This is a genomic window from Marinitoga lauensis, assembly GCF_004135675.1.
Taxonomy (GTDB): domain Bacteria; phylum Thermotogota; class Thermotogae; order Petrotogales; family Petrotogaceae; genus Marinitoga; species Marinitoga lauensis.
The window spans coordinates 115,344-173,014 of record NZ_QHLX01000002.1 but is presented as its reverse complement, the minus strand read 5'-3'; the positions used below and the strand labels follow the sequence as shown (position 1 = coordinate 173,014).

56 protein-coding genes, 2 tRNA genes, 10 pseudogenes and 2 riboswitches (2 of these 70 cut by a window edge) are annotated in these 57,671 nt (G+C 26.3%); of the genes and pseudogenes, 43 read left to right on the top strand and 25 right to left on the bottom strand.

The features are described from left to right. The 4 genes from DJ007_RS03810 to DJ007_RS03795 all read right to left on the bottom strand — a co-directional run. Positions 1-126: the 5' end (the start) of a PDZ domain-containing protein gene (locus DJ007_RS03810; protein WP_129408405.1), read on the bottom strand. 360 nt of this gene lie to the left of the window's left edge; 126 of the gene's 486 nt are visible here — the first part of the coding sequence; it begins with the start codon at positions 124-126; its stop codon lies beyond the left edge, outside the window. A gap of 241 nt (positions 127-367) precedes the next feature. Continuing rightward, positions 368-784 (bottom strand): hypothetical protein, encoded by a 417-nt coding sequence (locus DJ007_RS03805; RefSeq protein WP_129408404.1) that lies wholly within the window; start codon positions 782-784, stop codon positions 368-370. Positions 785-795: 11 nt separating this feature from the next. Next, complete coding sequence (locus tag DJ007_RS03800) at positions 796-1,416, bottom strand: hypothetical protein (RefSeq protein WP_129408403.1); 621 nt, start codon at positions 1,414-1,416, stop codon at positions 796-798. Then, complete coding sequence (locus tag DJ007_RS03795; RefSeq protein ID WP_129408402.1) at positions 1,413-1,622, bottom strand: hypothetical protein; 210 nt, start codon at positions 1,620-1,622, stop codon at positions 1,413-1,415. Before DJ007_RS03795 ends, DJ007_RS03800 begins: the two co-directional genes overlap by 4 nt. A 266-nt stretch (positions 1,623-1,888) precedes the next feature. Between DJ007_RS03795 and DJ007_RS20735 the strand changes: the two are divergent. The 3 genes and pseudogenes from DJ007_RS20735 to DJ007_RS03785 form a co-directional block, all read left to right on the top strand. Then, positions 1,889-2,085, top strand: a pseudogene (locus DJ007_RS20735) (IS1634 family transposase); the annotation flags it as partial. Positions 2,086-2,952: 867 nt separating this feature from the next. Beyond that, positions 2,953-4,170, top strand: coding sequence for an MFS transporter (locus DJ007_RS03790; protein WP_165973990.1), 1,218 nt, complete (start codon positions 2,953-2,955; stop codon positions 4,168-4,170). Between the two features lie 130 nt (positions 4,171-4,300). Beyond that, entirely contained in the window at positions 4,301-5,446 is a 1,146-nt protein-coding gene (locus DJ007_RS03785) for an ATP-binding protein (protein WP_129408400.1), read from the top strand. A 90-nt stretch (positions 5,447-5,536) separates the two neighbouring features. On the opposite strand, the gene DJ007_RS03780 is transcribed toward DJ007_RS03785, so the two are convergent. Further along, the gene (locus tag DJ007_RS03780; RefSeq protein ID WP_129408399.1) at positions 5,537-6,226 is read right to left on the bottom strand and encodes a hypothetical protein; all 690 of its coding nucleotides are present in this window, start codon (positions 6,224-6,226) and stop codon (positions 5,537-5,539) included. A 261-nt stretch (positions 6,227-6,487) separates the two neighbouring features. On the opposite strand from DJ007_RS03780, the gene DJ007_RS03775 reads away from it, so the two are divergent. The 9 genes and pseudogenes from DJ007_RS03775 to DJ007_RS03735 all read left to right on the top strand — a co-directional run bounded on the left by DJ007_RS03775 (position 6,488) and on the right by DJ007_RS03735 (position 12,541). Further along, positions 6,488-6,976, top strand: a complete 489-nt coding sequence (locus tag DJ007_RS03775; RefSeq protein ID WP_165973989.1) for a methylated-DNA--[protein]-cysteine S-methyltransferase — start codon at positions 6,488-6,490, stop codon at positions 6,974-6,976. Positions 6,977-7,034: 58 nt separating this feature from the next. Then, positions 7,035-8,328: pseudogene (locus tag DJ007_RS03770) on the top strand (nicotinate phosphoribosyltransferase). An 18-nt stretch (positions 8,329-8,346) separates the two neighbouring features. Then, the gene (gene pdxS, locus DJ007_RS03765) at positions 8,347-9,222 is read left to right on the top strand and encodes a pyridoxal 5'-phosphate synthase lyase subunit PdxS (RefSeq protein WP_129408397.1); all 876 of its coding nucleotides are present in this window, start codon (positions 8,347-8,349) and stop codon (positions 9,220-9,222) included. A gap of 2 nt (positions 9,223-9,224) precedes the next feature. After that, positions 9,225-9,803 (top strand): pyridoxal 5'-phosphate synthase glutaminase subunit PdxT, encoded by a 579-nt coding sequence (pdxT, locus tag DJ007_RS03760; protein WP_129408606.1) that lies wholly within the window; start codon positions 9,225-9,227, stop codon positions 9,801-9,803. A 1-nt stretch (position 9,804) separates the two neighbouring features. Beyond that, on the top strand, positions 9,805-10,422 hold the full coding sequence (locus DJ007_RS03755; protein ID WP_129408396.1) for a hypothetical protein: 618 nt from the start codon (positions 9,805-9,807) through the stop codon (positions 10,420-10,422). Next, positions 10,422-11,072 carry a metallophosphoesterase family protein gene (locus DJ007_RS03750; protein ID WP_129408395.1) on the top strand — a complete coding sequence of 217 codons (651 nt, stop codon included), beginning with the start codon at positions 10,422-10,424 and terminating at the stop codon, positions 11,070-11,072. The genes DJ007_RS03755 and DJ007_RS03750 overlap by 1 nt, the downstream gene beginning before the upstream one ends. Positions 11,073-11,176: 104 nt before the next feature. After that, positions 11,177-11,416 (top strand): helix-turn-helix transcriptional regulator, encoded by a 240-nt coding sequence (locus DJ007_RS03745; protein ID WP_129408394.1) that lies wholly within the window; start codon positions 11,177-11,179, stop codon positions 11,414-11,416. Position 11,417: 1 nt separating this feature from the next. Further along, on the top strand, positions 11,418-12,047 hold the full coding sequence (locus DJ007_RS03740; protein ID WP_129408393.1) for a hypothetical protein: 630 nt from the start codon (positions 11,418-11,420) through the stop codon (positions 12,045-12,047). Positions 12,048-12,052: 5 nt separating this feature from the next. Beyond that, on the top strand, positions 12,053-12,541 hold the full coding sequence (locus tag DJ007_RS03735) for a hypothetical protein (protein ID WP_129408392.1): 489 nt from the start codon (positions 12,053-12,055) through the stop codon (positions 12,539-12,541). Positions 12,542-12,780: 239 nt separating this feature from the next. On the opposite strand, the pseudogene DJ007_RS03730 reads toward DJ007_RS03735, so the two are convergent. Next, positions 12,781-14,387: pseudogene (locus DJ007_RS03730) on the bottom strand (IS1634 family transposase). Positions 14,388-14,567: 180 nt separating this feature from the next. Between DJ007_RS03730 and DJ007_RS03720 the strand changes: the two are divergent. Further along, entirely contained in the window at positions 14,568-14,747 is a 180-nt protein-coding gene (locus DJ007_RS03720; RefSeq protein WP_129408389.1) for a hypothetical protein, read from the top strand. 209 nt (positions 14,748-14,956) lie between these two features. Here DJ007_RS03720 and DJ007_RS03715 read toward each other — a convergent pair whose 3' ends face one another. After that, entirely contained in the window at positions 14,957-15,712 is a 756-nt protein-coding gene (locus DJ007_RS03715; protein ID WP_129408388.1) for a GNAT family N-acetyltransferase, read from the bottom strand. 143 nt (positions 15,713-15,855) lie between these two features. Beyond that, positions 15,856-17,411 (bottom strand): annotated as a pseudogene (locus tag DJ007_RS19880) (ATP-binding protein). A gap of 490 nt (positions 17,412-17,901) precedes the next feature. Between DJ007_RS19880 and DJ007_RS17045 the strand changes: the two are divergent. The 8 genes and pseudogenes from DJ007_RS17045 to DJ007_RS03675 all read left to right on the top strand — a co-directional run bounded on the left by DJ007_RS17045 (position 17,902) and on the right by DJ007_RS03675 (position 25,411). Beyond that, positions 17,902-18,063 (top strand): hypothetical protein, encoded by a 162-nt coding sequence (locus DJ007_RS17045; protein WP_240739247.1) that lies wholly within the window; start codon positions 17,902-17,904, stop codon positions 18,061-18,063. Between the two features lie 85 nt (positions 18,064-18,148). Further along, positions 18,149-18,673 (top strand): ZIP family metal transporter, encoded by a 525-nt coding sequence (locus DJ007_RS03705; RefSeq protein WP_240739246.1) that lies wholly within the window; start codon positions 18,149-18,151, stop codon positions 18,671-18,673. Between the two features lie 5 nt (positions 18,674-18,678). Beyond that, on the top strand, positions 18,679-19,518 hold the full coding sequence (locus tag DJ007_RS03700) for an EamA family transporter (RefSeq protein ID WP_129408387.1): 840 nt from the start codon (positions 18,679-18,681) through the stop codon (positions 19,516-19,518). 27 nt (positions 19,519-19,545) lie between these two features. Beyond that, on the top strand, positions 19,546-20,697 hold the full coding sequence (locus tag DJ007_RS03695) for an Eco57I restriction-modification methylase domain-containing protein (RefSeq protein ID WP_129408386.1): 1,152 nt from the start codon (positions 19,546-19,548) through the stop codon (positions 20,695-20,697). A gap of 71 nt (positions 20,698-20,768) precedes the next feature. Continuing rightward, the gene (locus DJ007_RS03690; RefSeq protein ID WP_129408385.1) at positions 20,769-21,737 is read left to right on the top strand and encodes a potassium channel beta subunit family protein; all 969 of its coding nucleotides are present in this window, start codon (positions 20,769-20,771) and stop codon (positions 21,735-21,737) included. Positions 21,738-21,937: 200 nt separating this feature from the next. After that, positions 21,938-22,578 (top strand): annotated as a pseudogene (locus DJ007_RS03685) (peroxiredoxin). 153 nt (positions 22,579-22,731) lie between these two features. Continuing rightward, positions 22,732-24,936 (top strand): HD domain-containing phosphohydrolase, encoded by a 2,205-nt coding sequence (locus DJ007_RS03680; RefSeq protein ID WP_129408384.1) that lies wholly within the window; start codon positions 22,732-22,734, stop codon positions 24,934-24,936. Further along, complete coding sequence (locus DJ007_RS03675) at positions 24,920-25,411, top strand: adenosine-specific kinase (protein WP_129408383.1); 492 nt, start codon at positions 24,920-24,922, stop codon at positions 25,409-25,411. Before DJ007_RS03680 ends, DJ007_RS03675 begins: the two co-directional genes overlap by 17 nt. 63 nt (positions 25,412-25,474) lie before the next feature. Here the strand turns inward: DJ007_RS03675 and DJ007_RS03670 are convergent. Continuing rightward, positions 25,475-25,550 (bottom strand) — tRNA-Pro (locus tag DJ007_RS03670). Between the two features lie 103 nt (positions 25,551-25,653). Here DJ007_RS03670 and DJ007_RS03665 point away from each other — a divergent pair. The 3 genes from DJ007_RS03665 (at position 25,654) to DJ007_RS03655 (ending at position 28,282) form a co-directional block, all read left to right on the top strand. Continuing rightward, a complete protein-coding gene (locus tag DJ007_RS03665; protein WP_129408382.1) occupies positions 25,654-26,589 on the top strand; it encodes a heme NO-binding domain-containing protein in 936 nt (311 codons plus the stop codon). 47 nt (positions 26,590-26,636) lie between these two features. Further along, positions 26,637-27,467 carry a methyl-accepting chemotaxis protein gene (locus DJ007_RS03660; protein ID WP_129408381.1) on the top strand — a complete coding sequence of 277 codons (831 nt, stop codon included), beginning with the start codon at positions 26,637-26,639 and terminating at the stop codon, positions 27,465-27,467. A 212-nt stretch (positions 27,468-27,679) separates the two neighbouring features. Further along, complete coding sequence (locus DJ007_RS03655; RefSeq protein WP_129408380.1) at positions 27,680-28,282, top strand: hypothetical protein; 603 nt, start codon at positions 27,680-27,682, stop codon at positions 28,280-28,282. 36 nt (positions 28,283-28,318) lie between these two features. Here the strand turns inward: DJ007_RS03655 and DJ007_RS03650 are convergent, their stop codons facing one another. Next, a complete protein-coding gene (locus DJ007_RS03650) occupies positions 28,319-28,591 on the bottom strand; it encodes a stage V sporulation protein S (protein ID WP_014296869.1) in 273 nt (90 codons plus the stop codon). A 175-nt stretch (positions 28,592-28,766) separates the two neighbouring features. Between DJ007_RS03650 and DJ007_RS21005 the strand changes: the two are divergent. Then, positions 28,767-28,898: pseudogene (locus tag DJ007_RS21005) on the top strand (IS1634 family transposase N-terminal domain-related protein); the annotation flags it as partial. Next, positions 28,872-30,396 (top strand): annotated as a pseudogene (locus tag DJ007_RS20730) (IS1634 family transposase). The pseudogenes DJ007_RS21005 and DJ007_RS20730, both read left to right, overlap by 27 nt. Before the next feature lie 159 nt (positions 30,397-30,555). On the opposite strand, the pseudogene DJ007_RS19675 reads toward DJ007_RS20730, so the two are convergent. Next, positions 30,556-30,826 (bottom strand): annotated as a pseudogene (locus DJ007_RS19675) (stage V sporulation protein S). 49 nt (positions 30,827-30,875) lie between these two features. Further along, positions 30,876-30,950, bottom strand: a tRNA-Arg gene (locus DJ007_RS03625). A 116-nt stretch (positions 30,951-31,066) separates the two neighbouring features. Here DJ007_RS03625 and DJ007_RS03620 point away from each other — a divergent pair. From DJ007_RS03620 to DJ007_RS03595, 7 genes are all read left to right on the top strand, one after another. Further along, on the top strand, positions 31,067-31,534 hold the full coding sequence (locus DJ007_RS03620; RefSeq protein WP_129408376.1) for a metallophosphoesterase family protein: 468 nt from the start codon (positions 31,067-31,069) through the stop codon (positions 31,532-31,534). A 79-nt stretch (positions 31,535-31,613) separates the two neighbouring features. Further along, on the top strand, positions 31,614-31,925 hold the full coding sequence (locus tag DJ007_RS17040; RefSeq protein WP_240739245.1) for a hypothetical protein: 312 nt from the start codon (positions 31,614-31,616) through the stop codon (positions 31,923-31,925). A gap of 5 nt (positions 31,926-31,930) precedes the next feature. After that, the gene (locus DJ007_RS17035; RefSeq protein ID WP_240739244.1) at positions 31,931-32,494 is read left to right on the top strand and encodes a hypothetical protein; all 564 of its coding nucleotides are present in this window, start codon (positions 31,931-31,933) and stop codon (positions 32,492-32,494) included. Further along, positions 32,460-33,977 (top strand): apolipoprotein N-acyltransferase, encoded by a 1,518-nt coding sequence (gene lnt / locus DJ007_RS03610; RefSeq protein WP_165973988.1) that lies wholly within the window; start codon positions 32,460-32,462, stop codon positions 33,975-33,977. Before DJ007_RS17035 ends, lnt (DJ007_RS03610) begins: the two co-directional genes overlap by 35 nt. A gap of 53 nt (positions 33,978-34,030) precedes the next feature. Next, complete coding sequence (locus DJ007_RS03605) at positions 34,031-34,669, top strand: MBL fold metallo-hydrolase (protein ID WP_165973987.1); 639 nt, start codon at positions 34,031-34,033, stop codon at positions 34,667-34,669. A gap of 9 nt (positions 34,670-34,678) precedes the next feature. After that, entirely contained in the window at positions 34,679-35,503 is an 825-nt protein-coding gene (locus DJ007_RS03600; protein ID WP_129408373.1) for a DUF4382 domain-containing protein, read from the top strand. Between the two features lie 28 nt (positions 35,504-35,531). Then, the gene (locus tag DJ007_RS03595; protein WP_129408372.1) at positions 35,532-36,422 is read left to right on the top strand and encodes a bifunctional enoyl-CoA hydratase/phosphate acetyltransferase; all 891 of its coding nucleotides are present in this window, start codon (positions 35,532-35,534) and stop codon (positions 36,420-36,422) included. Positions 36,423-36,551: 129 nt separating this feature from the next. Here the strand turns inward: DJ007_RS03595 and DJ007_RS03590 are convergent, their stop codons facing one another. The 13 genes from DJ007_RS03590 to DJ007_RS03530 all read right to left on the bottom strand — a co-directional run bounded on the left by DJ007_RS03590 (position 36,552) and on the right by DJ007_RS03530 (position 47,452). Continuing rightward, positions 36,552-37,790 (bottom strand): TolC family protein, encoded by a 1,239-nt coding sequence (locus DJ007_RS03590; protein ID WP_129408371.1) that lies wholly within the window; start codon positions 37,788-37,790, stop codon positions 36,552-36,554. An 82-nt stretch (positions 37,791-37,872) separates the two neighbouring features. After that, positions 37,873-38,613, bottom strand: coding sequence for a hypothetical protein (locus tag DJ007_RS03585; RefSeq protein ID WP_206076069.1), 741 nt, complete (start codon positions 38,611-38,613; stop codon positions 37,873-37,875). Further along, positions 38,562-38,978 carry a hypothetical protein gene (locus DJ007_RS03580; RefSeq protein ID WP_129408369.1) on the bottom strand — a complete coding sequence of 139 codons (417 nt, stop codon included), beginning with the start codon at positions 38,976-38,978 and terminating at the stop codon, positions 38,562-38,564. The genes DJ007_RS03585 and DJ007_RS03580 overlap by 52 nt, the downstream gene beginning before the upstream one ends. Beyond that, on the bottom strand, positions 38,962-39,723 hold the full coding sequence (locus tag DJ007_RS03575; protein WP_129408368.1) for a hypothetical protein: 762 nt from the start codon (positions 39,721-39,723) through the stop codon (positions 38,962-38,964). Before DJ007_RS03575 ends, DJ007_RS03580 begins: the two co-directional genes overlap by 17 nt. Positions 39,724-39,854: 131 nt before the next feature. After that, on the bottom strand, positions 39,855-41,174 hold the full coding sequence (gene lnt, locus DJ007_RS03570; protein ID WP_129408367.1) for an apolipoprotein N-acyltransferase: 1,320 nt from the start codon (positions 41,172-41,174) through the stop codon (positions 39,855-39,857). Next, positions 41,171-41,716, bottom strand: coding sequence for a cysteine peptidase family C39 domain-containing protein (locus DJ007_RS03565; RefSeq protein WP_129408366.1), 546 nt, complete (start codon positions 41,714-41,716; stop codon positions 41,171-41,173). Before DJ007_RS03565 ends, lnt (DJ007_RS03570) begins: the two co-directional genes overlap by 4 nt. Positions 41,717-41,928: 212 nt before the next feature. After that, a riboswitch (TPP riboswitch) is annotated at positions 41,929-42,038 on the bottom strand. A gap of 83 nt (positions 42,039-42,121) precedes the next feature. Then, the gene (locus DJ007_RS03560) at positions 42,122-42,757 is read right to left on the bottom strand and encodes a hypothetical protein (protein WP_129408365.1); all 636 of its coding nucleotides are present in this window, start codon (positions 42,755-42,757) and stop codon (positions 42,122-42,124) included. An 85-nt stretch (positions 42,758-42,842) separates the two neighbouring features. Next, positions 42,843-43,262: a hypothetical protein gene (locus DJ007_RS03555; protein WP_129408364.1), complete on the bottom strand. Its 420-nt coding sequence runs from the start codon at positions 43,260-43,262 to the stop codon at positions 42,843-42,845. A 1-nt stretch (position 43,263) separates the two neighbouring features. Continuing rightward, a complete protein-coding gene (locus tag DJ007_RS03550) occupies positions 43,264-44,178 on the bottom strand; it encodes a hypothetical protein (RefSeq protein WP_129408363.1) in 915 nt (304 codons plus the stop codon). Between the two features lie 56 nt (positions 44,179-44,234). Then, a complete protein-coding gene (locus DJ007_RS03545) occupies positions 44,235-44,729 on the bottom strand; it encodes a hypothetical protein (RefSeq protein WP_129408362.1) in 495 nt (164 codons plus the stop codon). Positions 44,730-44,969: 240 nt separating this feature from the next. Next, a riboswitch (TPP riboswitch) is annotated at positions 44,970-45,078 on the bottom strand. A gap of 199 nt (positions 45,079-45,277) precedes the next feature. Further along, positions 45,278-45,496, bottom strand: coding sequence for a hypothetical protein (locus DJ007_RS03540; protein WP_129408361.1), 219 nt, complete (start codon positions 45,494-45,496; stop codon positions 45,278-45,280). 619 nt (positions 45,497-46,115) lie between these two features. Next, on the bottom strand, positions 46,116-46,958 hold the full coding sequence (locus DJ007_RS03535; protein ID WP_129408360.1) for a hypothetical protein: 843 nt from the start codon (positions 46,956-46,958) through the stop codon (positions 46,116-46,118). 104 nt (positions 46,959-47,062) lie between these two features. Next, a complete protein-coding gene (locus DJ007_RS03530; protein ID WP_129408359.1) occupies positions 47,063-47,452 on the bottom strand; it encodes a hypothetical protein in 390 nt (129 codons plus the stop codon). Positions 47,453-47,928: 476 nt separating this feature from the next. On the opposite strand from DJ007_RS03530, the gene DJ007_RS03525 reads away from it, so the two are divergent. From DJ007_RS03525 to DJ007_RS03480, 10 genes and pseudogenes are all read left to right on the top strand, one after another. Further along, positions 47,929-48,735 carry a lipoate--protein ligase family protein gene (locus DJ007_RS03525; protein ID WP_129408358.1) on the top strand — a complete coding sequence of 269 codons (807 nt, stop codon included), beginning with the start codon at positions 47,929-47,931 and terminating at the stop codon, positions 48,733-48,735. 36 nt (positions 48,736-48,771) lie between these two features. After that, on the top strand, positions 48,772-49,179 hold the full coding sequence (locus tag DJ007_RS03520) for a pyridoxamine 5'-phosphate oxidase family protein (RefSeq protein ID WP_129408357.1): 408 nt from the start codon (positions 48,772-48,774) through the stop codon (positions 49,177-49,179). A gap of 2 nt (positions 49,180-49,181) precedes the next feature. After that, entirely contained in the window at positions 49,182-50,162 is a 981-nt protein-coding gene (gene pdhA, locus DJ007_RS03515) for a pyruvate dehydrogenase (acetyl-transferring) E1 component subunit alpha (protein WP_165973985.1), read from the top strand. Beyond that, positions 50,159-51,135, top strand: a pseudogene (locus DJ007_RS03510) (pyruvate dehydrogenase complex E1 component subunit beta). Before pdhA ends, DJ007_RS03510 begins: the two are co-directional and overlap by 4 nt. Positions 51,136-51,147: 12 nt before the next feature. Continuing rightward, positions 51,148-52,364 (top strand): annotated as a pseudogene (locus tag DJ007_RS03505) (dihydrolipoamide acetyltransferase family protein). A gap of 12 nt (positions 52,365-52,376) precedes the next feature. Next, positions 52,377-53,138 carry a dihydrolipoyl dehydrogenase family protein gene (locus tag DJ007_RS15425; protein WP_206076068.1) on the top strand — a complete coding sequence of 254 codons (762 nt, stop codon included), beginning with the start codon at positions 52,377-52,379 and terminating at the stop codon, positions 53,136-53,138. Continuing rightward, positions 53,135-53,755, top strand: a complete 621-nt coding sequence (locus DJ007_RS15420; protein WP_368359437.1) for an oxidoreductase dimerization domain-containing protein — start codon at positions 53,135-53,137, stop codon at positions 53,753-53,755. Before DJ007_RS15425 ends, DJ007_RS15420 begins: the two co-directional genes overlap by 4 nt. A gap of 77 nt (positions 53,756-53,832) precedes the next feature. Further along, on the top strand, positions 53,833-54,444 hold the full coding sequence (locus DJ007_RS03490) for a TetR/AcrR family transcriptional regulator (RefSeq protein ID WP_165973984.1): 612 nt from the start codon (positions 53,833-53,835) through the stop codon (positions 54,442-54,444). A gap of 13 nt (positions 54,445-54,457) precedes the next feature. Beyond that, positions 54,458-56,578, top strand: coding sequence for an efflux RND transporter permease subunit (locus DJ007_RS03485; protein ID WP_165973983.1), 2,121 nt, complete (start codon positions 54,458-54,460; stop codon positions 56,576-56,578). 90 nt (positions 56,579-56,668) lie between these two features. After that, positions 56,669-57,671: the 5' portion of an AAA-like domain-containing protein gene (locus DJ007_RS03480; protein WP_129408604.1), read on the top strand. Its footprint extends 521 nt past the window's final position; only the first 1,003 of its 1,524 coding nucleotides appear in the window; its start codon is at positions 56,669-56,671; the stop codon falls past the right edge of the window.

Here is a 57,671-nt window from a genome sequence, read left to right as displayed (position 1 = left end):
TTTATAAGTTTCATTTATTAAATTATTTTTTTGGATTTTGATATTCACATCTACTTTTAGATATATTAAAAATAATAGCAAAGATAGTAAAATAACAACTAAAAAAACATAAATTATTTTTTTCATATAATCATCCTCTAATTTATTATTTCAACTATTTAAATTAACATTAAAATAACTGGAATATAAAAATTTTTGGTTTTATGAGTAATATAGCCAACAAAAAAATATTCACTTAATGAGAAAACAACTCCTATCATATAATTATAGAAAGGAATATAATTTCCTGTAAATAAAGTATTAGAAAACAAAGCAAACAAAAACGAGATAACAAAACAATTAACAAATTTATTCTCAAATAAATTTGCTAAAAATTCTTGTAAAACAACAAAATAAAAAAAGAGATAAGTGAAAGAAAAACAAATATCGTAATATCAAAATTAGTTGTTTTTTTTAAAAATAAATTAGTGAATATTTTAATTGATAGAGTTGCTACAATCAATAAGATTAAAGAGAGATCCTTAAAATTATCATGAAATTTCTTTAAATTTATAGTCCAATATGAACGTATTTCTTTTGAAAAAAGTGATATTAAAGAAATTCCAGCAAAGATATACATGGAAAAATTTCTTATAGAATGTCCTAAATTACTATTCTGAATTGAAGATATAAATATAAAAATATGAAATAATGTTAAAAAAATTAATGTGTATAATACCTTTCTCTTTTTCTTTTTTATTTTTAAAAATTCTCTGTATTCTACGTTTAAATCTTGAGTATTCATTTTAATTCCTCCTAAAATTTATAGTCTATAATGTTAGGAAAATAATAAAATTTTTTGAAATACGAACCAGTAAAAATATCTAAATTATAATTCTTTGTAAGTATTCCATTAACGAAGATATTTAATTCTATATTTCCTGTATTTCTTGATAATTTATACGGAATAAATATATATCCAAATTTTAATAAATTATTATTTACTACATCACTTGTACTGTCAATATAAGCGATTAAAGGTTTGAAATTATGATTTTCATTTAATAAAATCAAAATAGAAAAATTTTCTAATTTAAAATTCATATAAAAATATATATGTAGATATATATCAAAGTTTATGTATTTAACAATTTTATTTTGGTAAATTTTTGCATCCTTAGATTTTAAAATAATTTTAAAAGGATTATTGTATATTATATTTTTATTTTTAGAAGAACACCAAAGCATATTATTTTCTTTTTTGAACGAATGAAACAGATAGGGAATTGCATATTCCCCATCTGCAGATTTTACCCGATAATAATGAAAAAATATATTTTTAACCGTGTTTAAATTATATGTATTTTTATTTTTATCAATTAAATAAAATTTAGAATTTAAATTTTTACTAAAAATCCAATCAAAAAAATTTATCATTTTAAATTATTAAATGGTGTAAAAACTAATCCATCTCCACCAATACCCGCAGTAACTGCACCAAAATCACCCCAAGAATTTGTAGATTCAGGTATTTTTTGCAATGTTTCAGCAATATTATCAGCTATTGTTTTTTTACTTATTGTTTCATTTGATGATTGAGTTTGATTTGAAATTCTCCCAGTATTGTCTAATCTTGTTATCATATTCTAACCTCCCTGTAGTTGTTAGTTTTTAATTCCCGGGAATTATTTCAATAATATTTAAAAAAAAATAAAAAATAAATAAAAATATGTAAAAATTATGTAAATTTAAATAAAACATAAATTCTAAAATAAAACATAAATTCTAATAAGCTCTTAACTTTAACAGCAAAAAGGTAAAATTTAAGGAAATGGAACGGTAGAAATATTGTTTGAGAAGTATAAAATGAAAAAATAAAGAAAAACAAAGCAAAAAATGATTGGTAATGAGGATAAAAGGACATATAATAAGGAGTTTTATATTTTACATAATGCAAAGAACATTAGAAATGGAATTAGAAAAAACAACATCCGGTAGCAAGAAAATTTAAATAAATTAGGACAGAATATATTAAAAGTATTAAATATACCAATACCAAAAATAATAACATCTTATGATGAATTTAAAGAAAAATATAAAATATAGAGAGTGTATTGACACTTTTTGATTTAATAAAAAGCTAACAATAGCAGTTTTTTAGAATGTTTCTATATTTTAGAGTTTTAAAGGGAAAATAAGTGTCAAACTCACTATCTTTCTCAGAAAAAATTATTCTATTATATTTAATTAAATGCTAATATATATATATTTAATTATATTATATTTATACTATTATTATACACGGTCAAACTTTGCAGTAAAAATTGCAAAAGGGTTTTTATTCCAAAATCCTTCATCAAAAATTACTGAAAATAAATATTAAAGCTTATTAGAATACAGTCGATTATTCATATGAAAAATCAAAAAAATAACAATCAATTTTTTATTATTTTATTACCATCCAGGAAGAGGAGTATATATTTTTGTTAATCCTTACCACTTATATATCTTTTCGGTGCATAACATTGATAACCAGGATTATTAATTTATTCAGTAAAATTTTTGTCGAAAGTTGTCGAAGCTGTCGACTAAGTCGAAAAAAAGATAATTGTTGTTTTTTATCAATGAAATCCTATTAACTAAAAAATTAACAATAAAATATATCATATGATATAGTAAAGATGTAAATTTATTTAATTTAGGAAAAGAGAAATTTACCATAATTTTATATTAATATTATTTATTTTTTTTTATTTTTGATAAAATTATCGTGAATAAGTAATGAAAAATGATATCATTTAATTGCGTGTAATTTAACTGAAACTTATTTAAAATTTTACCGACTGATAAAGTTATAAAATTCACAACGATATTAATATAATCTGAAAAAAGTAGTATTCCATAAAAGTTATATAAAAAAGAAAAAAGGATATAAAATAAAAATGGAATATATACAATAAGGAAGTGAAAAATGTGAATAAAAACTTCAAATTATATATATTTGGAAGATTTATATCAGATTTAGGAGATACAATTCAAGTTATAGGCTTTCCGCTATTATTGTTGGATATGACACAATCAGCAACAATACTAGGGTTAGCAACAATATTTATTATGGTTTTTGAAATATTAATAAGACCTTTTTTAGGGGTTATAGCTGATAATTATAATAGAAAGAAAATAATGGTTGAAATGGATTTTATCAGTGGAATATTATGCTTAGTTATGGCATATCTTATAGCCAGTAATATTATAAGTGTATGGATGGTGTTTGTGTATTTAGTTATACAATCTATTATAAGTACATTATTTGATACCTCAACATATGCAATGTTACCAGAAATTGTAGAAGAGCAATATCTTGAAAAAGCGAATTCAAATCTTTTGATTGTTTCAAATATTTCTTCGCTAGCAGGTCCTCCAATAGGTGCGTTTTTATATAGCATATTCGGAATTAAAATGTTACTATTTATTAATGGTATAACATTCATATTATCAGGCATAAGCGAATTTTATATTGAATATAAAATTAATATAGAAAACAAGAAAAAATTATCAGAAATATCCTTTTTTAATGAAATAAAAAATGGAATAAAATATTTAAAAGTTAAAAAGGAGTTAAAACATTTGTTGAATATGATGATATTTTATTCTGCATGGATGATACCAATTTTTGCAGTATTTATACCTGTAATAATAAAAAGGGATGGAGGATTTTCATCGACATATGTGGGTTTGTCAGAAACATTCATGACAATAGGTTCTTTAACCGGAGCATCATTAATAACCTTTATAATGACAAATAATAAAAAAACAAAATATTTCAAATTGTCCAATATTATTTTGAATATTGCAATTGCATTCTTAGGAATAGTAATACTTTGGAGTTTTCCGAATAAAATTATTAAATTTTTAATAATCTCGATAATATTATTTATGTTTAATATATCATTTATAATATCCAATGTAATAATAAATTCAAAATTTCAAATGAGTATAGATAATGAAATAAGAGGAAGAATTGGAGCATTAAAAATGGTAATAATGCAAATAGCTACAATAATAGGTATATCTATAGGTGGAAGGATAATAGATAAAATTCATAGTGGATATTATTTAATATTTCTGGGAATGACAGGATTATTAATAACAATATTTTATATAATTCCATATTACCATAATAATATTTAAAAGTAATCCAAAAAATTATCTCAAAGAGGAGATTGTCAAAGGTTGACGAAAGTTGTCGAAGCTGTCGACTAAGTCGAAGGTAATTATGGTATAATATTAATAAAACAGGTAAACACTTTGAGGTGAAATTATGGATTTTGGAAAAATAATAGAAAGGCTTATGGATAAACCATTAGATGAAAAAAATAAAAACCTGCTTGTAAATAGAGATAAAGAATTTGAAATGATAAATTTAATAATAAAATATCAACCTTATGGAATATATGGCATATGTGGAGAAACAGGTATAGGTAAAACCACAGTTATAAATAATATATATACAGATTTATATTCAGTAAAAATATCCTTGTCTCAAAGAGAAAATCAGGATACAATATTATATGATATTTTATATAATTTATCTTTGAAAACAGAAAAAGATATAGAACTTTCCAGAGAAATAAAAGAATGGGTTTTAGAAGAAATATCGTATATAAAAGGATTTTCAATGGGTATGAGTTTTTTTGGAAATGCCAGTGTTTCCAGACAAAATCAAAAAATTCCAAGGTTTAATTATTTTAAAGCTAAAGAATATTTAAATAAATTAACAGATGAATTGATAAAAAAATATAAAAAAGTAGTTTTGATAATTGATGAACTCGATAAAGAAAGCAAAAAAGAAGTGTTACTCGTTTTAGATAATTTAAAATTAGAATTGCAAAAAGAAGGTTTTATAGTTTTGGTTTCATTGCCATATTCTATATATAGAGAATATAAATTTGATAGAATGCATAGAAATGAAAGCGGAAATTTAGAAAATGTAATAAAGGATATAATATATTTAAGAGAATTTACAAATAGCGAAATAAAAGAAATTATTATAAAAAGAATAAAGGATTTTATTTATCTATTTGATGAAAATGTAATAGATTTAATAGCAGATTATTCTGACGGTAATCCAAGAGATGCTTTTTGGATAACACAGAAGATAGTTTTTGAGGCATTATCTAAAAAATTAGAAAAAATAGATTATTCTTTTGCAAGAACAACAATAAAAACAATTGTGAATGAATATTTAAAAGAAATATCTTTAACAGATAAACAAAAATCTATGATAGATGAGGATTTATTTCCTGGAACGAGAGAAGATATAGTAAAAAAAGCAATAGAAAATAAAAAACTACCACGTTCAACTGCTTATTCTATTTTTGATAAGCTATTAAAAACAGGAATTATAATTGAACAAAATGGGATTTATAGACTTTCAGGAAAAAGTAAGTATTTATATATAGATTAATGCATTGAATTTTGTCGAAGGTTGACGAAAGTTGTCGAAGCTGTCGACTAAGTCGAAAAAAAAACACCGGGTTTTACCTCGGTGTTTTTATTACCATCTACCTCTTGGCATTGGCTGTGTTTGTGGTGTATATCCTGGCATATAATTATCTGGCATATGATTTTGATAATTCATAGGTGATCTAAATTGTTGATTTCTTCCATGACCATAGTTCATATTAGGAGCATAATTCATATTACCTTTAAAATTATTTACAGGTCTTCTATAATTCATATTAGGAGCATATCCTCTATTTCCTCTAAAATTATTTACAGGTTTCCCGTAACCAGGCATTGTAGTTTCAGCACCCATACCTCTTGCAGCACCTCTATAACCATTTAACAAAACTTCTTCTCCATCAATTTTAGTTTCAACAGGTCTAAATATTTTTTCATCTGCAAATTCAACTTCCCAACCTTTAACTTCTATACTTTTTCCTACTTCAATATCTTTTGCAAAGTATGAATTAGCATGAATTTCTACAATATCACCATTTTCAGTTTTTACTTTTATTTCTAACATTCCAGGAAAGTCCTTATTTTCTTCAATTGAATCAATTGTGCCACTGAGTGTAATTAAATTTTCATCGTTAAACATGTATCCACCATGAACACCTTGATAATTTTGATACATTGGAGCAACATCTTGACTCTGATAAGCTCTTGGAGCACTAGCGTTAAAAGCGAAAATAGAACCAGCCATTAATCCACCTACTAATAATACAGTTAAAAATTTCTTCATAATAACACCTCCATAATTTTGTTTTATTTTTTAGTTATTGTCTTTCGACACTGATATAATAACTTATAAACCTTAAAGAAAACTTAGTATTTCCTTAGAAAATCCTTAGAAAATAAAACAATTTATAAATAAAACAACCATGAAAAAATTTTCATAATATCTTTATTTTTAGATGTATTAGGGTATATTTGCGTATATTTAAAAGATATAAGTATATGAATATAAAAATTTTTCTGGTATACTACCATTTGAGGTGATATTGTGAATACTTTTATAGTAAGTACTCCTGTAGGGAGTATAATAGGGTATATTAATAATAATAAAATTTTTAGAATTGATCTCACAAACGAGATATTAGAAGATGTATATGATGAATATACAGCGGATTTTTATTATAAAATAAAAGAATATTTATCAGGAAAAGATGTATTAAATGAAATTCCATATGAAATAAACTTTAAAAATGAGTTTGAAGAAAGAGTATTAACAGAATTAAAAAACGTAAAATTTGGACATGTTGTTTCTTATAAAGAATTAGCTATTAAAGCAGGTTACCCAAATGCAGCAAGAGCCGTTGGTAGTGTAATGGCTAAAAATAAAATTCCTTTAATCTTTCCCTGTCATAGAGTTATAAAGAATAATGGACATGTTGGTAAATATGGCGGTGGAGAAGATTTAAAAAGATATTTATTAAAAATAGAAGGGTTAAAAATAGAAAATGATAAAATAGTTCGATGTAACAAACTTTAACGAATATAAAACATTTAAGAATAAATTTAAATATATAATTAAATTTGAGGTGATTAAAATGTCAAAAAGATTACATCCAAAGGTATTTAAAGTGCCAATTGATAGAATAAGAATGGGTTATTATTCTGATAAATATTTTACAAGATATGTTGAAGTACTAAAAAAAGATAATAGGCATGTTAATGTGCTTTATCAATATTTTCCCAGAAAAGATTGTGTAGTAGTGGGAATTGATGAAGCGCTGGCTATATTAAGATTTGGAACAGGTTATTATAAAAATGAAGAAAAAGCTAATGAATTATTCAATCAAATATTATCCCTCGAAAAAGCACTTCAAAATGCTGCTCATAAAATGGATAAAGAGGAATTGCTCAAAATAACCTCTAAAAAATGGGATTTAAGAATGTTGTTAAATGACTTATGGGTAGACAAATGGAATGAAATAGAAGTTAAAGCGTTATATGATGGTGATGAAGCAAAAGATATGGAACCAGTTTTAACAATTGAAGGAGATCCGGCTTATTTTGGTTATTTAGAAACGATTTTATTAGGAGTTTTAGCAAGAGCCACATCAACCGCGACCTCTGTAAAAAAAGTTGTAGATGTAGCTAATGGAAAGCCTATACTATTTTTTAGCGCTCGTTTTGATCATTTCTGGGTTCAGGCAACAGATGGATATGCTGCATTAAAAGCGGGAGCATTTGGAGTTTCTACAGATGCAAATGCTGATTATTGGGGAATTGAATCACTTGGAACAATTCCGCATGCATTAATTGCTTCATACGACGGAGATACAACAGCTGCGGCAATTGCTTTTGATAAACATATAGATGAAAAAGTAAATAGAATTGTGTTAGTAGATTGGGATAATGATGTTATTGGAACAACATTAAAATTAGTAGATAGATTCTATGAATACATAACAGGGAAAAGTTTGTACTCGGTAAAACAGACCCTTCAATAATTATTGGATCAGGTAAAAATAAAATATGGGAGTAAGATTTGATACCTCTGGAAGTTTAAGGGATAAAAGTGTAGTTCCTAAAGATAAATCTTCATTAGGAGTAAATCCAGAATTAGTATGGAGAGCAAGGCAAATATTTGATAAATATGGATTAAACGATTTAAAAATCCTGGTTTCAGGTGGTTTTGATGCAGAAAAAATAAAATTATTTGAAACTCTTGATGTTCCAGTTGATAGTTATGGAGTGGGTTCAAAATTGTTAAAGGAAAAGATAGATTTTACTGCAGATATAGTAGAAGTAAATGGAAAACATTGTGCGAAGGTAGGAAGAAAAAAGGGTGATTTTTCAAGATTAACAACAATTTCAAAAAGATATTGGGAAGAATAAATAAAGGAGGAATATAAAATGGAAAAAGGTACATGGGTTGTAAAGAAAGGCTTTGCTGAAATGTTCAAAAATGGTGTAATAATGGATGTAACAACAGCAGAACAGGCAAAAATTGCAGAAGAAGCAGGAGCAGTAGCAGTTATGGCATTAGAAAGAGTACCTGCGGACATTAGAAAAGCAGGTGGAGTTGCAAGAATGGCAAGCATTTCAAAGATTAAAGAAATTATGGAAGCAGTTTCAATTCCTGTAATGGCAAAGGTAAGAATTGGCCATATTGCAGAAGCAAGAATTTTAGAAGCATTAGGAGTAGATTTTATTGATGAATCAGAGGTTTTGACTCCAGCAGATAACAAATATCACTTAAATAAACACGAATACAAAGTTCCATTTGTTTGTGGTGCAAGAAACTTAGGAGAAGCTTTAAGAAGAATTGCAGAAGGCGCAGCAATGATTAGAACAAAAGGTGAAGCAGGAACAGGTAATGTTGTAGAAGCAGTAAAACATATGAGACAGGTTATGGATGAGGTAAGAATGGTTCAAAATATGCCAGAAGAGGAATTAGTAACTTTTGCAAAACAAATAGGAGCACCTGTAGATTTAGTAGCAGAAGTTAAAAAATTAGGAAGATTACCTGTAGTTAACTTTGCAGCTGGAGGAGTTGCAACACCTGCAGATGCTGCATTAATGATGTTATTAGGTGCAGATGGTGTATTTGTAGGATCAGGTATATTCAAATCAAAAGATCCAAAGAAAATGGCAAAAGCTATAGTAGAAGCTGTATTACATTATGACGATCCAGAAAAATTAGCAAAAATAAGTGAAGATATAGGATCACCAATGGAAGGGCTAGAAATTGAAGAATTAGACGTTCATTTACAAGAAAGAGGTTGGTAATGTTGAAAATAGGTGTATTAGCTGTTCAAGGAGATATCCGAGAACATGCAAATATGATAGAAAAAATTGGTCATACACCTGTTAAAGTTAAATCAATTGAAACATTAAATGAAGTTGAAGGTTTAATAATTCCAGGTGGAGAAAGTACAACAATTTCAAAATTAATGAAAAAAACAGGATTGTGGGAAGAATTAAAAAGAAAAGCACAAAACGGTTTTCCGATTTTTGGAACATGTGCAGGTATGATTGTTGTATCAAAAGGCATAAAAAATTATCCACAACAGGAAACACTTGGATTAATTGATATATACGTTGAAAGAAATGCCTATGGAAGACAGGTGTTTTCGTTTGAAGAAGTTTTAAAATTTCAGGAAAAAGATATTAAAGTAACTTTTATAAGGGCTCCAAAGATTGTAGAATATGGAGAAAATGTTGAAAAATTAATAGAATTTAAAGATGCACCGGTATTGGTGAGAGAAAATAATATTTTAGCAGCATCATTCCATCCAGAAATAGAGGATGACCCTTCAGTTCATCAATATTTTGTAGAAACAATTGTAGCTAAAAAGCAGGTGAAATAAGATGATACCATTACATGGATTTTTATCCAATTTTATTGCAGATCATGCATTTTCCAATGTTTATTCTGAAAAATTAAAAGAAAAAAATAATTTAATAACGCATATAGTCTGGAGTATCATTGCTATTTTAGCATTTACTTTTGATACTTTAAATTCACCAATTGGAATTGTAGCTTTTTTAGTATTAATAGCGTATCATGTTTTTATAGATATATATAGAACCAAAGGAACAAATTTTAAAAAAGAATTATTATATCTTGTTATAGCATTGATAATAAATTTGGTATTTTATAAAGCATATACACATTCTTATATTTCAAATGAATTTATTTATTATTTAATTGGTATGATGTTGGCTACGAGCTTTGGCTCTTTTATAGAAAGAACATATAATATTATAGATCCTCAAATAAAAGATACCGCAGGTGCTTCAGAAAGATTGGCAATATATATTTTTTTGAGTAAAATTAAAATTGAATGGGTATTGGTTGCAATATTGGCAGGGGTGCTATATAGATTTTTTATAGTTAAAGAGAAATCTAAAGAATGGATATTTTCTCCTGTTTATGGAGTTATAGTATCATCAATCTGGATTCTAATAATGAAAGGAATATTTTGATGATATGGGCAATATCCGATATTCATGGTATGTATGATCATTTATTAAAATTAATACAGAAAATTCCAGAAAATGATAAAATCATTTTCTTAGGAGATTATATTGATCGAGGGCCGGATTCAAAACTGGTCCTCGATTTATTATTCAAATTAAAAAATAGAGCAGTATTTTTAAAAGGAAATCATGAAGATATGATGATAGATTATTTAGAAAAAAGTGGAAAATATTCAGATGGAGTATGGTTTAGAAATGGTGCAGCATATACTTTTAGAAGTTTTAATAATAATATTGAAGAAAAATATATAGATTTTATTAAAGCACTAAAGTTATATCATATAGAAGAAATAAATGGACAAAAATATTTGTTTGTTCATGGTGGCGTTAGATATAGGATAAATTTAAATGAACAGAACAAAAGAGATTTACTCTGGATAAGAGACGATTTTTACATGCAGAATAAAAGATATGAAGATTATATTGTAATTCATGGACATACTCCGACATCCTATATAACTGGAGAATATGAAGTGTATTTTCATAAAGATGAAAACAATAATATTATTAGTATAGATATAGACACAGGATGTGTATATGGTGGAAAATTATCAGCATTAGGTATTTCAGAAAATAATGAATATACTATTCTCTAATAAATAGAATATTCATAAAATATTCTATTTTTTTTAACGATTCATGTCAAAAATACTTGACAAAATGTCAAGTAAAGTTGTATAATATAAATGGAGGGATTTTTATGAAAAATAAATTAAAAGTATATAGAGCTATGTTTGATTTTACTCAGGAAGATTTGGCAAAAAAAATAGGTGTTTCCAGGCAAACAATAAACTATATAGAAAAAGGTAAATATGCTCCTTCAGTGCTTTTAGCACTAAAATTAGCATATGTTTTTAATTGTAAGGTAGAAGATTTGTTTATTCTTGAAAATGAAGACTTAAAACAAGAAGATTCATTGATTTTTCAAGGGGGTGAATAAAATGAAAAAAATTATCTTTAAAAAATATTTGTTTATTGTTGAAATAGCATTGTTGTTTTTAATAACGGTGTTAGTTTCATTAAACTACTGGTTTTCGCTAATGTATTTAATAATAATAGGAATAGAAATATATAAAGATATATTCTCAGTTGATGAAATGGAAAGATATTTAAGGTATAAGACATCAAATATTACATTATACATAATGATAGGTGTTTCTGCATTTTTTCTAACAATGGATTTTGTACCAGAAAAAGAAATATTAATATTCTATACGTTATTCCCATTATTATTAAAGAATTTATTGTATATTGGTTATTTGTTTGAAAGAGAAAAAGTAATAAAAAGAACAGGATATACTATATTTTTAATATTAGTAATATTTACATTATTATCTCATGGGTTTTCAATAGTAACTCTAATTGAAATGTCGCCATGGTTATTAATTTTGTTAGCCACATTATTGGCTGTAAGATATAGAATTTTAGGATCTATAATATTTTTTGGAGCATCAGGACTTTTAACCTATCTAATATTTAAAAATGAAATTGATTCCGCACAAATATTGACTTTTTCATTAGTAGTTACTCCGCTGGTATTCTTAGGTTTTCAAACCATTAGAAAGGAGTGAGTAAAATGAAAAAAAGTATTATTATTATCATCATTTTGATCTTTTCTATATTTACCTTTTCAAACACCTTTTCATATTCATTGGGTATAGCAGTCTCTGGAGCAATATTTCCATATTTTGGCGTTTATTATAATATGGATAATATTCAAGTTGGTGGATCCCTTGGTTTTATATTCGGACCAGATGAGAAAAATCCTGACCAATGGGACTATATATTATCCCCCGGATTTAATATAGACTATTTTATTATGAATAATCTTTCAATAGGATTAAACGCAAGAATGATTGTAGTGGTTCCTTATCAATATGAACAGCTGTATCTGGCAGGTGCTGGAATAAAATATGGAATTCCACTAAATGATAATAAGATTAATCTCTCTTTATCAGGAAATATGATAATTCCAATTAGAGCTGGTTCAAGAGCTTGGGAAAAAGACAGAGATATGAAACCATATATTCCAATTCCATTTATCCAGGGAGAATACGAGTTTTAAAATAATACTCTGACCTGTTGGTCAGAGTATTATTTTCCTGCCTTTGACTTTTTAGAGAATACACCACAAGAAAAAGAAGATGAAGCATTAAAATTGTTAGAAAAAAGAAACATTGCTTAAAAGTTTATTTTTTTCCTGAGTTTGACAGTATTTTTTTCAATAAAATTCTAAAAAGCAGAATTATTCTAAAAAACAACAATTGTTAATTTTTTATTAAATACAAAAGTGTCATTACACCCCTAAATTTTATATTTTTCTTTGAATTCTGTATAGGGTGAAATTATTTTTGGTACAGGAATATTTAATGTATTTAATATTCTTTGTCCTAATTTATTTAAATTCATTCTCGCTACAAGATGTTGCTTTTGTGTTTTAAATTCAATGTATTCCATATTTTTAATAGCTTCTCTTATTTTTTCATGAGAGTATTCAACATTATTTTTTTCCAGTTCTAATTCTAGTGTTCTTTGAATTATGTAAGATATGAAACTCATTACAATATGTCCTTTTATTCTTTTTGGTGTCCAATGAAATACCGGTCTTGTTTCAAGATAATTTTTTAATGTTCTAAATGTTTCTTCTACTTTCCATAATGTATGATATTGTTCTAATATTTCTTTTGGAGATAGTTTTGTGTTTGTTATTATTCCATAGTATCCATCGTATTTTTCATCATTTTCTATTTTTTCTATGTCCAGTATATAATTTTGTTTATTCTGTTCTTTTAAATATTTTTTCGCTCCTCTTTTACTTTTTGAATCTATATTTCCTTCTTCTAACATTTTTTTCGCTTTTTCTATTAATCGTAGTCTATCTGCTCTGTCTTTTTTGGCTCTTTCTTCTGAATATATTATGAGTAATCTTTTATTTTCATATTCTACTTCTCTATATTTTATTCCTTTTGCTAGTTCTATGAATTCTCCTTCAAATATATTTACTTTTTTTATTTGTTTTATTGATTTTCCTACTATGAATTCATAATTAGAATTTTCTACTACTTCTATATTTTTTTTACTCATCATTCCTCTATCTGCTACTACTATTACTTTTCCTAATTGATATTCTTTTTTCATTTTTTCTATTGAATCTTTAAATGTATGCCCTTCAAATGTATTTCCTGCATATATATCAAAACTAACTGGCATTCTATCCTGATCTATTGACATCCCTAATACTATTTGTGATTCATTAAATTTCTTATCTTTTGAATATCCCATTTGTAATATTTCATTTGTTTGTTGTGTTTCAAACGCTAATGTCGTTACATCGTAAAATACTAAATCTACCGTTGTATTAAACAAACTTATCCTTTGATTATACATATGTTTTTCTATCGACTCTTTATTATCTGCCAATATATCCAATGTTCTGTATAACCAGTGCAGCATTACATCTTTTTCTTCCAGGTCTTTTTCTTTTTAACTTCCACTTTGTTATATCCAAAATACTCTAAATTATTAAATATTCCCAATTTACTTTTCGGTTCTACTATTCTATTCATCACCATTATTTTTAGCATCTCTTCTGCATTGTATTTTATTTCTTTATCCAGTCTTTCAAAATATCTTTTCATCTCATATCTTTCGAATATCTTATTTACTATTACTTTGGCTCCGTAATTCTTTTTATCCGGTGCCTTTTTTATATCTTCTGTATCAATATAATTTTTTAAATCAAATATTTGTATGAGTTTATTTACTATATTTTTCGCTTCATTTTCGCTAAAAGAGTCAATCCTTCCTAAGTTTGCAACAGTTCTTTGCTTTATCTTACCATTTTCCCTATAACTTTCAACAATTCTTAAATATTCAACACCTTTGTTATTTTTAACTACTCTCAAAAACACAAAAATCACCTCTTGATTTCATAATACCATTACTTATTATACCACAAAAATATTATGAAATCAAGAATATAACGCTATTGTTAAAAATATTTGTGTCACTACAAAAATTTTTCAACCCCCAATTTTCACCCTTTTCATCGTCGCAAACCCGCATTCTACCGTTTCGATTTTTCAAAAATCATGAAATCGCTGTCAAACTCAGGAAAATATGGAATTCCACTAAATGATAATAAGATTAATCTCTCTTTATCAGGAAATATGATAATTCCAATTAGAGCTGGTTCAAGAGCTTGGGAAAAAGACAGAGATATGAAACCATATATTCCAATTCCATTTATCCAGGGAGAATACGAGTTTTAAAATAATACTCTGACCTGTTGGTCAGAGTATTATTTTCCTGCCTTTGACTTTTTAGAGAATACACCACAAGAAAAAGAAGATGAAGCATTAAAATTGTTAGAAAAAAGAAACATTGCTTAAAAGTTTATTTTTTTAGTTAAACTTAGGTTGCCCACTGTTCTTGGGTAAGACCAAAAATTGTGTACTTTTATATCTTTTTAAATTAGTTTTTACTCTCTTAATTTAGAAATTATTTTTAATTTAAAAACAATTTCATTTTTTTTATATGAAAGCCCAATTTTTTTAGCAATATGAATAGAGATATTATTTTTTTCAGATACTCTATATATAGGTAAAATATTATTATCTATACACCATTTCACAGAAGCTTGAGCTACTTTTTTTCCAAATCCCATATTTCTCCATTTTGGTTTGGTATATACTATAATATTTCCTCCATTAAAATTAATGTCTGAAATATATGAATAAGAAACAATTTCATTATTTTTTTCTATATAGAAAAAACGCTTTTCTAAAACATTTTTTATATTTCTATTCCATAATTTTTCTAAAATTATTTTGTTAAAATTTTTATTTTTGAAAATTGTAAAGTATTTTTCTTTTTCTTTTTCTTTTAGGTTTAATGTATTAACTAAATTCATATCAAAAATATATTCTATATTTTCAAAAGTATATATTCGCATTAAATCAATAGAACTATTTACTTCTTTTAATCCTTTTTTTAAAATTTTATATAAAAATATTAAATTAATATTTTTACTTAATATGAAATTTGAATGTAATAGGTATTTCTTATGTTTTGGTGAAATGGATATTAATAAGTTATTATTTAACTTAGTTATAATAAGAGGATATTGGTATAAATTGTTTATGACAATACTCCTATTTTTTGTTAATATAATTTTTTTACTTTGTGATTTATAAATTCCAAGGTATTTATAATAATAGTTTTTAAATTTTAACATTTTACACCTCTTTTATATCATTTATACAGGGCCCTGCGTTTTATTATATTATCCTAAATCTCCTTCTTGATAATATTTCTGGTACCAGAAAAAAGTATGCTAGCAGCCGGATGAAAAATTTTGAGACCATAAAAACATTTTTACTAAAACTCTTCACTCAGCGAAGTGATTATATAATCCTCAATATTTCTTTTTTCTGAATTTATATTTATTCCTATAAGATATATCTTTCTTCCAGTGTATTTCTCATAGTATTTCTTCTCTTTTATCTGAGCTAGTGCTTCTTCTGCACTTTTGTCTAATTTTGCCTCGATTATATATACTCTTTCATTGAATTCTATTACTATATCACTTCTTCCAAGATTTGTCATTTCTTCTGCTCTTACATTTAGCCCTGTCATTGCCAGTATTGTATATATCAATGAGTGATAATATCTTTCTTCTTTTTGATGTAAGTTATACGGTATTGAACTTATTACCTTTTTTATTTCTTCTATTACTGTTTTTATATCGTTTTTCTGTATTGATTTTATTATCGTTTTACTTAATTCTTTTATCTTTGAGCTGTCTATATTATAATTTGCTTCTAATATCAGTTTTGAAAAACTACTTTTTACTTCTATATTGGGATAATCCAGTATATATTCTTCTTCTAATAGATATCTTTCTTTTCCTTTGAAGGTTAAATATCCTGCCTGTGTGAAGAATATATTTGCATTTGCATCTTCTATTTCTCTTGTTGAGAAATCCATTGCACTTACTGTCTCTTTTACTAAATCTTCATATGTTATCTTTCTTCCTTTTATGTATTCATATAAGAATGATGGTGATCCACTTTCAAACCAGTAATTTTGAAATTCTTTTTTTTGAAAGAAATTTAATATTGAAAATGGATTATATACATAATGTTCTCCATCAAATGAAAAGCCATTATAATATTCTTTTAATCCTTTTACTAATTCTTCTTCACTTATTCCCATTTCTTTTGATGTTTGTTTTATATGGTCGCTAAAATACGTTTCCAATTCTTCCTGTGTATATCCTAACATCTGTGAATAAGCTTTGTCTAATGATATATCGTTTAAATTATTTAATGCAGAGAATACTCCTGTTTTTGTGAATTTCGTTATTCCGGTGATAAATACAAACTTTATGTATTCGTCTTTTGTTTTTATTTTTTTATAGAATTCTCTTAAAAATACTCTAAATTCTTCTGCTTTTTCCTTATTGTTTATATACTCCAATATCGGTGATTCGTATTCATCTATTAATATTACTACTCTTTCTTTATATTTTTATTTAATTCTTCTATTAAATTTCCAAATTTTGTTGGTATGTCATCTATATCTGGAGTTATATTATATGAGTTATAGATTTTATCAAGTGTATTATTTAATGATTTTTCAAATGATTCTATATTTTTTAATGTTACGTCTGACATATCTAATTTTATTATAGGATATTCTTTAAACTCCCATCTGTCATATATATAAGTATCCTTAAATAATTCTTTTTCACCTTTGAAGATGTAATATAATGTTGATACTGTTAAACTTTTTCCAAATCGCCTTGGGCGGGATAAGAATATTGGCACTTCTGAACTTATCAGGTCATATATATATTTTGTTTTATCTACATATACATAATTTCCTTCTATTATCTTTTTATAATCCTGAACTCCAATGGGTAGTTTTTTCATCAATTCCACCTCCTGCTTCAATTATACCAGAACATTCCGCATAGCGGAAAGTTTAAGGCTGTTTTTTATAATAAAAATATTCATCCTGAACCCTTCGCGAAGCGAAGAGTCAAACTGTTGACAAAATAAAATAATCAAAATTAATATGAGCGAATCTATTGAAACATTTAAATTGGTAACTATAAAATAAAAAAATAATATGATGAACTCAAGCTTTTCGCAGAGCGAAAGATTTTTGGTTCTTTTATTTTATAATAAAATTATTTTCCTAAATCCTTCAAGTAGTGAAGTGTTTCCGCGAAGCGAAAAATCTAAGGTTAAAAAAGTTTATATTATATTTTAATCCTTAACTCCTTCGCTCCGCGAAGAGTTTAAGCAATCAAGCGTCTGAATAAGTTTTATTTTTAGTCTATTTTGGAAAAAATCTTCGCTTTGAAAAGGGTTTATGTTATAATTGTAATAATAAAATGATTATTTCGGAGGAGATAATATGGAATTAACTGGAAGTCAAATATTTATCTATGGTTCATTAGCAAGTTTAATAGCTGGAAGTGCAACGTCACTTGGAGCTTTGCCTATATTTTTCATGAAAAAATCACTAACAGAAAAACAATTGGATATGGCATTGGATTTGCAGCAGGTGTTATGTTAGCCGCTACAATGTTTTCGTTGATTGTTCCAGCAATTGATTTAGGAGGTATTACAATTACTGTTATAGGAATTATAGTTGGGCTGTAGTGTTGGAACTAATGGATACATTTGCACCACATGAACATTTTTTAAAAGGTCATGAAGGTCCTAATATGGCTGTGGTAAAAAAGGTGTGGTTATTTGTCATTGCTATAACCCTTCATAATTTTCCAGAAGGTATGGCGGTAGGTGTAAGTTTTGGTGGCGGAACAACAGAAATGATAAAAAATGGTATAATAGTTGCAACAGCCATAGGTATTCAAAATATACCAGAAGGAACAGCTACAGCAGTTTCGTTTTTAAAAGCTGGATATAGTAAAAAACAGGCTTTCTGGTATTCAGCATTTTCTGGTTGGGTTGAGCCTATCGGTGGGGTAATTGGAGCAGCTTTTATTGTTTTAATGAGACCAGCTTTACCTTTTTTCCTTGCTTTTGCTGCAGGAGCAATGTTATATGTAATTAGTGATGAAATTATTCCAGAAACACATTCACATGGATATGAAAGAGCAGCAACATTTTCTTTGATAGTTGGATTTTTATTAATGATGACACTGGATAATGCACTTGGGTGATAAATATGGTGTATTTATGGTTAATAATAAGAATAACCTTATTGGGTTATGAAAGAATTGCAGGTAAAAAAATAGCAACCCATGAAGACGAAATTCTTTCTTCATGGGCTTTTTTCTTTTTCTCTTTTATGGCTTTTTTCCCGTTTTTTAATTATATAAATTTGATGTCATTAAAAGCAGCGATATTTAGCGGGAGTATATATTCGTTATCTTTTTTTCTATATGTTTATGCTCTTGCAAATGAAGACGCTTCGGTAATTGCGCCATTATATAATATGAATGTCATTTTTTTAATAATAACTACGGCAATATTTTTAGATGAAAAAATAACAATTACAAAGATTTTAGGAAGTCTCTTAATGTTATATGGCGTTTCTTATTTAAAAAAGGATGTAAATTTAAAAGAGTCATATAAAAATATCTTCAAAAGTAAAGGTGCTGTAGCAATGTTACTTTCTTCTATATTAATGGCAATAGGAAGAACGATAGATGGTTATTTTGTTAAAAATGTTGATTCATTGAGCTATTCAATTTCAATATATTTAATCGTAAGTATATACTTTTTTATAGTTACTATGATAAAATATAAGTCAATAAAACCACATATATCCATTATTAAAAGAAAGATATCACCTTTAATAAGTGGTGGAATATCAAATGCATATTCATATATCGCTTTGTTGAATATGTTTAAATATATAGATGTAAGTATTGCAGAACCAGTTTCTATGAGTTCAGCATTAATAACGGCTTTTTTTGCAAAAGTTATATTTAAGGAGAAAGTTGCAATAAGAATATTAGGAACAATACTATTGATTTTAGGTGCGTTTATTATATATTTATAATTTTTTGAGTTGAGTAGGAGAAAAAGAATGGCAAAAGATAATTATAAGATTAAACGGTTAGGACAGGTATTTACTCCAGAAAATATTGCAAAAAAAATGATAAATTTAATAAAAAATGGAAACAGAATATTAGAACCATCCTGTGGGGATGGTATTTTTATTCGTTTATTGAAAGGAAAAAATGTAGTTGGAATTGAAAAAGACATAAAAGTACCCAATTGTTTAAAAATGGATTTTTTTGATTACTCAATAAATGAAAAATTTGATACAATAATAGGCAATCCTCCATATGTTGCATATAAAGATATATTAAAAGTAACAAGAAAAAAGCTTCCAATGGATATTTTTGATAAAAGGGCAAATTTGTTTTTATTTTTCATATATAAATCTTTCTTACATTTAAGCGAGAATGGAGAGATTATCTTTATCACTCCGAGAGATTTTTTCAGTCTTACCTCTGCCGTTCAATTGAATAATTTATTGTATAAAAATGGAACAATTACCGATGTAATTGAATTTGGTGATGAGAGGATATTTGGATATGAATTTTCTCCAAATGTGGTTATCTGGAGATATGAAAAAAATAATTTCGATAGAAAAGTGAATTATAATGGAGAAACGAGGTATTTTTATAATGTAGAAGGGCATTATTTATTTTTAAAAAACAATAATTATACAATAAAATTAAAGGATATAGCTTTTGTAAAAGTTGGTGGAGTAAGCGGTGCAGATAAAATTTTTACGCATGAAAGTGGAAATATAGATGTGGTATGTTCATATACTAAAAGAACAGGAAAAACCAAAAGAATGATTTATAATATCGTAAATGAACATATAGAAAAACATAAAAAAGAATTACTAAAAAGAAAAATAAGGAAATTTAATGAAAATAATTGGTATAAATGGGGAAGAGATTTTTATATTTCAAATAAACCAAGAGTATATGTAAATACAAAAACAAGAGATAAAAAACCTTTTTTTATACATAATTCCATTTATTATGATGGTAGTATTTTGGGTATTTTCCCAAGAAAAAATATCGATATAATTAAATTTAAAGATATGTTGAATAAAGTGGATTGGGAAGATTTGGGATTTGTTTGTGATGGAAGATTTATTTTTAATCATAGAAAACTTGAGAATACACTGCTTCCAGTAGAATTTAAAGAATTTCTTTAAATTTTGTTTTGATTTTAAAGTTATATATGATATAATTAGTATAACTAACAAAATTTAAAGGGGAAGAGAAAATGGAATATAGAAGACTTGGAAAATCCGGTTTAAAGGTTAGTGAGTTATCCTTTGGATCATGGCTTACTTTTGGTAATCAATTAGATGTTGAAAATGTAAAAGCTTGTATGAGAGAAGCATTTAATCATGGAGTAAACTTTTTTGATAATGCAGAAGCATATGCAAATGGTTTATCTGAATCATTGATGGGTATAGCATTAAAAGAATATAGAAGAACAGATTTAGTAATATCTACGAAAATTTTTTGGGGTGGAAATGGACCAAATGATAGAGGTTTGTCCAGAAAGCATTTGTTAGAGGGCACATGGAATTCATTAAAAAGATTGCAGCTCGATTATGTAGATTTAATATTCTGTCATAGACCAGATCCTGAAACACCAATAGAAGAGACAGTATTAGCTATGGATTATATAGTAAGAAATGGATTGGCTGTGTATTGGGGTACATCGGAATGGAATGCGGAGCAGCTTGAAGCGGCATATAAGGCAGCAAAAGAATTAAATTGTATTCCACCAACGATGGAGCAACCACAATATAATATGTTTGTAAGGGAAAAAGTTGAAAAAGAATTTAAACCATTGTATGAAAAATATGGCCTGGGTTTAACCACATGGAGTCCTTTAGCAAGTGGTATTTTAACAGGGAAATATAACGAAGGAATTCCAGAAGATAGTAGATTAGCTAAATTTTCAAAACTTGCCGATAATTTAAAAGAAAAGGGATTATTAACAAATGAAAATATAGAAAAAGTAAAAAAATTATCTGAAATTGCAAAAGATTTAGGTGCAACAATGGCTCAATTAGCATTAGCGTGGTTATTGAAAAATCCAAATGTTTCTACAGTTATTACTGGTGCAAGTAGAGTGGAACAGGTAAAAGATAATATGAAAGCTATTGAGATTAAAGAAAAACTAACAGATGAAATAATGGAAGAAATTGAAAAAATATTGAATAATAAACCAGAATAATAAAGACCCCATTATTGGGGTTTATTTTATATAGAAAGTATAAAATAAAATATTTAAATAGAATAAAAAATTTTTGAAAAAAATAGATAAATATAATTAACATAGATGAAACAAGAAATTAATTGACACAATATAAAAAAACATGTATAATAATATTGAAATCATTACAATATTAAAAAAATTATACGGAGGTGGTATTAATGGCAAATATTCCATTAATAGGAGAAAAATTCCCAGAATTAGAGGTAGTAACAACACATGGAAAAATGAAATTACCAGAAGCTTTTAAGGGCAAGTGGTTTGTATTATTCAGTCATCCAGCAGATTTTACACCAGTATGTACAACAGAATTTGTTGGTTTCCAAAAAAGGTATGATGAATTCAAAAAATTAAATACAGAATTAATAGGTTTAAGTATTGACCAGGTATTTTCTCATATCAGTTGGATAAATTGGATAAAAGAAAAAATGGGCGTAGAAATTCAATATCCTGTTATCGCAGATGATAGAGGGCAAGTAGCTGAAAGATTAGGATTAATTCATGCATCAGCATCTCATACAGTAAGAGCTGTATTTATTGTGGATCCAAATGGAATTGTTAGAGCAATTATTTATTATCCACCAGAATTAGGTAGAAATCTCGATGAAATTGTTAGAGCTGTTAAAGCATTGCAATTATCAGATAAATCAAAAGCAGCAATGCCAGCTAATTGGCCAAATAACGAATTAATTGGAGATAAAGTTATTATTCCACCAGCTTCTGATGTGAAATCAGCAGGAGAAAGATTAAAGAATTATGAGGGTATGATTGGTGGTTTGTTTATAAGAAATTAGAAGATTAATTTTATATTCATCCCCAAACAAAATGACTTCCTTATGGAAGCCATTTTGTTTATTTTATAATAAAAGTAGAAAATCCTCATTTCCTTTGCGAAGCAAAGTGTTTATGTGTTATAATAAAAAAAAGGAAATTTTTAGATATTAAGGGAATAAATATGAGCATAAAAGATTTTTTTAGAAAAATTGTCATAATATTTTTGTTTTTTATTTTTGTTTTAGGAACTGTATTTACATATATATCATATAGAAAAGAAATCAATAATAATATTGATAAAATCAGTTTTGAAATAAAATTAATATCTTCGAATTTTAATTATTTTTTCAAAAAGAGAGAGAATTTCATGACTAAAGTATCTTATGAAATAAATGAAGATAATGTAGAAGATATATTGAAAAAAATATATGTTTATAATAAGGATGAAATAGTTTACGTATATTTTGCAAATAAAAATGGAGATATTATAGTTGAGCCAAAAATAAACATTCCTTCTGATTTTGATCCAAGGAAAAAAGATTGGTATATAAAAGCCATAAAAAATCCTGAAAATGTTATAGTTACAACATCATTTGCTGATCCTGAAAGAACTAAAATTGTTCAAACTATTTCGAAAGCAATTAAGATAAATGGTAATATTATAGGTGTTTTAGGAATGGATTTGAAAAGAGATGCTATAGATAGGATTATTAATATAGCAAAACTACCTGAAAAGGATAGAATATACATATTTAAGAAAAATGGAGATGTCATATATAATAATGAAAAAGTAAAAAATGTAAACAATTTTATAAAAATAATAGATGATAATGATTTTCATATTGTAAAAACAAGATTAGATATATATTTTTATAATAAGATAACAGATAATATATATATTTTATATGATTATAATAAATCGGACCTTGCTAAATTAGTAATAAAAAAAATAATAATTATTTTTATAATAGTATCTTTGATTGTACTGTTTTTTTTGTATAAAATCAATAATTTTTTAAATAAAAAAATAATAAAACCAATTTTTGAAATATCTAATTCTATGAAAAATTTTTCGATTAATATAAGAAAGAAGGAAGTTCCATATATTAGAAATGATTATGATATAAAAGAAATAAAAGAAATTGCTAACGGGTATGAAATAATGATTAACAACGCAATATCATCTTTAATGAATTTTAATCTTTTAACAGAAGAAATAAGAAAGATGTATAATAATTTAAAGTCAGTAAATGAAGCATTTTTTGAATTTATCAAACTAATCAGTCTTATTGAAAATGAAGATTTAAGTATGGAAGAATATTTCAATTCTATTTTAAAATATATGATTTCTCATATAAAAGAGGCAGAATATGGAAGTATATCGATTTTAATAAATAGAAGATGGAAATATATTACAGCAATTGGGCATGATATAAATAATTTAAAATCACTGGAAATTTTTTCCGATCCAGAAATTTTTAAGAGCAGAGAAGAGGTTAAAATAATTACATATGATGAAATATTTAAAAATGATAACCTCTATTTAGATGATAATACGTATAATAATTTGAAAGAAGCAACAAAAGAATTTAAATATGCGATGACATATGTAGTAGAATTGGGAAATATGCTCCTTATGATTTCTGTAGAAACACCAGAGAATAATACTTTTTCAAAAGAAAGTATAGAAATATTTAAAGCACAGGTTAATCTTGCGAAAATATTCCTGGATAAAAAATTTGAAATAGAAAAAATTCAAAATATTTATTTCAATTTTGCAGAAAAATTGGCATCCGTTGCTGAAGGGCATGATGATATAACTGGAAAACATATATATCGGGTAGGAGAAATATCAGCATTTTTAGCTCAAAAACTTGGATTGGATGAAAAGGAAGTTGAAAAGATAAGAAAATTTGCACCATTACATGATATCGGTAAGATATATGTACCATATGAAATTTTAAATAAAGAAGGAAAGTTAACAAAGGAAGAATTTGAAGTGATGAAAAAACATACTATTTATGCAAAAACATTATTATCAGGTGATGAATGTTTTGATTTTGCTTTAAATATAGCATTATATCATCATGAAAATTGTGATGGTAGCGGATATCCATATGGACTTAAATGTAATGAAATACCAATAGAAGCAGCAATTGTGAAAATAGCAGATATATATGATGCATTAAGAGCCAAAAGGTCCTACAAAGAAGCTTTTTCTCACGAAAAATGTGTAAAAATAATTACAGAGGGAGATAATAGAACAAACCCTGCTCATTTTCGTTCTGATATATTAGAAGTATTTAAAAAATATAATAAAGAAATAGATAGAATCTGGGTAGAAATTAATAAAAGCGGAGGTGAAAATAGTGAACATCAAGTTTGAAGCAATTGATATTAAATTTCCAGAAGATTGTAATGTTATAGTTGGACAATCTCATTTTATAAAAACAGTGGAGGATATATATGAAACAATAGTTACAACAGTTCCAGGAATGAAGTTTGGAATAGCGTTTAATGAAGCAAGTGGTCCAAGATTAATAAGATTTGATGGTAACGATGAAGAATTAGTAAATTTAGCAATAGAAAACGCAAAGAATGTTGGAGCAGGGCATTTTTTTGTTTTAATAATAAGAAATGGCTATCCTATAAATATACTTTCAAGGTTAAAACAGGTTCAGGAAATTGTAAATATTTTTGCCGCAACTGCTAATCCGTTACAGGTTTTAGTTGCGGAAACCGATTTGGGTAGAGGCGTTATAGGAGTAGTAGATGGGCAACCACCTCTTGGCGTTGAAAAAGATGAAGATAAAAAGAAAAGATATGAATTTTTAAGAAATATAACAGGATATAAAAAATAAAGGAAACGCTTGTTGCAGCGTTTCCATTTTTTATAATTTTTTGTAGTGAATAATATATTGTAATGGTCGGGGAGACCGGAGTCGAACCGGCGACCTTCAAATCCCGAATTTGACACGCTACCATCTGCGCTACTCCCCGAATTCAAAAAATATTATATCACAAATTTTAATAAATGTGATATAATTTATGTTAGAATTAGAAAAATATAAAGATTAAATTACATCTTTAAAGAGGTGGAAAAATGAAAAAATTATTGGTTTTTACATGGATTGAAACATGGAAAAAAATATTTGGCGATGAAAAGATTAGTAAAATTTTAAAAGATAATAATGTTAACCCTGAAGAAAAAGGTTCACTCCTTGATGATTTTGACGAAACATTATTGGAGAAAATAATTAAAGAAATTTCAGAAAGTAATAATGTGTCAAGATCAGAAGTAATGAGAAAAACAGGAAGAGAAAATATAAATACATTTTCAAAATGGTATCCATTATTTTTTAAAAAACCAAGTGCATTATCTTTTTTAGCAGCTATGGATACAATACATATGTTATTGACAAGAAGATTGGGGATTTTACCACCTAGAATTATATATCAGCCAATAACCTCTACACAATCTTACTTGATTTATAAATCAAAAAGGGAATTTTCAGATTACTTTTTAGGTTTAATTGAAGGAGTGTCCGATTATTTTAATGAAAAAATTGATGTTGAAATTATAGAAAAAGGAAAAGATGGAGAGTTTAATTATTTAAAAGTAAAATTAACAGCGGAAAAACCATATGTGAAAATAGAAAAAATGAATTTTTTCAGGATTATTTCATTAGGAATGTTTAAATCAATGAAATATGTATTTATTATATTAATGCCAATTTTTATAATTCTAATTTCATGGTTATCCTTCACTTATATTGATAATAATATAATAGCAGCAATTATAACAGGAATAATTTATTTTGTTTTATCCGCTTTAGGTACCAGCGAATACAATAAAGGACATCGAGTTATTTTGGACATATTGAATAATTATAAAAAGAGAAACTTTGATTATCCTGTTAAATTTGAAGGAGCAAAAGAAGTAACAGAAATAACAGACGGTTTTTATGAATTAACTGATGAATTTAGAAAAATATTACTTGGAGTAACTGGAGATGTTCAGGAAATTGAAGGGCAGTAAATACAGTTAATGAATCTGCACATAATTTAAAAGAACTCATTGATACAATGCAGGATTTAGCTCAACAGGTTGCAGATACATCAATACAAATTAGTAATGATACAGAAAATGTTTCAGAAGCTGTAAATTCCAATGTTCAAACGTTGTCTGAAATAGTGGAGAGAGAATCTGAAATGGTTGAATCATTAAATGAAGCAGTAGATGCTATATTAAAATCTGCAAAAAATGTAGAAAAATCTTCTCAAGGTATTCTTGAAATGAGTGATAGATTTAAAGGATTAGTTAAACTTGGCGATAAATTGCAAAAAGAAGCTGAACAAATAAAAGAAATAGCTGCAACTGTTATGAGTATAGCAGAGCAAACGAACTTGTTGGCTTTAAATGCAGCAATAGAAGCTGCAAGAGCAGGTGAAAGTGGAAAAGGGTTTGCAGTAGTTGCAGATGAAATTAGAAAGTTAGCAGAAGAATCTAAAAATTCAGCTAATAATATATCAGAATTTTTAGCTTCTGTAACTAATGGTATAAATGAACTAACAGAAAAGCTAACCAATGAATTTGAAGAAATGAAAGGTCAATCTGACAATTTAAATAAAAGTTCAATGGAAAATAAAAAATCCAGTGAAGCAATTTCCATGATTTCCTCAGAAATTAATAATCTTATTGTAAAATTAAAGGATGAAGAAGAAAAATTGGAAGGAACAACGCAAAATATAGAAAGTTTATTGGCAATTTCAGAAGAAAGTGCAGCAACAGCTGAAGAAATAAGTGCATCAATTCAAAATTTCTTATTTAATACAAAAGATATTCTTACAGAAGTGGAAAAAATAGGTGGATATATAAATATCCTGTATGATAATTTTGAAGGAATAAATATTTAGAAGGGGATGGATATTATGGAAAATAAATATTTGGTATATCAATTAGCAGCCTATTTAGGAACACCATCATTTTATAATTTAATAGGGAATTACTAAAAAAAGAAACAAATAGTCAAAAAACACTTTTAGTTAGATCACAAAAGGGACAATGGATTATTTTAGATGCGAAAGGTTATAACCCTGAACGATTAACTTATGATACTTTTGAAGAGTTGCTATTAAAACTTGAAGATGTAAATGTACTTAAATTTCCTTTTAATACCTATATATTATTTGATGGAAATTTTGAGGATAAAAATATTATAAGAATTTTAAGTATGTTATTTGATAAGGAAGAAGAAATATATGAAAAATATAGGCTTGAGATGGTTGTAGATAGGCTTTCTTATCAATTGTCAGGAATCGAAAGCATTGTAAGGCTATTATCTAAAAAAATGAAAGAACAGGATTTTATGGAAACGTTGTTGAGTAGTATTTCTGAAATATTTTTCTCAACAGTTGGCTTATATTCAGTAGATAAAAAATTATTGAAAAAATTTGGGAAATTAAGCTTACCAGAGGAATTAGAATTATTTGATAATATGAGTGAAGGATTAATAAATGGAAAAACTTTTAACCTCTTTAATTTTACAGATGAACAAAAGGCTTATTATGAAGTATTTAATATTAAGTATATAGTTCCATATTCAAAAGAAGGAGTATTAAAATATATAGTTGCAATTTCAAGGGATACACCAATTGAGAAGGAAGAAATGGGTGTTTTTGATACAGTTCAAAAAATCACTCGATTTTATTATGAGGAAAATGCAATATAAATATATGTAAAAAATAAAAAGGGCATTATGCCCTTTTTATTTTCTTGGTTGAACAACAAATTTAATAGCTGTTCTTTCTTCACTATCGATTTTTACATCAACAAATGCAGGAATACAAACTAAATCAATTCCACTTGGTGCAACATAACCTCTTGCAATAGCAACAGCTTTAACAGCCTGATTTACAGCACCTGCCCCGATAGCTTGAATTTCTGCTTTCCCCTTTTCCCTAATAATTGCAGCTAATGCGCCAGCGATAGCTATAGGTTTTGAATTTGCAGCAACTTTCAATACTTCTACTTCTGCCATAAATTTTACCTCCTGCCTTTGACAGCAATTTGGCGATTTTAAGGGAAATGGAACGGTAGAATGCGGGTTTGAGGCGTGTATTTTTCAGGAAGTCGAAAAATTGTGTGGCTAACTTTTGTTACAGAGAATTAACTATAATTAGTAATATATTAGTCCTTTTGGTGGTATAATATATATGACAACCACTGAAAGGAGATGTTTTAAAATGTATCCTAAAATATCAAAAGTGAAAGGAAAAAGATATTTAAGGATAATGGAAAGCAAAAGAGAAAATGGAAAAGTGAAACAGCATACAGTAATAAATTTTGGAAATATAGATAAGTATAGTAAAAAAGATATAACAAAACTTGTAGATAGTCTTTTTAAAATATTTGAAATAGATGAATATGAAAAAATAGAAGATGATTTAATGGAAGAAATAGCAAGAAGAAATTACGGAGCCAAAGTAATAGTAAATAAGATATTTGAAAGATATGAGATGAAAAGATATTTTGAAAGACTGGATAAAGAAATAAAATACAATGCAGAAGAAATGTTAAAAATAATGGTGATGAATAGAATAGTAGAACCGAAGAGTAAATTGGGAATATTTAATAATTTAGAGTATTTTGGATATAACAAAGTGGAAGTTAAAAAAGAAAAAGACCTGGAAGAAAAAGATGTAATGTTGCACTGGTTATACAGAACATTGGATATATTAGCAGATAATAAAGAGTCGATAGAAAAACATATGTATAATCAAAGGATAAGTTTGTTTAATACAACGGTAGATTTAGTATTTTACGATGTAACAACATTAGCGTTTGAAACACAACAAACAAATGAAATATTACAAATGGGATATTCAAAGGATAAGAAATTTAATGAGTCGCAAGTAGTATTAGGGATGTCAATAGATCAGGATAGAATGCCAGTTAGTTTTGATATATATGCAGGAAATACATTTGAAGGGCATACATTTAAAGATTCAATAGAAAAAATGAAAAAAGAATATCAATTAGGAAAAGTAATAGTAGTAGCAGATAGAGGAATGATGAGTAAAAAAAATATAGAAGTAGTAGAAAATTCTAATTATGAATTCATAGTAGGAAAATCAATAAAACAGTTAAAAAAGTAAATATATTTGAAGGAGAATTCATAGAAATAGCAAAAGGAATAAAATATAGAGAAGTAGAATATGAAAATAAAAGATTACTCATAATATATTCAGAAGAAAGAGCCAAAAAGACAGAGCAGATAGACTACGATTAATAGAAAAAGCGAAAAAAATGTTAGAAGAAGGAAATATAGATTCAAAAAGTAAAAGAGGAGCGAAAAAATATTTAAAAGAACAGAACAAACAAAATTATATATTGGACATAGAAAAAATAGAAAATGATGAAAAATACGATGGATACTATGGAATAATAACAAACACAAAACTATCTCCAAAAGAAATATTAGAACAATATCATACATTATGGAAAGTAGAAGAAACATTCAGAACATTAAAAATTATCTTGAAACAAGACCGGTATTTCATTGGACACCGAAAAGAATAAAAGGACATATTGTAATGAGTTTCATATCTTACATAATTCAAAGAACATTAGAATTAGAACTGGAAAAAATAATATTGAATACTCTCATGAAAAAATAAGAGAAGCTATAAAAAAATGGAATACTCTGAAATAAGATTAAAAGACAAATTATTTGCATTAAGAGCCAATTTAAACGATTTTCAAAAAGCCATATTAAAAACATTAAAAATAGAAAAACCGAAAAAAATGATGGAATTAGATGAATTTAAAAAAATAATCTCCTAAAACACGCATGAAAAGCCAAAAAGGAGGAGGTGTGTGGCTAATTTCTCTTTTTATAAAAAGTTAACAATAGCTATTTTTTTGAATAATTCTACTTTTTAGAATTTTGTTGATAATAATAGTGTCAAACTCAGGAAAAATAAAAAGGGCATTATGCCCTTTTTATTTTCTTGGTTGAACAACAAATTTAATAGCTGTTCTTTCTTCACTATCGATTTTTACATCAACAAATGCAGGAATACAAACTAAATCAATTCCACTTGGTGCAACATAACCTCTTGCAATAGCAACAGCTTTAACAGCCTGATTTACAGCACCTGCCCGATAGCTTGAATTTCTGCTTTCCCTTTTCCCTAATAATTGCAGCTAATGCGCCAGCGATAGCTATAGGTTTTGAATTTGCAGCAACTTTCAATACTTCTACTTCTGCCATAAATTTTACCTCCTTTTTTTACTACTATTTCAGCATATATTGGTAGAATTGGCGCACCTGGAGGATTTGAACCCCAACCTGCGGATCCGAAGTCCGACGCTCTATCCAATTGAGCTACAGGTGCGTCTCAAAATATATTATACTTTAAAATTTAAATTTAATCAAGTCTTAAGTCAAAAAAATATCCACTTTAATATAAATTTTTTAATATAAATTTGGTATAATAAATTGGGTGATAATATGATAAAAGTACTTTTAATTTCTGATATACATATTCCAAGTAGAAATAGATATGATAATCTGGAAAAAATAAATTATTCACAATTAGATTATATCATAGCTACTGGAGATTTTATAGAAGAAGACGTAATATTTTACTTTAAATCTCAAAAACCTATATTTTATGGTGTTTTTGGAAATGCTGATGAATACGATATAAAATTTTCTTTACCAGAAAAAAGAATTATAAAATTGGGAAATTATAACATTGGTATAATACATGGTCATCAAGCTGGTTGGGGTGATCCATCAAAGTTAATTCATAGATTTAATAATATAGATATATTAATATATGGTCATTCACACAGGAAAGATGATAAAATAATAAATGGAATAAGATGTATTAACCCTGGTGCATTTTGTGAGGGGAAATATGCAATTTTAGAGATTGGGAGTGATTCGTTATCATTAAGATGGATGCAAGTTTAAATTTAAAAATCGAACAGATAAAAGCGGAAATAAAAACATAGTGAAAGATAATATATTATATGTGGCCTTTTCTGGTGGTATGGATAGTACCATTGCAGCATTTCTTGCAAAAGAAGCATTGGGACCAGAAAAGGTGAAACTTGTTAACGTATTATTTGGGCCTTTTGCATATTCTAAGAGTGTGGAATCAGTGCTTAAGACAGCTGAAGACCTTGGATTGGAAATATACTTTGCTGATAAGCATCAGTCACAATATGAGATTATGAAAAAAGGACCAAACTGTAATCAATGTACAAGAAAATTAAAAATGTCAGGTGTTCGTGACGTCGCTGGTGATTCATTAGTTGCTACTGGAGCCAATCAATCAGACTCCTGGGAAAAACATGTATAAAAGTAATGAATAATCTTTATTCCCCTATTATTGGTTTAACTAAAGAGGAGTTAAGGAAAATTGTAAAAATATATAATTTAAAGATAAGAAAAGTTGGTGAAAATGCTCACAGAGAAGGATGTAAACTGAAGCATTTGTTAAAATTATTGGTTAATATGGACTATCATGGAAGGGCTGTATCTTTTGCAAATGAAATAATTCATGATATATTGGACAGATATGATTATAAAAGAGAGATAGCTAATGTTAAAATTATAGGACCACTTTCAAAAAATATAGCCTTGATAAATATAAAACCATCCCCACCAAAAGAAATATATGATGAAATTATAGAAATACTCGAAAATGAAGAAAGTATTGATGAAGTGTATATTGTTGATAAACCAATAGAATTAACAATTAGTGCGAATCCTGGTATATATGGAAATGAAGAGTCAAGATATTGGATAGAAAAGGGAAGATTACAACCAGAATTTGCTGCACCATTAAAGGTGGTATGGAAAAAATCAAAAAATGAAAGATTGGCAACGTTTCATGCTGTTGATTTCCGTTTTCTTGATGAGGAGTGATAGTCTTGAATATATTATTGCCAGTTATTTCAGGGTTTTAACAGGACTTGCAATGCCTGGAAATCTTTTTTCATTTTTTATCTGGTTTTCAGTAGCACCATTTTTATACTCGTTTTCACATTCAAAAGGAACGTTTGAAAGGCTATTAAAGCTATTTTTATATAGCTATTCGTTAATGGTTACTACTCTGTGGTGGGAAATACCGGTATTATCTAAAAATATTCCAGAAGTAATAAATACATTTCCTGGCTATATAGGTTTCCTATCTTTTTTATTAATGGTATTAATTTTGACATTACCATATTATATCATCTGGTTTTTGGGAGAACTTTATTTCAGAAAATCAAGAGTAATAAATTTTAAATCGCTGGTATTTTTTTCGGTATTTTCATATGCAGCAGCAGAAATATTGAAGGAATTTGGGGATTTTGCTTTTACTGGCGGAAATTTATCAGATGCATTATATCAGCATATAGGTTTTTTGCAAATATTACCGTTTACAGGAACTATAGGTTTGACAATTTTAATTTTATTTGTCAATTCAATAATAGCCTTTGTTTCAGAGAGAGAAAGAGTAAAATATGCTGTAATAATAATTGGAAGTTTATATCTGGTAAATTTTGTAATATCAGAAAAACTTCCTTATGTAAAAATGAATGATAATGCTGTTAAAGTTAGTGTTTTTCAAACTAATGTGCCCCAGGAAGTAAAATATTCAGATAATACATGGAGTTCTTATGTTGAAATATCAAATTATCTTCAGGAACACAGTGAAAAATCTGATTTATTGATATTACCTGAAGCTGTATTTATAAGAGATATTAGGGACTCTGAAATATTTCGAATCATACAGGAAGCAGTGAAGATGTCTGATAAAAATTGGATAATAGGATTTCCAACTGTGAATAGTGAAAAAAGAGAATTTTATAATAGTGCCATATATTTAAATAAAAATGGTCAAATAGAAAAAATATATAATAAAATAAGATTAATGCCCTTTGCAGAATTTTTACCATATGAAAATATCTTTAAAATGTTTTCATTTTTTAAACTGGTGAATTATTATACTCCTGGAAAAGAGTATTCTGTTTTAGATTTAAATAATAAAAAATTTAGTGTTCAAATTTGTTTTGAAACTTATTTTCCTGAGATATCAAGAAATTTTGTAAAAAATGGAGCACAGTTTTTAGTTGCTATATCAAATGATGGTTGGTTTAGTCAGAAAACAGCATTAATACAACATTTTTCAAAGGCTGTATTTAGGGCAGTGGAAAATAGAAGAACATTTATTCAGGTATCAAATACTGGAATTACAGGAATTGTAGATAAATACGGTAGAATTGTTGAAACATTGCCAATAAAAGCATATGTTGGAGAAAAGTTTTCTGTTCCATTAGAAACAGAAGAAACGTTTTATACGAAATATGCTGATATAATTTTAGTGACTATATTAATACTAGCATTATTATTTAGTCTTATCTGATTTATAACAATTTGAAAGATGTGTTTTAATTTAAATTACAAGGGGGTGAAATGATGAAAATTAGATGGTTTGGACATTCTTGTTTTGGAATTGAATATTTAAATGTTAAAATATTAACAGACCCGTTTAATGAAACCGTTGGTTATCCATTACCAGATTATCAACCGGATATAATAACAGAAAGTCATCAGCATTTTGATCATAATGCACATCATTTAATTAAAGGAAATTATATACTTATTAACACTCCTGGGAATCATTTATCAAAAGGAATAAAAATAACAGGATTTAAGACATATCATGATAGGGTAAAAGGTCATGAAAGAGGCGAAAATATAATATTTAAATTTAGGTTTTCTGATGGGTTGACAATTGCACATTTTGGAGATTTAGGGCATATACTGGATAAAAAAATGATAGAAGAATTAAAGGATATAAATATTATAATGATTCCAGTAGGAGGATATTATACAATAGATGCAAACGAAGCAAAAAAAATAATAGATATAATAAATCCCGAAATTGTTATACCAATGCATTTTAAAACAAAATATGTGAACTTTCCAATAAGTCCAGTAGAAAATTTTATTAAATTAATGATGAGAACAGTAAATAATGTTGGAAAAGAATATACAATAAGCAAGAAAGAAATAAGCATATCAGATTCTAAAATATTATTGTTTAATATTTGAGGTGTAAATATGAAAAGAATATTATCAGAAATATTTATATTAATTTCGCTTTTAATTTTGTTAATATCGTGTAATCCAATAGATAATAATAATTTAGAGAATTCAACTATAACTTTTTATTTAACGGATTCACCAAAAACAGATATTCAAAAAGCAGAGTTAAATATTAAAGAAATAAAATATACTTCAGATTCTACAGAAATTATACTTCTTTCAAATCAAACTGAAGATTTTTTACAACTTGCTGGAGTTTTAAAGAAAATAAAAGATATAAAGGTTTTTGATGAAAGTACATTAAAAAATTCAAAAATCGAAATAACACTCGATTCAACAATAGATATTGGAAATAAAAAAATATCTGTTGTTTCTACAAACGTCGCACTTGAATTGGATACATCAGAATTTAATCTAAATAGGGATTATAATATAATAATTGATCTTGATTTAGGTATGTCTATGAGTAGTGATAATGAATTTAATCCAACATTTAAATCATGGATGGTTGCAGATACTTCTGCTGATTACATAACCTTTTATGGACATGTATATGATGATAAAATAACAGAAACACCAAAGTCACACTATACAGTTTTAATTACTGATACTGATTATTCAACTATATTATATACAACACTAACCAATAATGAAGGTATGTATAGGTTTAACATGATTAAACTTGATTTAACGAAAAATTATAAAATTTCAGTAGCTTCTCCAGAGAGTGATTTTAATGATGAAAATATTAAAGATTTTAGTTCTTATATAATTACAGGTGGTTCAACAGATTTGGTTATTACCAGGGAAGAAATAGATTTATATATAGGAGATCAATAATTATAAATATATTCAAAGGGGAATTAAGTTGAAAACATTAAAAGATGTAATAGAAAAGGCAAAAATTGTAAGCAAAAAAAGGGTTGTAGTTGTTGGTGCAGAAGATAAAGAAGCATTAAAAGCAGTATCAGAAGCATATGATGAAGGTTTTGTAGAACCTATATTGGTCGGTAAAAAAGAAGTAATAGAAGAAAATTTAAAAGAGTTAGGAAAAGAATTTGATATTATAGATACAAAAACAGAAGTAGAAGCTGCTGAACAGGGAGTAAGATTGGTATCTTCAGGTGCAGCAGATATTGTTATGAAAGGGCTAATAAAAACATCAAAATTATTAAAAGCTGTTTTAAATAAAGAATGGGGATTAAGAACAGGTAGTGTCTTAAGTCACGTTGCATTAGTAGAAACAGAAGCTTTAGATACCTTAAAATTAGTAACTGATGGTGGAATGATTATAAAACCAACATTGGATCAAAAGGTTGCTATAATAAATAATGCTGTGGAATTGGCACATTCTATGGGTATAGAAAATCCTAAGGTTGCATTATTAGCAGCTGTTGAAGTAGTAAATCCAGATATGCCAGAAACAATGGAAGCAGCAATAATAACACAAATGAATAAAAGAGGTCAAATAAAAGGATGTACTGTAGATGGCCCTTTAGCTTTAGACAACGCTTTAAGTGAGATGGCAGCAAAAATAAAGAAAATAAAAAGTGAAGTAGCAGGACATGCTGATATTTTAGTAGTTCCAGATATACATGCTGGAAATGTATTGGGTAAATCTGCGGTTTATCTTGCAAATGGAAAGATTGCAGGGTTAGTATTAGGTGCTAAAGCTCCAATTGTTATTGTTTCAAGGGCAGATACAGCAGAATCAAAACTCGCATCTCTTGCTCTTGCAGTATTAAAAGCAGAAAAGTGAAAAGATATCTCTAAAAACCTTAAATACTTTGGTGTGACTATAAAGAAATACCCCTTTCCTGATATGATAAAATAAAACCAGGAAGGGGTTTTTTAATTATAAAAAAAGGACCATTATTTTTTCTGTATCTCAAGGGAGGTTGTTTGGGTTTTTTATTTGGGTATAAGTTTCAAGAAATTCTTCGATTTTTAAATTGTAGTATATAATTTTCATTTTTCTTTCTAATTGTATTTTTTCTATTTGATATTCTTTCTCAAATTTATCCCACTCTGATTTTATATTTTTTATTTCTTCTTTAAGTATTTTTATCTGAATTTCATTAAGCGATAGTTCATTTTCTATTTTTAGTATTTCATTTTTCAAATTTTCTCTTGAATTTATAATTTTAGAAATAGTATTTTGAAGATTGTCTTCACTTGAATTTTCATAATCATCTTTATTATTAAAAAGATATGGATTTATAGAGCCATTAAAGTTTATATAATCCATATTATAACTCCCATTACTGGATATTTTTAAATATGGTATATTTTCTGATAGGTTAAAGTTCAATGATATTGAGAAGTTATTATTTAAAATATCATATCCTCCACTTAAATTAACATTAAAATAATTGCTGGATCTTAATTTTTTTTCCAGATTATTTTGTTGTTGTGTAATATAACTTATTTTGTATTCTAAAAAACTTTCTACTGGTTTATATTGTACATTTTCTATAATTCCATGAAATTTTTTTAAATTATAATATTTTTCTGGATATTTTAATTTAAATTCCTTCTGTGTTTCTAAATTTAAATTTTTTATAAGCATATTTTTGTAATTATATAATGATTCATAGTTTTCTTGTAATGATAGTTCTAATTTCTTTTTTGTCAGATATTTTTTTAAATCTTCTATTTCAGTAGTTGTTAGAATATTGTTTAATTTACTATATTCTTTTTCCAAAAATTCTATATAATTCTGAAGGTAATAGGCGTTATAAAAGATACTTTTAAAATATGAAATATTATTTTTTTTAACATTTTCCTCATTCAAATTTGCTATTTGCTTATTTAATTTATTCATTTGTGTTTTATCAAGAAAATCAGCTCTAAATATACTCCATGAGAAATCTATTGATGAAGTATTTAAATTTACTCCACTTATTTTATCCCCATTAAAACCAAAATTATATGAGATATATGGTAAAAAATCACTATATTTTTCTAGAATATTTTCATTTTTTATTTCATGATTTGAGTTTAAGATTGAGACATAATATTTATATGCATCTTCATAATTCAAAAAAATATTTTTAATGTTATTTTCACCATACACAATAATAAATATTCCAAAAATAGTTAATAGTAAAACAAAAATTTTTTTCATCTCTTCCTCCTAACTCTACTTCTATCATCTTATTTCAAATAATTAAACATATAAAAAACATCTTTTCTAAATTTTCCCCTTATTAAAATTCTTTAAAAATTTTCAACTTATTATATGTTTTTATATAAATATATTCATTATTGAATAATTTTCTTACTTTAATATCACTGAAACGGTAATATGCATTATTTTTCTCATTATTAATGTTAAATAATGTTTTATGATCGTTTATATCAATTTTTAAGCTTTGCAAATATGAATTTGAATCATTTGATGATATTGTAAGTAAATAAATATAATTTTTTAATAAAGCAGCTGTAGGATAAAACTCCCTATCTTTCATTTTTATTTCAAATAACTTATTACCTTTTAAATTATATATTTCTACTGTATTAAAAATATAATCATTTTTTGAATTTGGATCTTTAAAAAGAGCAATAAATATTTCACCCTTCTCATCTTCTAATAATAAAGGATATTCATTATTATCTGCATTTATATTATATTTATTTGATAATGAATATATTTTTCCACCAAAAAATTTTTCCTTTTTCCCAGAATAGGAATATATTTTAACACCAGATATATCCCTAACAATTATATTTTCATTATTATCAATGATTATCTGATTCCCGTGATTATATGGAATAAAATACGTGCCATTTTCATATTCATTTTTTATTTTTTTGATAATTGAATTAGCAACATCTTCAAATATATAAAAGTCGCTAAATTTAAAATTTTGATTAAATACTATAATACCACCAAATGTCAAAAAATATATCTTATCTTTTTTGCATAAACATCTAAAATATCCATCCATGGAGGAAATGGAGCTGGAACCAAAGTATTTAATTTTATCTTTTTTACCGTATTTTCTAATATATCAATTTTATACACAGTAACATTTGCATTATTAAATTTATTTAAATTCTTAAACACATATATAATGTTGCCTTTTTCATTTGTTGTCCATTGAAAATCAAAATCATTTTTCCAGGAGTTTTTTGGTAAGGATAAAACTATATGATTGTTTTTATACTGATATTCTTTATTGAAAGATATTGTTAAAATATAATCAAAACTAAATTGTTTTATTTCACTTGAAAAAACTTTAGGAATACATGTAATCAATAAAAAAGAGAAGATAATTATTTTTTTTATTGTTGAATTACTTATAACTTTCATCTTTACCACCACTTAATATTTTTTTAACAAATACTTTAGAGTTTGATGAAAAGCCTAAATCAGTTCTTGATACATAAAGATTATAATTATAAACGTCTCCACCAGGATTGTTTATAGTGTTTCCCGTAATAAATAAAGGTCTCCAAACGAGTCTTTCGGGACCAATAGCAATATAATTTTTATTTTCATATGTATTATATTGTCTAATTAAAGTCATTCCATCGTATACACTAAATCTTCTTTTTATACTAATAGTTCCTTTTTCGATTTTTCCTTCTTCAATTGAACACACTATTCCTTTATGATATTCTGGAAAAGTAAATGATAAAGTATATGTTTTACTTTTTGAATATGAAGCTCCAACATTTACAGAAACGATATCTTTGAGTTTTGGGAGGGAAAGATTAATAGAACCACTAGCTCTCCAATTTACAGTATCAGAAACACTGTAATTTCCTGGTAAAGGACCCGTATCCATCCAACCGGTATTTGAGGTTTTTATTATTTTATTATAAGAGTAAATGTCATAGTAAATTCTCTTAACCCATTCTCCCTCAATTTCTTTTCTTGTAGAACTACCTCCACTATTACCACCACCATTATTACTACCAGCACCAATAATGTTTTTCATTTCATCATCAGTCAAAACTCTTACATTAATAACTTTTGAATTAGCAAAGAGGTTTACAGGTATCATATTTACAAATATCATCAACAAAATAGCATATACTACTATCTTTTTCATTCTCCATCCTCCCATCATTTTTTATTTTCTTTTTACAACAAATAGCGCGCTATTGTTGATTAATATCATTATTGTTATTATAAATATAATATAATATATGTTTTCTCCATATACAGAATAAAATGTTTTATTTAATTTTTTATTGGCATTTCATAATTAATAATTTTTCTTTCATACAATTTTGATGATTTTAATATTTTTCCATCAGGAGAAATTATCTGTGATATTCCTGAATTTGTTGCCTGAATTACATATATATTATTTTCTGCTGCTCGGAATACTCCATGTGCTGATATTAAATACGGTACTATACTATAACCAAACATCCCATTATTACTTGCTATTATTATTACACCAGCACCTTGTTTTTTCAGTTCGGTTGTTATTTTTGGAAATATTACTTCAAAACATATTTCAACCCCTGCTTTTATTCCATCTATATTAATGATTTTTAATTTTTTTCCATTTTCAAATACTTTTTCATAATATGGTACAAGCTTATTTTTATAATATTTTCCTATTATTTTTCCATTCTTTGAAATGAAGAATATGGAATTATATTCTTTATCTTGTAGGGTTAAATCTGGTGTTCCTATTATTAGATTAATCCTGTATTTTTTCGCAAAATCTAATATTTCATTTCTATAATCAGGTAGTCGCATCATCCATCTATGAACTGCAGTTTCTGGCCAGATTATTATATGTGGCGAATATTCTTTTATGCTTTTCAATGAAAGATTTATGTATTTTTTGAATATCTCATAACTTAATTTATTGTTATTTTGGGCAAGTTCATATTCATTTGAAGATATATTTCCCTGTATTATTGCGATTTTTATTTTTTCTTGATTAGTTTTTTCTATATCTTTTTGTGAAAAAAAGCTTATATTAAGCAAGAGGAAAATCAACAAAGAAATTATCAAAAACATTTTATATTTTTTATTTTTTAAAAGATAATATAACCAATAATTTATTGCTATTATAATAAAAGATAATCCTATCATTCCTATATATTTTGAGAAAAACAGAAATATTCCTATATTATATAACGCTATACCAGGATGAGGTGTAAATCCATAAAATATTTTACTTGCAAAGTACTCCTCAAATAACCAGAATGAAGATATCAAAAATACTTTCTGATATGTTTTATATTTATAATTCTCTATTTTTTTTACAAATATTCCAAAGAAATAAAAAAGTGTTGTTATTATTAAAACAAAAAATAGGAACCCAGCCAGTTTATACTTTAATTCTATTTGCGATGTAAAAATAAATGAAGAGTTTATTATTGATACTAATACAGAAAATAATAATATCTTTCTTTTTTGAATCCGATTATTTATATAATAAAAAAATGGAATAAATGCATAAAAAATAAAGAAAACCGTTTTGAATGGTGGATTTGAAAAGTAAAAGAGCAACCCTGTAGCAAGAGATAACATTTTCATTCTCCTTCTAATTTCATCGTTTTAATTTTAAAGTATATACCTTTCCATACTTTTAAAAAATCAGAATAATGTACTTTTATATAACCAATCTGAGGATCAAAGGCATATATATTATTACTTTTAATATTTTCTATAACAATGTAGTGGTTATTATTTATGTATGCTATAACAGGTTTTCTTATGCTTTTTAAACTTTCAAAATCACCTTTTAATCCAATTCCTTCAAATCCTATCATTTCTACAGCTTTTTTTAATCCAGAAAGTGTTGTACCTTTTTGTTCTGTTCCTGCAATTAAAGATATTGTACTTTCGGAAATGTCATATCCATATAGAAATAACAAATATCTTAAAGCTGCTGGACCGCATGTGTATTCTTTACTCTGTAAGAACTCCTTTTCAATATTTAAATTTTTACTATGTTTATAAAATATATCAGGATTAGGAACATTATTGTTATTTAAATTCGAAATATAAAAAGTGGTTAAAATATTCAACAGCAACATTGTTAATAAAATTACAAATAAGATAAAAAATTTTCTCATATTTTCACCTTAGTTTTTGGTCTTCACAATTTGCTGATAATTTTATCAAAAAAAAAAAAAAAGTAAACAAAATCGTGGTAAATTTGCTATTAATTTTATATTTCCAAAATTTGATAAATTTACTTAATTATTTTATCGTATGATATATTAATTAAGTTAAAAAATTAATATATAACTTACAAAAAATCTCCTGCACGAAGCAGGAGATTGATTTTTATCTCTGCTCCGCTCCTTTCGCTGGTATTAACCAGATCAAGTTATAAGGGTCAGAGGTTTCCACCTCACTCTCAGCTACGGATTAGTAGCTCCCCTGCGGATCTTTTCTATTCACTTTTCATTCTGATTATATCATTATTTTTCCTGTATTTCAAGGGAGGTTGTTTGTGTTTTTTTTAATCTTTAAGTTTATTTTTGATATATTTCATCTAAAATTCCAATTTCTTTTGCTAATTTTAATGTATTTTGAATATATATACCTCTTACTTGTGAAAATTTTTCATATATTTGTAGATATTCTATCAAATTTTCTACTGATGGTGTTTCAAAATTAAAACTTTTTAATAATTTCTTTATTTCATTATACTTTTTTTGATAAAACAAGTATTTTTTAGACATAATGGCTATATTTTCTTTATAATAAAATTTTTCTCTCTTTTCATTAAATTCTGGAGAATTTAAATTATTCATTTCCTCTATATTTCCCAAATTGACATAAATCGAAAGATTAAAATAATTACTTTTAAAGGAGTAATTTAAAGATAAATTTACTCCTGAAAATTTAAATAAATTCAAACGAACACCATAATCATAGGTTTCAAAGTTTGTGTCTAAATAAAAATCAGCAATATTTGAAAAATTATTAATGTATGTACTGTTGTTATTTAATTTATATCCTAATTTAGACATTTTAAAATTGAGAGGTTCATTACTTATATTTAAATCAATCTCTTTCAAAATTTCTAAAAATTTTGGATTTTCACATAAATTTAAATATTTTAAAGAAGTATCCGCTCCTATCATATTCTTTAAATCTAATTCCATTTCTTCTATTGTAATTTTTTTAAATATATTCTATTTTCTAATTCATTTATTATTTGATTATATTTTTCTAAATTTCTTTTCTTTTTTAAATCTCATTAATTTTTAAATATAAATCAAGTGATTCTTTCTCGTTATAAATCATGGAATATAAATTTAAAATACGGTATATAATCTCATTCTTTTTTTGTTTTTTATTCAAAGAATTATATTCTTTTTCAAGATTATATCTAAATATTTTTGAATTTGCCATAATAATTGAAGAAATAGAAATAGATGTTGATAAATTAATAAAATTGCTATTAAAAGTTAAAGATAAGCTGGGTTGAATAATATCTTTCAATAAGTTAACTGTATTTAAATTATTCAATTTATTGTCTATCATTTTTACTTCATATGAGCTATTTATTCCGGAAAAAACAAGTCTTTCAAAAGAATATTTTTTTTCATTTCCAAATACAAAAGAGGATATAAAAATTATTATTAAAAACGATACTCTTTTCAACATATTATTCTCCTTTATAATCATAAATATTTACTAAAATACTACCATCACTCAGACCGTTTAAACCAACTATAGCATTCGGGATCTCATATATAACATCTTTTATTTTCCAGCTTTCAGTATTAAATATTATTAATTTATTATTACTGTATATAGCAATATTACTATCACTTATAAAGGTTACAAAATATGGTGGATTTGTTATTATTTCTGGATAATTATTATTTAAATCTATTTCTTTTATTGCTTTTGTTTCATTATTAAAGTATTCAATTTTTATATTATCTATAAAAACAACATCTCCTTTTGTATTTACATCCAGTTTATATTCACCAGTAATATTATTTTTTATCATAATGTCTTCTTTATCGGTTATATTTAAAAGATGAAGTTCTATCTCATTTTTATTATTTTGTATAACAAAAGATAAAAAATTATCATTGATTTTTGATGGATACATATCAAAATATGATGAATTCAAATAAGATTTTATTAACTTCCATTTTTTCTCAGATAAAGAATATTGATAAATTTCTAAGTTATTATTTTTATGATTATTATAAAAAAATACTACAGAATTGCCATTTGTTACAAAATGAAAAGTGGAGTCATATGAAGGTATTGGAAATTTATCTAATGTAATAACATTCCATTTGACTAAATTTTCTAAATTGGATATATATAGATTGTTTCTACCCATATTTTCAAATAAAACAATGTTTCCATTTTTACCAGATGCAAACTTATCGATGCTTATATATTTTTCAATTTCTTTTGAGTATAAAAACTTAATTTTATAATTTTCTACTTCCATGGTTCTAATAAAATTATTAGCAGAAGGAATTAAAATGTTATAATCTGCAAAGGTTAAAATAAAAGATACAACAATAATAAATACTACTAAAATTCTCTTTCTCATATTACTCCTCCTATCCTAATTCCCATAACAAATACTGTTATGGGGAATGTATTTTTTTATAAACCTTTTAATTCCGTTTTTGTAGTTTCACTGATTGTAGTTTTATAAAATAACTGATCATTACTCCTATCAATAGTTTTTATAGTACCATCATCATAAATCTCTTTTTCTTCTACCCAGTATTTATAATAATATCTAGTATTAGTAGTTTTTTTATATAAGTACCAACCATAATATGGAGGAATTGATACATTATATGTTCTTGTAATTTCTGTTGAATCTTCTCTTTTTCCACCCAACCCTAATTTTCCTAGAAGATTTAAATCAATTGACCAACTCCACGAATTTGTTAACTTAATTGAATAATTAAAATTTTCAGATACGGAGCTTCTATTTTCTTCTCCAGTTACATACTCCCATGCAGTTTCACCCAACTTTGAACTGTTTAAATAAGAATAATGATATTTAGTGACAGTTTTTAAAATACTTGCAGCATTTAAGCTTGTTACAAACAGCACTATTAATAAAATAAAAATATACCACTTTTTCACAACCATCCCTCCAATATATTTTTTTTAATAACTGGCGCCAGCAAAAATATTAATTTATTCGTCTATCATTTTATCAAAAAAAAAAAAGGTAAACAAAATCGTGGTAAATTTACTATTAATTTTATATTTCTAAAATTCGATAAATTTACTTAATTATTTTATCATATGATATATTAATTAAGTTAAAAAATTATTATATAACTTACAAAAAATCTCCTGCACGAAGCAGGAGATTGATTTTTTTATCTCTGCTCCGCTCCTTTCGCTGGTATTAACCAGATCAAGTTATGAGGGTCAGAGGCTTCCACCTCACTCTCAGCTACGGATTAGTAGCTCCCTGCGGATCTTTTTTATTCACTTTTCATTCTGATTATATCATTATTTTTCCTGTATTTCAAGGAAGGTTGTTTGTGTTTTTTAATCTTTAAGTTTGTTTAATAAGTTTTCTAATTTACTGATATTTTCTGGTATATCTATTTCAATAGATGCTCCAAAAATAAAACCTAAATTATTATTTAATAAATCTTCTTTTATTCCACCGCTTATATTTATATTTTGATAAAAATTAGATTTTTCAATGTGCTATTTAAATATAAATATATAGTGGAATATGAAATACCTTTATCTGACCAGGTAAGTAGATTTTCTACATTTGCTGAAGCAAAATCAGTTATGTTCCATATGGCGGTATTATAATTTGAGATATCATAAATTGATATAACATTGGAAAAATTTATTGTTAATCTTGCACCACTTGATAATATCATGCTTTTGTTTTTATATCCAATTATTCCATCTAATAAAATAAAATAGTTATCCTGTGTTGTTGAATAAAAACCTGGAAAATATCCTACACTAATTGCACATACTAATGGAGTTTGTTCAATAAAGTCTGTATTAATTTTAACTTTTGCTATTCCCTCTGTTGATACTCCACCACCAATTTCAATGAAGTTTAGTATTCCCTAATTTAATGAAAATTTTGTCAGATTAAAAAGCTCTAACTTTAAACTTCCTTCATCAATAAAAGGCAATGGATTTATAGAAACTATTGAGAAAATGTTAATTGTAATACACAAAATAAGTAATAAGATAGTTTTTTCATATTTTCACTCCTCATTAACAGTAAATCTTTACTTTCATGAGAATTACTGTCCTTTTTCATTTAAGTTTTTAGAGTAATTATAAACAGACTTTATCCAATCAATTTTTAATCCTTTCCATGTTCTTACGATATAAAAGATTATTTCAGCATTTTCAGGATATTTTATTTTTTTGAGTTTTTCTTTATCTATTTCTCTTTTTATTATATTACCTTTAGAATCTAAATCATAAGAGATTAGATTTCCATTTATAATATGTACAATATATTCATTGTTTTTTTTTTTATATTTGAATTTTTATATTTATGGTTAAAACATCGTCATCTAAATGTATATAATATTCTTTCATAAGTTTCTCAGATGTTTTTGGATCTAAAACATATTTTTTTCTTTCTTCTATCATCTTGCTTAAATAAGCTTTAAGGGAATCCTTTATAGTATTAGAAGATAATGTATTATCATTAAGGGCGTTAAGGTAATATATTTTAGCATAATACATTGTATCATAATATTTTTCTAATATAAGTAATGGATTAAAATATGTATTATATATAAATGTTATTAAAAAATATGCTGATAATATTCCTAATATTAGATAAATAAGTATTTCAAATAGATTTTTAGGGCTTTTCGTACCATACATAATAAATTCCCCATTTATATAATTTAAATAATTATCTTTTGCTATTAAACATAATTTGGAAATATTATTGTAATTTGGAGAATCTTTTACATCAAGATTTTCTCTGGTTATAGTAGTTTCATCAAGTTTTTCTCGTGTTTCTATTGTACCATTATATTTATACTTTGTTATTCCTTCTACTCTTACTTTTAAACTGCTATAATTACGTTCAGCTATAGCAAAAACTTTTTCCCATCCTTTTTTCCAATTTCCATTTTCTGAAATGTAATGTATAATATATACTTTTTTTAATGTATAATGTCTTGCTTCTTCAGTTGTTGTTTTTGTTATTTTAAAATTGTTTTTAAGATATGAAATAAAATCTCCTGTATATTGTATATATTCAATGATGTTTTTTAATTTTGAGGCAATAGAATTAATAATGTTATTTGTAGCTATATTTAATATAGTATTTAATGTTGCATTAAATATTCTTCTTGACATTTCTCCATCAGTAAGTCCAGTTTTTGAAGTATCAATTCTATATCCAAAAGTATATTGGCCAGGATCTAATTCATCGTACAGAGATTCATAAGCACCTTTATTTTTTACAGTATTAAGATAATCTTCAAAAGTAAATATTTTATTCGGTAAAAATAATTCTTTAGAGTTACTAATATTATTGTAATAATATATTTTATTAGCGAATATTTTTTGTCCCTTGAATTTTTAATAGAGAAAATTTTTTCATTTTTTATTTCAAATATATACTCTATATTACCTTCTTTATCAAATATCTCTTGCTTTACCAACTTTCCACCTTCAAAATAATTTTTGAAAACCAAAAAACCATCTTTAGTATAATACTCGGATGTTTTAATAACATTATTATCATATAGATAACTTTCTAAATCATTACTATTTTCAACATTTTTTCCTAATTTTTCAACATTAGTACATGATATAAAAAATATACTATCTCCTTTTTCATTCTCCATACTCCCATCATTTTTTTATTTCCTTTTTGCAACAAATAGCGCGCTATTGTTGATTAATATTATTATTTGATTTTGGAATATATAAAGTAGTTAAAGAGTTAAAAAAGAATATTGATAATATTATCACAATAATAAAAAATATTTTTATAACTCCATCTAATTTTACATATTCTACAATTTACATATCATTTTATCAAAAAAAAACAAAAAGTAAACAAAATCGTGGTAAATTTGCTATTAATTTTATATTTCCAAAATTCGATAAATTTACTTAATTATTTTATCGTATGATATATTAATTAAGTTAAAAAATTATTATATATAAATTACAAAGCACAATCACAAGAGTCTTTGATTTTTTATCCCATTAAAACATTTGACTACATATTTTAATATTTTTTTAACATTTAATTCCGATAAAAATGGTAGAATTTAAATGTAAATAAAATTAAAATTATTATAAAGAAGGAATAAGTATGAAATTAAAAGTAATTGAAAGCAAAAATACAAACGTTTATTATAATCTTGCTATAGAAGAAAATTTACTAAATAATTTTAATAAAGAAATTTTCCTATTTTTTTGGAAATCAAAAAATTCTATAGTAATAGGAAAACATCAAAATCCATGGAGAGAGATTAATTTTGAAAAGATAGAAGATATTAATATTGCCAGAAGAGTTTCAGGTGGAGGAACGGTATATCATGATTTAGGAAATCTCAATTATTCAGTTATAGCTTCAAAAAATTTATTAACGAGTGAAATTATTTTTGAGATTATCCTAAAAGCTTTAAAAAGCATAGGAATAAATGCATATAAAAATTATAAGAACGATTTAATGTATAAAGATTATAAGTTTTCTGGAAGTGCTTTTTGTATAAAAAAGAATATGTTTCTGCATCATGGTACGTTATTAATAAATTCTGATATTCAAAAAATAAAGGATGTTTTAAATATTAATCCTATATTTGAAACACATGCTACTATATCCAAACCATCAAAAATTATTAATCTGAGAGAAATCAACTTTTGTATAGATGAAGAAATGATTAAAAATAATATTATATTGAATTTTTCCAGATTTTTAAACATGAAATATGAATATATTCAAACAAAATATTTTAGGAATGAGGAATTAATTGAAAAGCATAAATCCTGGGAATGGATATATGGAAAAACACCACGATTTACCTTAAATATAGGTAATAAAAAGGTTTTAGTAGAAAATGGGTATATAAACAACGAATGTAAATTTAATTTAAATGAACTATATCAAATGATATGAGGGGGATATTATGAATTCAAAGGAAATTTTAAAAAAATTTTAGAATTATTGGAAAAGAGTAAAACTGGAATATTAGCCTGGGTAGGAAAGGATGGATTTCCTGAAACTCGATGGATGTCACCTGGTATAAATAATGATGCAGTTGTGGCAATAACTATGGAGGATTTTCCAAAGGTTATAGATTTAGAAAAAAACAATGCAGTTCAATGGATGTTTCAAAATCCAGAGCTTACTGAAATAGTAAATGTATATGGTAAAGTTCAAATTATTGAAGATGCAGGATATAAATCTGAAATTTTAGAAAAATTATCAAAAAATTTAGTTGCCATATGGAAATTAAAGGAAGACGGAGATTTTGTAGTTTTAGAAACAATAATAGAAAAAGCTGTATATTATGACACTATGAATGGAATAAAAACATTAGTAAAGTTTGAGGAGGAATAAACATGCCTATTGAAAATATTGAAAAAAACAAATTAAAAGATATGTTATATAAAATGATTTTAATTAGAAGATTTGAAGAAAAGGCAGCACAATCATACGGATTAAAAAAAATTGGTGGTTTTTTACATTTATACATTGGAGAAGAGGCTGTTGCAGTTGGTTCAATATCAAATTTAAATATGAAAAATGATTATGTTGTTGCAGCGTATAGAGACCATGGACATGCTTTAGCTGCTGGAATGGATCCAAATTCATTAATGGCTGAATTATATGGGAAAATCACAGGTTGTTCTAAAGGCAAGGGCGGTTCTATGCATTTTTTTGATTATGAAAAACATTTCTTTGGTGGAAATGGAATAGTAGGGGCCCAAATACCTGTTGCAACTGGAGTAGGTTTAAAAATAAAATATAAAAAAGAAGATGGAGTTGTATTATGCTATTTTGGTGATGGAGCTATTCACCAGGGTTCTTTTCATGAAAGTTTAAATATAGCGAAAATATGGAATCTACCAGTAGTATATATTTGTGAAAACAATCAATATGGTATGGGAACTGATTTCAGAAGGGTTTCTTCTGTAGATGATTTTTCTATTATGGCTCAATCGTATGGAATGAAAGGAAAACAGGCAAATGGAATGGATGTTATAGAAATGTATGATGTGACAAAGGAAGCTATAAAATCAGCTAAATCAGGAACTCCATATTTGATAGAAGCCAAAACATATAGATATAAAGGACATTCTATGAGTGATCCTGCAAAATATAGAACAAAAGAAGAACTTGAAGAATATAAAAAAAGAGATCCAATATATTCTTTTAAAGAAAAATTAAAAGAAATGAATGTGATTAATGAAGAAGAATATATAGCAATGGATAAAAAATGTAAAAAAATGGCTAAAGATGCGATAGATTTTGCAGAAAAAAGTCCGGAACCGGATTTAAGCGAATTATATACAGATGTATATGTAGGAGTGAAAATATGAGAAAAATTACTATGAGAGAAGCTATTAGAGAAGCAATGGATGAAGAAATGGCAAGAGATAAAAATGTTATATTAATGGAGAAGAAGTTGCTCAATATAATGGTGCATATAAAGTAAGTCAGGGATTATTTGATAAATATGGTGAAGAAAGAGTAAAAGATACTCCAATTACAGAAGGAGGATTTGCAGGAGTTGGGATTGGTGCAGCAATGGCAGGATTAAGACCTATAGTAGAATTTATGACTTTCAATTTTGCATTACAGGCTTTTGATCAAATAGTTAATAATGCAGCAAAGATGAGATATATGTCAGGTGGGCAATTCAAAATGCCGATAGTTTTCAGAGGACCAAATGGACCTGCTGAGTATTTAAGCTCCCAGCATTCACAAGCAACACAAACATTTTTTGCACATGTTCCAGGTTTAAAGGTTATTACACCAGCAACACCTTATGATGCAAAGGGACTATTAAAAACCGCAATTAGAGATGATAATCCTGTTATTTTTTTAGAAGGTGAAATGATGTATTCCTGGGAAGGCGAAGTACCTGAAGAAGAATATATTATAGAATTTGGAAAAGCAGATATTAAAAATGAAGGAAACGACGTTACTATAATTACCTATTCAAAACCTTTAAAGGTTGTTATGGAGAGTGTTACTTTACTTGAAAAAGAAGGTATAAATGCTGAGGTTGTTGATTTAAGAAGTATAAGGCCTTTAGACGAAGAAACTATAATTAAATCAGTTATGAAAACAAATAGATGTGTTATTGTTGATGAATCATGGCCTTTTGTTAGTGTGGCATCTCATGTTGGATGGTTGATATCTAACAAAGCATTTGATTATTTAGATGCACCAGTAGAATTAGTTACCTCAGAAGATGTGCCGCTGCCATATAATCACAAATTAGAACTTGCAGCTCAACCATCGGTTGAAAAAATAATTAATGCAGTAAAAAAAGTATTGTATATTTAGGAGGAAGATATTATGGCTAATAAATTATTAATGATTGCATTATCTCCTACCATGGAAAAAGGAACTATAGTAAAGTGGAATGTTAAAGAAGGAGATTCTTTTAAAGAAGGAGATATTTTATGTGAAGTTGAAACGGATAAAACTACCATGGAATATGAATTAATGGAAGAAGGAACTATATTAAAAATCATTGTACCCGAGGGTGGAAAGGCAGCTGTTGGAGATGCTATTGCCATCTACGGTGAAGAGGGTGAAGATTACTCAGATTTAATCAATGAAATAGAAAATAATAATGATGAAAACAAAGCTGATAATAAAGATAAAGAAAAAAATGTGGAAAATAATAAAGATAATAAAATAAATAATTTTGATATAAACAGAATAAAAATTTCACCATTAGCTAAAAAGATAGCATTGATGAAAAATATCAATATTTCAAAAATAAAAGGTTCTGGACCTGGTGGAAGAATTATTAAAAGAGATATAGAAAATTACAAAGTAGAAAAAGGAATTTCATATACATCTAATTCTACTGTTGTTGAAACCACTGATGAGGATATTATTATACCATTATCAGATAAAAGAAAAATTATTGGAGAAAGACTTTCTGAATCAAAATACACATCTCCACATTTCTATTTAACAGTAAGTGTTAATATGGAAAATATTATGGAAAACAGAAAGAAAATAAATAATATGCTAAATGAGAAAATTTCATTAAACGCATTTTTAATAAAATTAATTGCAAATACATTAAAGAAACATAAGAGGGTGAACTCCACTTTAAACGGTGAAAATATTATAGAATTTGGAAGAGTGGATATTGCTATTGCTGTAGCTCAAGATGATGGATTAATTACCCCAGTTGTTAGAAATGCGGATAAAAAAGGTATTTTACAGGTAGAAAATGATTTAAGAGAATTAATTGACAGGGCAAAAAATAATAAATTGGAACCAGAAGAATATACAAATTCAACATTTACCATTAGCAATCTTGGATCTTTTGGAATAGATGAATTTACAGCAATTATAAATCCCCAGGCTCTGCAATATTAGCTATTGGAATGATAAAAAAGACTCCTATAGTAGTAAATGATGAAATAGTTATAAAACCTATAATGAAAATCACATTATCTTCTGATCATAGAATAATAGATGGCGCAGTAGGAGCTGCATTTATGAAAGATTTAAAAGAAACATTAGAAAATCCAATATTGGCAATACTTTGAAGAGGTGAGAGTATGAAATATGATTTAATAGTTATAGGTTCTGGACCTGGTGGATATGTTGCTGCAATAAGAGCATCACAGTTAGGTTTAAAAACTGCAGTAATTGAAAAAGGAAAAGTTGGAGGGGTTTGTTTAAATATAGGTTGTATTCCCTCAAAAGCTTTGATTCATCAGGCAGAAACCTTTTCGAGAATAAATGAATTAGAATATATGGGATTAAAAGTAGATAGAAGTGGATTTAATTATAAAAAAGTATTTGAAAAATCCAGAAAAGCTGCAGATACATTATCAAGAGGAGTTCAGTATTTATTGAAAAAGAACAGTATTGATTTAATTATCGGTGAAGGTAAGTTAAAAAGCAAAAATGAAGTAATTGTTAATGACAAAGATATATATTCTGCAAAATATATACTATTAGCTACAGGATCAAAACCAAAATCAATACCGGGTTTTGAAATTGATGAAGAACAGATTTTAAGTTCGAATGGAGCTTTAATGCTTGAAAAATTGCCAGAGTCTATAGCTATAATTGGTAGTGGAGTTATAGGTATTGAGTTTGGATATATAATGAATGCTTTTGGAGTGAATGTACATATTATTGAAATATTAGACAGAATACTACCAACAGAAGATTTAGAAATAGCTGAGTTTTTAGAAAAGATGTACAGAAAAAGGAAGATTAATATATATAAATCGACAAAATCAAAAATTATAAAAAAGAATGAAAATAGTATTATATTGGAATTAGATAATAATGAAAAAAATCAAGAATAGAGGTTGAAAAAATATTAGTTGCTGTTGGTAGAGAACCAAATACAAAGAATATTGGATTAGGAAATATAGGTATAGAGTTGGAAAAAGGATTTGTTAAGGTTAGAGAATATTATAAGACTAATGTAGAAAATATTTATGCAATAGGAGATATAATTAATACTCCTCAACTTGCACATGTTGCTTCTAAAGAAGGAGAAATTGCTGTAGAAAATATGGTAGGACATAAAACAGAAAAGTTTATTGATATTAATAAAATACCATCTGCTATCTATTCTGAACCTCAAATTGCAAGTTTTGGTTATACAGAAGAAAAGTTGAAAGAAAAGAAAATAGATTATAAGAAATTTATATTTCCATACAGAGGAATTGGAAAATCTGTTGCAATTGAAAAGTCAGAAGGATTTGTAAAAATATTAACTGATAAAAATACAGATGAAATTCTTGGGGCACATATTGTTGGTGCAGAGGCAACAGAATTAATTCATGAAATGTTACTGGCTAAAAATGCAGAATTATTACCAGAAGATATTTCGAAAATGATACATACACATCCCACACTTTCTGAAGGGATTATGGAAGCCTTTAGAGGAATAGAAGGTTGGGCGATTCACATTTAAAAGTTCCCTGTTTTATCAGGGAACTTTTTTATTTGACTTTAAGAGAAATATGAGTTATAATTAAATCGAACGTTCGTTTGAAAAAAGGAGGTGGTAATATTACAACATTGAAAGAAAGAATTTTAAATTCTGCAGTTGAACTTTTTTATAAAAAAGGTTTTGAAGCAACAGGGGTTAGAGAAATTGCCAAAAAAGCAAATGTTAGTACTTCTATGATTAATTATCATTTTGGTTCTAAAAAAGGCATATTAAAGGAGATAATGGAAATATTTTTTTCTCAAATGAATGAATTTCTGGATAATGAGCATATTGAAGAAAAAGATTTGGAACATAGATTAAGGGCGGCGATAAAATCCCTTGTATTTGCTTTAAGAAAAAATGAGAAAATGTTTAAAATAATTATGATCCAGATACCTGAAGATGATAAGGAATTAGTTAATTTAAGAGTGGAGAATTTAAAAAAGATTATATTTAAAAAAGTATTTATGAATGAATTTAAAGGTTTTGATAGTGATATTAGATATGACATTATAGGGCCAGCGTTAAGTGGAATGATTTTTTCACATTTTTTATTAAAAGATCTAATTCCTCAAATAACAGGAGCAACATTTGATGATAACTTTTATGAGATTTATCCAGATTATATAGCTGATATTTACTTATATGGAGCATTAAAGAAATTGATATAGGGAGATGATTTTTGTGGAAAGATATGTGGAATTTATATTTAAAAATAGAAAAAAACTTTTAGTATTGCTTGTATTAATAAACATTGTTGCATTGATAGGATTAATCCAGATAAAATTTAATGTAGATATGAAAACATTTTTACCAGCAGATTCAAAATACTTGAAAAGTTATAATATAATAGAAAAAAAATATAATCTTTCAGATCAATTAATAGTAATGCTGGAGACAGATAAAAATCCACTAAATGATATTGACACATATAAAAAATTGTGGTCTTTACAAAGGGAATTAGAAAAAATTAATGGCATAAATTTTATTTCCAGTTTATTTCCACAAACATTACCAGGATATAATATTAAATCTCCTGAAGATATATCAGAAAATTTTATAAAAAGATTAAGTCAAATAACATTATTTAAAGATAGATTTTTTAAAGAAAAAGACGGGAAATATTATACTTTATTTATTATTCCGTTGAAAACAGATAATTTAAACGTTGTAGATGAAATTGAAAAAAAATTAAACGGTATAACTCATTATGGTGCAGGAACATTATTTTTTACCAAAAAACTATATGATTATTTATTAAGTATAGTTATATTTTTACCACCATTTGCATTTATAATAATGTTTATTATTTTTACATTACAGTTAGGGTCTAAAAAAGTTGCATTATTCTCTGTTATTCCAGCGGGATTAGGCGCATTATGGACATTGGGACTAATGGGTTGGTCAGGTAGAGAGTTAAGCATAGCAAGTGTTCTGGTACCGATATTTACAATAATTATGGGAAGTGCGGATGGAATGCATTTTTTAACCCATTATATAGAATATATTGAAAGAGGTTTAGATAAAAAGAGTGCAGTTACAGAAACGCTTAAAAGTACAGGAATTGCAATGATAATGACAACAATAACAACAATAATAGGTTTTATTTCCATGATGTTTATAAATTCTAATATGATGAAAGAAATGGGATTATGGACATCATTTGGTATATGTTTTGCGGGAATTGCAACACTATATATTTTACCTGTCATAATATCTGGAAACGTAGAGTTAAAAAGAAAACGCACGCATATGTTTGATGTATCATTTACAAAAAAATTATGGAATAAGAAAGGGATATTTATATATTTAACTATAGTTTTGATATTTATATTGTTAATACCATCTATTACGATAAAATTTGATCAAATTTCAATGTTTAAAAAATATACTAAAGTAAGAAAAGATTATAATATATTAAATTCAGTATTTCAATTTAATATACCGGTAATGGTAGATTTTGAAACTAAAAAAGAACCTTTAGATAAGATTTATTATAATGAAATGAAGGAACTGGAGAAAGAACTGAAGGATAAAATAATTACATTTAATTATCCTCAAGACTTTTTGAATGTTATGGGAAAAGAGTTTTTTAATTTTAAATTTTATCCTAATCCTATTCAGGTATTAATAATAAAAAATGCATTGAAGGATAATCCTTCTGTGCCATTGTTTGATTTAATTGCAGGGAAAAGCTATTTGGGTATATTAACAACGATTGATAATTCACAAAAAACTCTTGAATTTGTTAAAAATACAATTGAAAATTTAAAAAATAAGGATACATTTAAAAATATAAATATTACTGGAATGCCATATGTTTTTAATGAGATGAATACAACTGTTTTAAACAGTCAAATAAAGAGTATTTTAGTTAGTTTGGTATTAGTATTCATATCTATTTTTATAATGATTAGAAGCTTAAAGATTTCCTTTTATGGAATATTACCCTTATTAGGCGCATTAATTGTTGAATTTGGAGTAATGGCTTTGTTTAAAATACCACTAAATATACAAAGTGCATTGATGGCAAACATTACAATAGGTGTAGGTGTTGATTATGCAATTCATATGATAGGAACATATAGATATTACAAAACAAGAAGTGAAAATCCGATAGAAGAAACATTTAATGTTGTTCAAAAACCAATAATGGCAAATGCGTTAGGTTTAGCCTTTGGATTGTCTATCTTAAATTTCTCACCATTTACATTCCATACATATTTGTCAATAATTATGTGGGTGGGAATGATAAGTGCCTCGATGTTTACATTAATATTGTTGCCTAATTTTCTGAAAAAATAAATTAATGAAAAATTGGAAAAAATAGAACTAAACCGGGATATCCCGGTTTTTGTAATTAAATGTGATATAATTCAAATGCGGGGTGAGATGATGAGAAGATTCTGTACAAGCGGACCTGTTGATAAAAAAACATGTTATTATGTAGAAAGAGAAGAATTAATGAAAGAAGCACTTGATCATATAAAAAATTGGAGATACTTTACAGTATCAGCACCGAGACAAACGGGAAAAACTACGTTTTTAAATGAAATAGTTGAAAAAACAAAAGAAAAATATTTACCTATATTTATTTCATTTGAGAGTTATTCAAATAAAACACAAAGTCAATTTTTAAAAACATTGATAAATGATATCATAGAGGATATAGAATATAGAAATAACATAAAAATAGAATTGAAAATACCAGATGAAATAGATGAAATAAGAACTATTTTAAAAGAAATATCTGAAAAAGTAAGAAAAGAAATAATATTTATGATAGACGAGTTTGAACAATTTAACAATGGAGAGTTAATGAATCAGTTTTTGCATGTGATAAGGAATATGTATCATAAAAGACAAGTATATAATCTCAGAACTGTAATATTGATCAGTGTAGGATATTTAAGTGGAGTATTAGAAGATAATGCAAGTCCGTTTAATATATCAGAACATATGGAAGTGCCATACTTTACAAAAGAACAGGTATATGATTTATTAAATCAACACGAAAAAGAAACAGGGCAGATATTTGATGAGAAAGTAAAAGAACTAATATGGCATAATGCAGGAGGGCAACCTGGATTAACCAATGCATTAGCATATGATTTAGTAATGAAAAAAGCAAAAGGAGAAAAGATAATAACAGAAAAACATTTTGAAAAGACATTATATGATTTTTTGAAAAAGTATATAAATAAAAACATAGAAAATGTAATATCAAAAGCAAAAAATGAAAAAGATTTAATAATGCAGATTTTATTTGAACCGGATAAAATAGAATTTGATATAAGTGATGAAAGAATAAAATATTTATATTTAAATGGAGTAATAGATGAATGTAATGGATATTGTTGTGTGAAGGTGCCATTATATTACAAAAAATTATACAATC

Bases quoted from the DNA above. Each gene is read 5' to 3' on its own strand.
- DJ007_RS03805 (WP_129408404.1), bottom strand. From the start codon at position 784: ATGAATACTCAAGATTTAAACGTAGAATACAGAGAATTTTTAAAAATA.
- DJ007_RS03800 (WP_129408403.1), bottom strand. From the start codon at position 1,416: ATGATAAATTTTTTTGATTGGATTTTTAGTAAAAATTTAAATTCTAAA.
- DJ007_RS03795 (WP_129408402.1), bottom strand. From the start codon at position 1,622: ATGATAACAAGATTAGACAATACTGGGAGAATTTCAAATCAAACTCAA.
- DJ007_RS03785 (WP_129408400.1), top strand. From the start codon at position 4,301: ATGGATTTTGGAAAAATAATAGAAAGGCTTATGGATAAACCATTAGAT.
- DJ007_RS03780 (WP_129408399.1), bottom strand. From the start codon at position 6,226: ATGAAGAAATTTTTAACTGTATTATTAGTAGGTGGATTAATGGCTGGT.
- pdxS (WP_129408397.1), top strand. From the start codon at position 8,347: ATGGAAAAAGGTACATGGGTTGTAAAGAAAGGCTTTGCTGAAATGTTC.
- DJ007_RS03755 (WP_129408396.1), top strand. From the start codon at position 9,805: ATGATACCATTACATGGATTTTTATCCAATTTTATTGCAGATCATGCA.
- DJ007_RS03750 (WP_129408395.1), top strand. From the start codon at position 10,422: ATGATATGGGCAATATCCGATATTCATGGTATGTATGATCATTTATTA.
- DJ007_RS03745 (WP_129408394.1), top strand. From the start codon at position 11,177: ATGAAAAATAAATTAAAAGTATATAGAGCTATGTTTGATTTTACTCAG.
- DJ007_RS03740 (WP_129408393.1), top strand. From the start codon at position 11,418: ATGAAAAAAATTATCTTTAAAAAATATTTGTTTATTGTTGAAATAGCA.
- DJ007_RS03735 (WP_129408392.1), top strand. From the start codon at position 12,053: ATGAAAAAAAGTATTATTATTATCATCATTTTGATCTTTTCTATATTT.
- DJ007_RS03720 (WP_129408389.1), top strand. From the start codon at position 14,568: ATGAAATCGCTGTCAAACTCAGGAAAATATGGAATTCCACTAAATGAT.
- DJ007_RS03715 (WP_129408388.1), bottom strand. From the start codon at position 15,712: ATGTTAAAATTTAAAAACTATTATTATAAATACCTTGGAATTTATAAA.
- DJ007_RS17045 (WP_240739247.1), top strand. From the start codon at position 17,902: ATGGAATTAACTGGAAGTCAAATATTTATCTATGGTTCATTAGCAAGT.
- DJ007_RS03700 (WP_129408387.1), top strand. From the start codon at position 18,679: ATGGTGTATTTATGGTTAATAATAAGAATAACCTTATTGGGTTATGAA.
- DJ007_RS03695 (WP_129408386.1), top strand. From the start codon at position 19,546: ATGGCAAAAGATAATTATAAGATTAAACGGTTAGGACAGGTATTTACT.
- DJ007_RS03690 (WP_129408385.1), top strand. From the start codon at position 20,769: ATGGAATATAGAAGACTTGGAAAATCCGGTTTAAAGGTTAGTGAGTTA.
- DJ007_RS03680 (WP_129408384.1), top strand. From the start codon at position 22,732: ATGAGCATAAAAGATTTTTTTAGAAAAATTGTCATAATATTTTTGTTT.
- DJ007_RS03665 (WP_129408382.1), top strand. From the start codon at position 25,654: ATGAAAAAATTATTGGTTTTTACATGGATTGAAACATGGAAAAAAATA.
- DJ007_RS03660 (WP_129408381.1), top strand. From the start codon at position 26,637: ATGCAGGATTTAGCTCAACAGGTTGCAGATACATCAATACAAATTAGT.
- DJ007_RS03650 (WP_014296869.1), bottom strand. From the start codon at position 28,591: ATGGCAGAAGTAGAAGTATTGAAAGTTGCTGCAAATTCAAAACCTATA.
- DJ007_RS03620 (WP_129408376.1), top strand. From the start codon at position 31,067: ATGATAAAAGTACTTTTAATTTCTGATATACATATTCCAAGTAGAAAT.
- DJ007_RS17040 (WP_240739245.1), top strand. From the start codon at position 31,614: ATGGATAGTACCATTGCAGCATTTCTTGCAAAAGAAGCATTGGGACCA.
- DJ007_RS17035 (WP_240739244.1), top strand. From the start codon at position 31,931: ATGAATAATCTTTATTCCCCTATTATTGGTTTAACTAAAGAGGAGTTA.
- lnt (WP_165973988.1), top strand. From the start codon at position 32,460: ATGCTGTTGATTTCCGTTTTCTTGATGAGGAGTGATAGTCTTGAATAT.
- DJ007_RS03605 (WP_165973987.1), top strand. From the start codon at position 34,031: ATGAAAATTAGATGGTTTGGACATTCTTGTTTTGGAATTGAATATTTA.
- DJ007_RS03600 (WP_129408373.1), top strand. From the start codon at position 34,679: ATGAAAAGAATATTATCAGAAATATTTATATTAATTTCGCTTTTAATT.
- DJ007_RS03590 (WP_129408371.1), bottom strand. From the start codon at position 37,790: ATGAAAAAAATTTTTGTTTTACTATTAACTATTTTTGGAATATTTATT.
- DJ007_RS03585 (WP_206076069.1), bottom strand. From the start codon at position 38,613: ATGGATGGATATTTTAGATGTTTATGCAAAAAAGATAAGATATATTTT.
- DJ007_RS03580 (WP_129408369.1), bottom strand. From the start codon at position 38,978: ATGAAAGTTATAAGTAATTCAACAATAAAAAAAATAATTATCTTCTCT.
- DJ007_RS03575 (WP_129408368.1), bottom strand. From the start codon at position 39,723: ATGAAAAAGATAGTAGTATATGCTATTTTGTTGATGATATTTGTAAAT.
- lnt (WP_129408367.1), bottom strand. From the start codon at position 41,174: ATGAAAATGTTATCTCTTGCTACAGGGTTGCTCTTTTACTTTTCAAAT.
- DJ007_RS03565 (WP_129408366.1), bottom strand. From the start codon at position 41,716: ATGAGAAAATTTTTTATCTTATTTGTAATTTTATTAACAATGTTGCTG.
- DJ007_RS03560 (WP_129408365.1), bottom strand. From the start codon at position 42,757: ATGGAATTAGATTTAAAGAATATGATAGGAGCGGATACTTCTTTAAAA.
- DJ007_RS03555 (WP_129408364.1), bottom strand. From the start codon at position 43,262: ATGTTGAAAAGAGTATCGTTTTTAATAATAATTTTTATATCCTCTTTT.
- DJ007_RS03550 (WP_129408363.1), bottom strand. From the start codon at position 44,178: ATGAGAAAGAGAATTTTAGTAGTATTTATTATTGTTGTATCTTTTATT.
- DJ007_RS03540 (WP_129408361.1), bottom strand. From the start codon at position 45,496: ATGATATTATCAAGTGGTGCAAGATTAACAATAAATTTTTCCAATGTT.
- DJ007_RS03535 (WP_129408360.1), bottom strand. From the start codon at position 46,958: ATGTCAAGAAGAATATTTAATGCAACATTAAATACTATATTAAATATA.
- DJ007_RS03530 (WP_129408359.1), bottom strand. From the start codon at position 47,452: ATGGAGAATGAAAAAGGAGATAGTATATTTTTTATATCATGTACTAAT.
- DJ007_RS03525 (WP_129408358.1), top strand. From the start codon at position 47,929: ATGAAATTAAAAGTAATTGAAAGCAAAAATACAAACGTTTATTATAAT.
- pdhA (WP_165973985.1), top strand. From the start codon at position 49,182: ATGCCTATTGAAAATATTGAAAAAAACAAATTAAAAGATATGTTATAT.
- DJ007_RS15425 (WP_206076068.1), top strand. From the start codon at position 52,377: ATGAAATATGATTTAATAGTTATAGGTTCTGGACCTGGTGGATATGTT.